Origin of the sequence: Salinisphaera sp. SWV1 (assembly GCF_052044155.1) — a bacterium.
Classification (GTDB): Bacteria; Pseudomonadota; Gammaproteobacteria; order Nevskiales; family Salinisphaeraceae; genus Salinisphaera.
This window is the reverse complement of the sequence record NZ_JBQDYE010000022.1, coordinates 1-57,198: the sequence shown is the minus strand read 5'-3', so window position 1 is coordinate 57,198 and position 57,198 is coordinate 1. Positions and strand designations below refer to the sequence as shown.

Annotated in this window: 53 protein-coding genes, 5 tRNA genes and 1 other RNA gene (1 of these 59 only partly in view); 10 read left to right on the top strand and 49 right to left on the bottom strand. The window is 65.0% G+C overall.

Annotation, left to right across the window (positions count from 1 at the left end):
- The 41 genes from rplE to ACS8YF_RS11700 all read right to left on the bottom strand — a co-directional run.
- Positions 1-528: the 5' portion of a 50S ribosomal protein L5 gene (gene rplE / locus ACS8YF_RS11900; RefSeq protein ID WP_440850422.1), read on the bottom strand. 36 nt of this gene lie to the left of the window's left edge; the window shows 528 of its 564 coding nt (coding positions 1-528); its start codon is at positions 526-528; its stop codon lies off the left edge, out of view.
- A gap of 7 nt (positions 529-535) precedes the next feature.
- A complete protein-coding gene (gene rplX, locus ACS8YF_RS11895; RefSeq protein ID WP_440850421.1) occupies positions 536-868 on the bottom strand; it encodes a 50S ribosomal protein L24 in 333 nt (110 codons plus the stop codon).
- On the bottom strand, positions 865-1,230 hold the full coding sequence (gene rplN, locus ACS8YF_RS11890; RefSeq protein ID WP_109992520.1) for a 50S ribosomal protein L14: 366 nt from the start codon (positions 1,228-1,230) through the stop codon (positions 865-867). The genes rplX and rplN overlap by 4 nt, the downstream gene beginning before the upstream one ends.
- Positions 1,231-1,238: 8 nt before the next feature.
- On the bottom strand, positions 1,239-1,538 hold the full coding sequence (gene rpsQ, locus ACS8YF_RS11885) for a 30S ribosomal protein S17 (protein ID WP_109992521.1): 300 nt from the start codon (positions 1,536-1,538) through the stop codon (positions 1,239-1,241).
- Positions 1,539-1,543: 5 nt separating this feature from the next.
- A complete protein-coding gene (rpmC, locus tag ACS8YF_RS11880) occupies positions 1,544-1,738 on the bottom strand; it encodes a 50S ribosomal protein L29 (RefSeq protein ID WP_440850420.1) in 195 nt (64 codons plus the stop codon).
- Between the two features lie 8 nt (positions 1,739-1,746).
- Positions 1,747-2,160: a 50S ribosomal protein L16 gene (gene rplP / locus ACS8YF_RS11875; protein ID WP_109992523.1), complete on the bottom strand. Its 414-nt coding sequence runs from the start codon at positions 2,158-2,160 to the stop codon at positions 1,747-1,749.
- A 6-nt stretch (positions 2,161-2,166) separates the two neighbouring features.
- Positions 2,167-2,844 carry a 30S ribosomal protein S3 gene (gene rpsC / locus ACS8YF_RS11870; protein WP_440850419.1) on the bottom strand — a complete coding sequence of 226 codons (678 nt, stop codon included), beginning with the start codon at positions 2,842-2,844 and terminating at the stop codon, positions 2,167-2,169.
- 26 nt (positions 2,845-2,870) lie between these two features.
- The gene (gene rplV / locus ACS8YF_RS11865) at positions 2,871-3,203 is read right to left on the bottom strand and encodes a 50S ribosomal protein L22 (RefSeq protein ID WP_440850418.1); all 333 of its coding nucleotides are present in this window, start codon (positions 3,201-3,203) and stop codon (positions 2,871-2,873) included.
- A 15-nt stretch (positions 3,204-3,218) separates the two neighbouring features.
- Positions 3,219-3,488, bottom strand: a complete 270-nt coding sequence (gene rpsS / locus ACS8YF_RS11860; RefSeq protein WP_440850417.1) for a 30S ribosomal protein S19 — start codon at positions 3,486-3,488, stop codon at positions 3,219-3,221.
- 27 nt (positions 3,489-3,515) lie between these two features.
- Positions 3,516-4,352: a 50S ribosomal protein L2 gene (rplB, locus tag ACS8YF_RS11855; protein WP_440850416.1), complete on the bottom strand. Its 837-nt coding sequence runs from the start codon at positions 4,350-4,352 to the stop codon at positions 3,516-3,518.
- Between the two features lie 25 nt (positions 4,353-4,377).
- Positions 4,378-4,680, bottom strand: a complete 303-nt coding sequence (rplW, locus tag ACS8YF_RS11850; RefSeq protein WP_440850415.1) for a 50S ribosomal protein L23 — start codon at positions 4,678-4,680, stop codon at positions 4,378-4,380.
- The gene (rplD, locus tag ACS8YF_RS11845; RefSeq protein WP_440850414.1) at positions 4,677-5,285 is read right to left on the bottom strand and encodes a 50S ribosomal protein L4; all 609 of its coding nucleotides are present in this window, start codon (positions 5,283-5,285) and stop codon (positions 4,677-4,679) included. The genes rplW and rplD overlap by 4 nt, the downstream gene beginning before the upstream one ends.
- Positions 5,286-5,315: 30 nt before the next feature.
- Entirely contained in the window at positions 5,316-6,011 is a 696-nt protein-coding gene (gene rplC, locus ACS8YF_RS11840; RefSeq protein ID WP_440850413.1) for a 50S ribosomal protein L3, read from the bottom strand.
- A 147-nt stretch (positions 6,012-6,158) separates the two neighbouring features.
- A complete protein-coding gene (gene rpsJ / locus ACS8YF_RS11835; protein ID WP_006913628.1) occupies positions 6,159-6,473 on the bottom strand; it encodes a 30S ribosomal protein S10 in 315 nt (104 codons plus the stop codon).
- Positions 6,474-6,488: 15 nt separating this feature from the next.
- Entirely contained in the window at positions 6,489-7,679 is a 1,191-nt protein-coding gene (tuf, locus tag ACS8YF_RS11830) for an elongation factor Tu (RefSeq protein ID WP_440850412.1), read from the bottom strand.
- A 12-nt stretch (positions 7,680-7,691) separates the two neighbouring features.
- Positions 7,692-9,806, bottom strand: coding sequence for an elongation factor G (gene fusA, locus ACS8YF_RS11825; protein WP_440850411.1), 2,115 nt, complete (start codon positions 9,804-9,806; stop codon positions 7,692-7,694).
- Positions 9,807-9,856: 50 nt separating this feature from the next.
- A complete protein-coding gene (gene rpsG, locus ACS8YF_RS11820; protein WP_109992532.1) occupies positions 9,857-10,330 on the bottom strand; it encodes a 30S ribosomal protein S7 in 474 nt (157 codons plus the stop codon).
- A gap of 39 nt (positions 10,331-10,369) precedes the next feature.
- The gene (rpsL, locus tag ACS8YF_RS11815; RefSeq protein WP_037341482.1) at positions 10,370-10,744 is read right to left on the bottom strand and encodes a 30S ribosomal protein S12; all 375 of its coding nucleotides are present in this window, start codon (positions 10,742-10,744) and stop codon (positions 10,370-10,372) included.
- Positions 10,745-10,874: 130 nt separating this feature from the next.
- Positions 10,875-15,158, bottom strand: coding sequence for a DNA-directed RNA polymerase subunit beta' (gene rpoC, locus ACS8YF_RS11810; protein ID WP_440850410.1), 4,284 nt, complete (start codon positions 15,156-15,158; stop codon positions 10,875-10,877).
- A gap of 94 nt (positions 15,159-15,252) precedes the next feature.
- The gene (gene rpoB, locus ACS8YF_RS11805) at positions 15,253-19,335 is read right to left on the bottom strand and encodes a DNA-directed RNA polymerase subunit beta (RefSeq protein ID WP_440850409.1); all 4,083 of its coding nucleotides are present in this window, start codon (positions 19,333-19,335) and stop codon (positions 15,253-15,255) included.
- 243 nt (positions 19,336-19,578) lie between these two features.
- Positions 19,579-19,959, bottom strand: a complete 381-nt coding sequence (rplL, locus tag ACS8YF_RS11800; RefSeq protein ID WP_440850408.1) for a 50S ribosomal protein L7/L12 — start codon at positions 19,957-19,959, stop codon at positions 19,579-19,581.
- Between the two features lie 69 nt (positions 19,960-20,028).
- Complete coding sequence (gene rplJ, locus ACS8YF_RS11795) at positions 20,029-20,550, bottom strand: 50S ribosomal protein L10 (protein ID WP_440850441.1); 522 nt, start codon at positions 20,548-20,550, stop codon at positions 20,029-20,031.
- Between the two features lie 260 nt (positions 20,551-20,810).
- Positions 20,811-21,506, bottom strand: coding sequence for a 50S ribosomal protein L1 (gene rplA, locus ACS8YF_RS11790; RefSeq protein WP_440850407.1), 696 nt, complete (start codon positions 21,504-21,506; stop codon positions 20,811-20,813).
- A gap of 3 nt (positions 21,507-21,509) precedes the next feature.
- Positions 21,510-21,938: a 50S ribosomal protein L11 gene (gene rplK / locus ACS8YF_RS11785; RefSeq protein ID WP_109992538.1), complete on the bottom strand. Its 429-nt coding sequence runs from the start codon at positions 21,936-21,938 to the stop codon at positions 21,510-21,512.
- An 80-nt stretch (positions 21,939-22,018) separates the two neighbouring features.
- The gene (nusG, locus tag ACS8YF_RS11780) at positions 22,019-22,552 is read right to left on the bottom strand and encodes a transcription termination/antitermination protein NusG (protein ID WP_440850406.1); all 534 of its coding nucleotides are present in this window, start codon (positions 22,550-22,552) and stop codon (positions 22,019-22,021) included.
- A 16-nt stretch (positions 22,553-22,568) separates the two neighbouring features.
- On the bottom strand, positions 22,569-22,943 hold the full coding sequence (secE, locus tag ACS8YF_RS11775) for a preprotein translocase subunit SecE (protein ID WP_440850405.1): 375 nt from the start codon (positions 22,941-22,943) through the stop codon (positions 22,569-22,571).
- 40 nt (positions 22,944-22,983) lie between these two features.
- Positions 22,984-23,059, bottom strand: a tRNA-Trp gene (locus ACS8YF_RS11770).
- Positions 23,060-23,219: 160 nt separating this feature from the next.
- Positions 23,220-24,410 (bottom strand): elongation factor Tu, encoded by a 1,191-nt coding sequence (tuf, locus tag ACS8YF_RS11765; RefSeq protein WP_440850412.1) that lies wholly within the window; start codon positions 24,408-24,410, stop codon positions 23,220-23,222.
- 106 nt (positions 24,411-24,516) lie between these two features.
- Positions 24,517-24,591: transfer RNA gene (locus tag ACS8YF_RS11760), tRNA-Thr, on the bottom strand.
- Between the two features lie 36 nt (positions 24,592-24,627).
- A tRNA-Gly gene (locus ACS8YF_RS11755) sits at positions 24,628-24,701 on the bottom strand.
- Positions 24,702-24,858: 157 nt separating this feature from the next.
- Positions 24,859-24,991: non-coding RNA, RtT sRNA (locus tag ACS8YF_RS11750), on the bottom strand.
- 45 nt (positions 24,992-25,036) lie between these two features.
- Positions 25,037-25,121, bottom strand: a tRNA-Tyr gene (locus ACS8YF_RS11745).
- Positions 25,122-25,261: 140 nt separating this feature from the next.
- Positions 25,262-26,263 (bottom strand): transporter, encoded by a 1,002-nt coding sequence (locus ACS8YF_RS11740; RefSeq protein WP_440850404.1) that lies wholly within the window; start codon positions 26,261-26,263, stop codon positions 25,262-25,264.
- 179 nt (positions 26,264-26,442) lie between these two features.
- Complete coding sequence (locus ACS8YF_RS11735) at positions 26,443-28,059, bottom strand: APC family permease (RefSeq protein WP_440850403.1); 1,617 nt, start codon at positions 28,057-28,059, stop codon at positions 26,443-26,445.
- A 266-nt stretch (positions 28,060-28,325) separates the two neighbouring features.
- Positions 28,326-28,401 (bottom strand) — tRNA-Thr (locus ACS8YF_RS11730).
- Positions 28,402-28,696: 295 nt separating this feature from the next.
- On the bottom strand, positions 28,697-29,854 hold the full coding sequence (locus tag ACS8YF_RS11725) for a carbohydrate porin (protein WP_440850402.1): 1,158 nt from the start codon (positions 29,852-29,854) through the stop codon (positions 28,697-28,699).
- A gap of 419 nt (positions 29,855-30,273) precedes the next feature.
- Positions 30,274-31,269: a biotin--[acetyl-CoA-carboxylase] ligase gene (locus ACS8YF_RS11720; protein WP_440850401.1), complete on the bottom strand. Its 996-nt coding sequence runs from the start codon at positions 31,267-31,269 to the stop codon at positions 30,274-30,276.
- Positions 31,266-31,889, bottom strand: coding sequence for a glycerol-3-phosphate 1-O-acyltransferase PlsY (gene plsY / locus ACS8YF_RS11715; RefSeq protein ID WP_440850400.1), 624 nt, complete (start codon positions 31,887-31,889; stop codon positions 31,266-31,268). The genes ACS8YF_RS11720 and plsY overlap by 4 nt, the downstream gene beginning before the upstream one ends.
- 4 nt (positions 31,890-31,893) lie before the next feature.
- A complete protein-coding gene (locus ACS8YF_RS11710) occupies positions 31,894-33,759 on the bottom strand; it encodes an AMP-dependent synthetase/ligase (RefSeq protein WP_440850399.1) in 1,866 nt (621 codons plus the stop codon).
- On the bottom strand, positions 33,740-35,539 hold the full coding sequence (locus tag ACS8YF_RS11705) for a M61 family metallopeptidase (protein ID WP_440850398.1): 1,800 nt from the start codon (positions 35,537-35,539) through the stop codon (positions 33,740-33,742). The genes ACS8YF_RS11710 and ACS8YF_RS11705 overlap by 20 nt, the downstream gene beginning before the upstream one ends.
- A gap of 367 nt (positions 35,540-35,906) precedes the next feature.
- A complete protein-coding gene (locus tag ACS8YF_RS11700) occupies positions 35,907-36,566 on the bottom strand; it encodes an HAD family hydrolase (protein WP_440850397.1) in 660 nt (219 codons plus the stop codon).
- 133 nt (positions 36,567-36,699) lie between these two features.
- On the opposite strand from ACS8YF_RS11700, the gene murB reads away from it, so the two are divergent.
- From murB to ACS8YF_RS11670, 6 genes are all read left to right on the top strand, one after another.
- Entirely contained in the window at positions 36,700-37,689 is a 990-nt protein-coding gene (gene murB / locus ACS8YF_RS11695) for a UDP-N-acetylmuramate dehydrogenase (RefSeq protein WP_440850396.1), read from the top strand.
- 251 nt (positions 37,690-37,940) lie between these two features.
- A complete protein-coding gene (locus tag ACS8YF_RS11690) occupies positions 37,941-39,593 on the top strand; it encodes an acyl-CoA dehydrogenase family protein (protein ID WP_440850440.1) in 1,653 nt (550 codons plus the stop codon).
- A gap of 96 nt (positions 39,594-39,689) precedes the next feature.
- Entirely contained in the window at positions 39,690-40,127 is a 438-nt protein-coding gene (locus ACS8YF_RS11685) for a MarR family winged helix-turn-helix transcriptional regulator (RefSeq protein WP_440850395.1), read from the top strand.
- Positions 40,124-41,542 (top strand): TolC family protein, encoded by a 1,419-nt coding sequence (locus tag ACS8YF_RS11680; protein WP_440850394.1) that lies wholly within the window; start codon positions 40,124-40,126, stop codon positions 41,540-41,542. The genes ACS8YF_RS11685 and ACS8YF_RS11680 overlap by 4 nt, the downstream gene beginning before the upstream one ends.
- Complete coding sequence (locus ACS8YF_RS11675) at positions 41,539-42,705, top strand: HlyD family secretion protein (RefSeq protein WP_440850393.1); 1,167 nt, start codon at positions 41,539-41,541, stop codon at positions 42,703-42,705. Before ACS8YF_RS11680 ends, ACS8YF_RS11675 begins: the two co-directional genes overlap by 4 nt.
- A complete protein-coding gene (locus ACS8YF_RS11670; protein ID WP_440850392.1) occupies positions 42,702-44,333 on the top strand; it encodes a DHA2 family efflux MFS transporter permease subunit in 1,632 nt (543 codons plus the stop codon). Before ACS8YF_RS11675 ends, ACS8YF_RS11670 begins: the two co-directional genes overlap by 4 nt.
- A gap of 16 nt (positions 44,334-44,349) precedes the next feature.
- Here the strand turns inward: ACS8YF_RS11670 and ACS8YF_RS11665 are convergent, their stop codons facing one another.
- The 3 genes from ACS8YF_RS11665 to ACS8YF_RS11655 all read right to left on the bottom strand — a co-directional run bounded on the left by ACS8YF_RS11665 (position 44,350) and on the right by ACS8YF_RS11655 (position 46,690).
- A complete protein-coding gene (locus ACS8YF_RS11665) occupies positions 44,350-45,120 on the bottom strand; it encodes a PilZ domain-containing protein (protein WP_440850391.1) in 771 nt (256 codons plus the stop codon).
- Positions 45,121-45,186: 66 nt separating this feature from the next.
- Positions 45,187-46,020, bottom strand: coding sequence for an MBL fold metallo-hydrolase (locus tag ACS8YF_RS11660; RefSeq protein ID WP_440850390.1), 834 nt, complete (start codon positions 46,018-46,020; stop codon positions 45,187-45,189).
- Positions 46,007-46,690, bottom strand: coding sequence for an NUDIX hydrolase (locus ACS8YF_RS11655; RefSeq protein ID WP_440850389.1), 684 nt, complete (start codon positions 46,688-46,690; stop codon positions 46,007-46,009). The genes ACS8YF_RS11660 and ACS8YF_RS11655 overlap by 14 nt, the downstream gene beginning before the upstream one ends.
- A 39-nt stretch (positions 46,691-46,729) precedes the next feature.
- Between ACS8YF_RS11655 and ACS8YF_RS11650 the strand changes: the two genes are divergently transcribed.
- Together ACS8YF_RS11650 and ACS8YF_RS11645 are read left to right on the top strand one after the other, a co-directional pair.
- Positions 46,730-47,110, top strand: coding sequence for a gamma-glutamylcyclotransferase family protein (locus ACS8YF_RS11650; protein ID WP_440850388.1), 381 nt, complete (start codon positions 46,730-46,732; stop codon positions 47,108-47,110).
- A complete protein-coding gene (locus tag ACS8YF_RS11645) occupies positions 47,107-48,450 on the top strand; it encodes an MFS transporter (RefSeq protein WP_440850387.1) in 1,344 nt (447 codons plus the stop codon). The genes ACS8YF_RS11650 and ACS8YF_RS11645 overlap by 4 nt, the downstream gene beginning before the upstream one ends.
- Before the next feature lie 1,486 nt (positions 48,451-49,936).
- On the opposite strand, the gene ACS8YF_RS11640 is transcribed toward ACS8YF_RS11645, so the two are convergent.
- The 4 genes from ACS8YF_RS11640 to pyk all read right to left on the bottom strand — a co-directional run bounded on the left by ACS8YF_RS11640 (position 49,937) and on the right by pyk (position 53,295).
- Positions 49,937-50,098 carry a hypothetical protein gene (locus ACS8YF_RS11640; protein WP_440850386.1) on the bottom strand — a complete coding sequence of 54 codons (162 nt, stop codon included), beginning with the start codon at positions 50,096-50,098 and terminating at the stop codon, positions 49,937-49,939.
- Positions 50,095-50,697, bottom strand: coding sequence for a Maf family protein (locus ACS8YF_RS11635; protein WP_440850385.1), 603 nt, complete (start codon positions 50,695-50,697; stop codon positions 50,095-50,097). Before ACS8YF_RS11635 ends, ACS8YF_RS11640 begins: the two co-directional genes overlap by 4 nt.
- Complete coding sequence (locus ACS8YF_RS11630; RefSeq protein ID WP_440850384.1) at positions 50,694-51,773, bottom strand: patatin-like phospholipase family protein; 1,080 nt, start codon at positions 51,771-51,773, stop codon at positions 50,694-50,696. Before ACS8YF_RS11630 ends, ACS8YF_RS11635 begins: the two co-directional genes overlap by 4 nt.
- A 100-nt stretch (positions 51,774-51,873) precedes the next feature.
- Positions 51,874-53,295, bottom strand: a complete 1,422-nt coding sequence (gene pyk / locus ACS8YF_RS11625) for a pyruvate kinase (RefSeq protein WP_440850383.1) — start codon at positions 53,293-53,295, stop codon at positions 51,874-51,876.
- 219 nt (positions 53,296-53,514) lie between these two features.
- Here pyk and ACS8YF_RS11620 point away from each other — a divergent pair, with 219 nt between their 5' ends.
- Positions 53,515-54,696 (top strand): MFS transporter, encoded by a 1,182-nt coding sequence (locus tag ACS8YF_RS11620; RefSeq protein ID WP_440850382.1) that lies wholly within the window; start codon positions 53,515-53,517, stop codon positions 54,694-54,696.
- Here ACS8YF_RS11620 and uxuA read toward each other — a convergent pair.
- Complete coding sequence (gene uxuA / locus ACS8YF_RS11615; protein ID WP_440850381.1) at positions 54,684-55,859, bottom strand: mannonate dehydratase; 1,176 nt, start codon at positions 55,857-55,859, stop codon at positions 54,684-54,686. The two genes, ACS8YF_RS11620 and uxuA, sit on opposite strands and share 13 nt — an antisense overlap.
- A 192-nt stretch (positions 55,860-56,051) precedes the next feature.
- Here uxuA and ACS8YF_RS11610 point away from each other — a divergent pair, with 192 nt between their 5' ends.
- Positions 56,052-57,089, top strand: a complete 1,038-nt coding sequence (locus ACS8YF_RS11610) for a LacI family DNA-binding transcriptional regulator (RefSeq protein ID WP_440850380.1) — start codon at positions 56,052-56,054, stop codon at positions 57,087-57,089.
- Positions 57,090-57,198: the final 109 nt, after the last annotated feature.

Sequence of the window (57,198 nt, the reverse complement as noted above, 5' to 3'; positions counted from 1 at the left end):
GGCCCGCCCCTCTTCATCGCTCGACGCGGTGGTCGAGATCACGATATCCATGCCGCGCAACGCATCCACGCGATCGTAATCGATCTCGGGAAACACGATCTGCTCCTTGAGGCCGAGGCTGTAATTGCCCCGCCCGTCGAAGGAGCGCGGATTGAGGCCGCGAAAATCGCGGATACGCGGCAACGTCACGTTGACCAGGCGGTCCAGGAATTCATACATCCGGGCGCGGCGGAGCGTGACCTTGCAGCCGATCGGCCAGCCTTCGCGGATCTTGAATCCGGCGACCGACTTGCGGGCACGGGTCATCACCGGCTTCTGCCCGGCGATCTTTTCCATGTCGCCCATCGCGGCCTCGATCACCTTGCGATCCGACACCGCTTCGCCCACGCCCATGTTCAGCGTGATCTTGGCAATCCGGGGCGCCGCCATGCGGCTGCTGTAGTCGAACTTCTCGACCAGCTCGCCGACAATGCGATCCCTGTAAACGGCCTTCAACCGCGGCGCGATTGTCTGTTCTGCGTTTTCCATGACTCGCCTACGCGTCCACTACTTCGCCGGAGGACTTGAAGACGCGCACCTTGCGTCGGTCTTCACCTTCACCCAGCCATTTGAAACCAACACGCTCGCCCTTTTCGGTCTGCGGGTTGTACAGCATCACGTTCGACACGTGCAGCGGCATCTCCTTTTCCTCGATGCCACCCTGTACACCCTGGTTGGGGTCGGGCTTGACATGTTTTTTGACCATGTTCAAGCCTTCCACCAAGACCTTGCCGTTGTCGAGCACACGTGTGACGGTGCCGCGGCGGCCCCGGTCCTTGCCGGCCACCACCATGACTTCGTCGCCTTTACGGATTTTGCTGGAGCTCATAGCACCTCCGGCGCAAGCGAAATGATGCGCATGAACTTGGCACGCAGTTCACGAGTCACCGGGCCGAAGATACGGGTCCCGACCGGCTCGTTGTTGGCGTTGAGCAGCACGGCGGCGTTGCTGTCGAAGCGGATGACCGAGCCATCCACACGACGCACGCCACGCTTGGTGCGCACCACGACCGCGTTCATCACATCGCCTTTCTTCACACGACCGCGCGGAATGGCATCCTTGACCGTGATCTTGATGATGTCGCCGACACGAGCATAACGCCGGTGCGAACCGCCCAGTACCTTGATGCACTGGACGCGACGGGCACCGCTGTTGTCGGCTGCGCTGAGTTCCGATTCTGTCTGAATCATGACCTTGGCTATCCTGCAGTATCGAACTCGCCAGCCTTGTCTACGACACGGCTGAGCGACCACGATTTGTGACGAGAGATCGGGCGACCCTCACGAATCTCGACCCAGTCGCCCACATTGCAGACATTGTCTGCGTCGTGTGCCTTGAGTCGCGTGCTGCGCTTGACGTACTTGCCATACAGCGGATGCTGCATGCGCCGCTCGATCGACACCACGATGGTCTTGTCCATCGCGTTGCTGACCACGCGGCCCACGAGTGCGCGCTGGCGCTTTTCGCCTGCTTCGGGTTGCGTGTTGGTATCGCTCATCGGAGTTAACCCTGATTGCGTGCTTCGTTGAGCACGGTCTTGATACGGGCGATATCGCGCCGGATACGTCCGAACTGATGCGTCGCCGCCAGCTGACCGCTGCCCTGCTGCATGCGCAGGTTGAACTGCTCGCGCCGCAGCGCCACCAGCTCCTCGTTCAGCTCGTCGGCCGATTTCTGTCTCAGATCTGTCGCTTTCATGATCGCCTCTACATCACCTTGCGTTCGACGAACACGGTCTTGACCGGCAACTTGGAAGCGGCCAGCCGGAACGCTTCCTGCGCCACTTCACGCGAAACGCCTTCCATCTCGTAGAGCATGGAGCCGGGCTGGACCTTGGCGACCCAGAACTCGACGTTGCCCTTGCCCTTGCCCATACGCACTTCGATGGGCTTCTTGGTTACCGGCTTGTCCGGGAACACGCGGATCCAGGTCTTGCCGCCACGCTTGATGTAGCGCGTCATGGCACGACGTGCGGCCTCGATCTGCCGCGCCGTCAGCCGACCGCGCTCCACGGCCTTGAGGCCGAACTCGCCGAAGCTGACTTCGTTGCCGCGCTGCGCCAGGCCGCGGTTGCGACCTTTCTGCACCTTGCGGAACTTGACTCGCTTGGGTTGCAACATAACGCCTTACCCCGCTGCAGCGCCGGACTCGGCGCTTTCTTCGACTTTAGGCTCGGTGTCGAACACCTCGCCCTTGAAGATCCAGACCTTGACGCCGATGACACCGTAGGTCGTCTTGGCTTCCGCCAGGCCGTAGTCGATGTCGGCACGCAGCGTATGCAGCGGCACACGGCCGTCGCGGTACCATTCGGTACGCGCAATCTCGGCGCCGTTCAGGCGCCCCGCGACGTTCACGCGGATACCGCCGGCGCCCAGGCGCATGGCGTTGCCCACCGCACGCTTCATGGCGCGGCGAAACATGATGCGGCGCTCGAGCTGCTGCGCGATATTCTGCGCGACGAGATAGGCATCCAGCTCCGGACGCCGAATCTCCTCGACCGACAGATGCACCGGCACACCCATGCGTGCCGCCACCTCGGACCGCAGCTTGTCGATGTCCTCGCCCTTCTTGCCGATCACGATACCCGGCCGTGCGGTGTGAATCGTGATGCGAGCCGAACGGGCCGGACGGTCGATCTGAATACGACTGACCGACGCATGCGACAGCTTTTCGCGAATGAATTCGCGCACCGCCAGATCGGTGTTCAGCGCATCGGCGTAACCCTGACCCTCGGCGTACCAGCGCGAGCTCCACTCGGTGGTGATGCCGAGCCGGAAACCGACGGGATGTACTTTATGACCCATATCTTTATCCGCTGTCGTTGGACCGCCTAGCGGTCGGCCACTCGAATGGTGACGTGACTCGTCCGCTTCAGGATGCGATCGGCGCTGCCGCGGGCACGCGGCTTCATCCGCTTCATCGTCGGCCCCTCGTCGACCATGATGGTCGCGATCCTGAGCTCGTCGATATCCGCACCCTCGTTGTGCTCGGCATTGGCAAGCGCCGACTCGAGCACCTTGTGCACGATCCGCGCCGCCTTCTTGGTCGAGAACTCAAGCACTTCGAGCGCCCGCTCAACCGGCATGCCGCGGACTTCGTCGGCGACCAGGCGGGCCTTCTGCGGCGAGATACGCGCGAACCGCAATTTTGCGACAGATTCCATCTCGATATCTCCGCGTTAACCCTTGCGATCGCCGAGATGACCCTTGAAGGTCCGGGTCGGCGAAAATTCACCCAGCTTGTGTCCGACCATATTTTCGGACACGAATACCGGAACGTGCTGGCGGCCGTTGTGGACCGCGATGGTGAGGCCGATCATGTCCGGCGTCACCATCGAGCGACGCGACCAGGTCTTGATCGGACGCTTGGTGCTCGCACCCTGAGCCGCCTCGACCTTCCTGGCCAGATGCAGGTCGACGAAGGGACCTTTCTTGAGAGAACGTGGCATAACTTATCCCGTACCTTGTCTGGCGCCCTAGCGCTTTTTGCGCTTGGTGCTCCGACGGACAATCATGCCGTCGGTGCGCTTGTTCGAACGAGTCTTGAGACCCTTGGTCTTCCAACCCCAGGGACTGGTCGGATGCCGGCCACCGCTGGTGCGACCCTCGCCACCACCATGCGGGTGGTCGATCGGATTCATGGCCACACCGCGAACGGTGGGACGCTTGCCGCGCCAGCGTGTGGCGCCGGCCTTGCCGAGCTGACGCAGGCTGTGCTCGTTGTTGCCAACCTCGCCGACGGTCGCCTTGCAGTTGATGTGCACGCGACGGGTTTCGCCGGACTTCAGGCGCAACACGCAGTACTCGCCGGCCCGCGCCGCGATCTGGATGCTCGTGCCGGCGCTGCGCGCCAGCTGGGCACCCTTGCCGGGACGCATTTCCACACAATGCACCGTTGTACCCACCGGGATGCTGGCCAGCGGCAATGCGTTGCCCGGACGAATCGGCGACTGCGGACCGGAAACGATCGGCGTACCGGCTTCGACACCGCGCGGCGCGATGATGTATCGGCGCTCGCCGTCGGCATAGAGCACCAGCGCGATGTTCGCGCTGCGATTCGGATCGTACTCCAGACGCTCGACCTTACCCGGGACGCCGTCCTTGTTGCGCTTGAAATCGATCAGCCGATAATGCTGACGATGACCGCCGCCGCGATGACGAACCGTGATCCGGCCGTGCGCGTTGCGACCACCCTGCTTGTGCTTCTTGACCAGCAGCGCTTCATGCGGCCTGCCGCTGTGCAGGTCGGGGCGCTTGACGCTGACCACGAACCGCCGGCCCGCTGATGTCGGATTGGCTTTCTTGAGTGCCATAGTATTCTAGCTCCGCTACGTCGCCCTACTGGGCGGCGCCGTCAAGAAAATCGATTTCGTCGCCTTCGGCCAGCGTCACATAAGCCTTCTTGAAACCGCTTCGCAAACCGGCCTGGCCGCGAAAGCGCTTCCGCTTGGGCTTGTTGTTCAACGTGGTCACACCGACGACCTTGACGTTGAACAGGGACGCGACCGCTTCGGCGATCTCGTGCTTGTTCGCGTCGCCGGCGACCTGGAAGACCACCTGGTTGGCCGAATCGCCAACCACCGAAGCCTTTTCCGAGACGAGCGGCGAACGCAGTACCTGATAGATGCGCTCTTTATTCATGCCAGCCATCCTTCGAACGCCTGCAGCGCGCTTTCCGTCATCAACACATGCTCAGCGCCGACCAGCGTGACCGGATCGAGATCCGTGACCGCGACCACGTCGAAGCCGACGATATTGTTGGCCGAATAGCCGAGCTTGTCGTCGACTTCGGATACAACCAGCACGCCGCGCGCCTCGACCGACTGCTCGGACAGAGCCTTGAGCAGGCCCTTGGTGCTACGCGACTCGAGCGCCAGATCCGGAACCACCGAAAGGCGATCCTGGCGAACCAGCTCCGAAACGATCGCACTCATGCCGGCGCGATACATCTTGCGGTTGACCTTCTGCGAGAAATCGCGGGGACTTGCGGCGAACGTCACGCCGCCACCGGACCAGATCGGACTGCGAATGGTGCCAGCCCGGGCGCGGCCCGTGCCCTTCTGACGCCACGGCTTCTTGCCGCCGCCGCGCACTTCCGCACGATTTTTCTGCGCCTTGGTGCCCGCACGACCACCGGCGAGATATGCCGTGACGATCTGATGCACCAGAGTTTCGTTGAACGGGCGACCGAAAACGGCGTCCGACACCGAAACCGACTTGTCGCCGCTTGCGAGATTCAGTTCCATGCTTAAACCTGCCTATTCGCCAGCGCGCCGTTAACCGGCCTTCTTGACCGCCGGCTGAATGATGACGTCACCGTTCTTGGCACCCGGCACACCGCCGCGAACCAGAATGAGACCCCGCTCTTCGTCCACGCGAACCACTTCCAGGTTCTGGACCGTGGTACGGGCGTTACCCAGCTGGCCGGCCATCTTCTTGCCCTTGAACACATGACCCGGCGACTGGTTCTGACCAATCGAGCCCGGCGCGCGATGCGCCTTCGAGTTACCATGCGTCGACCGCTGGGACCGGAAATTGTGACGCTTGATCACACCACCGTAGCCCTTGCCGATGGAGCGCCCGATCACGTCGACGTACTGCCCGGCGGCGAAGATCGACACCGTCAGCTCACCGCCGACCTCGATCTCGACCTGCTCCGGCTCGACGGCCTCTTCGCCATCGGCCGCGCCGGACGCAACCCGGGGCCAGTCACCGTCCACGCGAAACTCCCACATACCGCGACCCGCCTCGACGCCGGCCTTCTTGAAGTGCCCGGCGGCCGGCCTGGTCACGCGGTTTGCGCGACGCGTACCGGTCGTCACCTGCAGTGCGCGGTAGCCATCGGTTTCGACATCTTTTTTCTGGACGACGCGGTTCGGCTCGACCTCGACGACCGTGACAGGCACGGACACGCCGTTGTCGTCGAACACGCGCGTCATGCCGCGCTTGCGACCTACCAATCCAATAGCCATTTATTAAGTACCTTCTCGCTTATCGCCACTCGCTAGAGGGGGCGACAGTTCAAGTATGGTTTTCCAGTGCAAAGGGCCCGCGTGATCGCGGGCCTCTTCCAACAAGAGGGCGCGAAGTATAACACGCCCCGGTGACTTGTGTCGCCCTTACTGCAATTTAATTTGGACGTCGACGCCCGCAGCAAGATCGAGTTTCATCAACGCGTCGACCGTCTTCTCGGTCGGCTCGACAATATCCATCATCCGCTTGTGCGTGCGGATTTCATACTGATCCCGGGCGTCCTTGTTGACGTGCGGCGAGATCAGGATGGTATAGCGCTCCTTGCGCGTCGGCAGCGGGATCGGGCCGTGGACCTGCGCACCGGTACGCTTGGCGGTCTCGACGATCTCGCGGGCCGACTTATCGATCAATCGATGGTCGAACGCCTTGAGACGAATACGAATGTTCTGACTAGCTGCCATGACGATTCAAATGCCTCAGGCCGTAATTTTGGTCACGACGCCCGCACCCACAGTGCGACCGCCTTCACGAATGGCGAAGCGCAGGCCTTCTTCCATCGCAATCGGATGAATGAGCTCAACGTTCATCGTCACGTTGTCGCCCGGCATCACCATCTCGGTGTCCGCCGGCAGCTCGCAAGCGCCCGTCACGTCCGTCGTGCGGAAGTAGAACTGCGGACGATAGCCCTTGAAGAACGGCGTATGACGACCGCCCTCTTCCTTCTTCAGCACGTACACTTCGCATTCGAAGTTGGTGTGCGGCGTGATCGATCCCGGCTTGGCCAGCACCTGACCACGCTCGATGTCTTCGCGCTTGGTGCCGCGCAGCAGCGCGCCGATGTTGTCGCCCGCCTGACCCTGGTCCAGCAGCTTGCGGAACATCTCCACGCCGGTGACCGTCGTCTTGGTCGTGGGGTTGATGCCCACGATTTCGATGTCGTCACCCACGTTGACCACGCCGCGCTCGACACGACCGGTGGCGACCGTGCCGCGGCCGGAGATCGAGAACACGTCTTCGACCGGCATCAGGAACGCTCCGTCGATGGCACGCTCGGGGTCCGGAATGAATTCATCCATGGCCCGCACGAGCTTGGCGATCGATTCCGCCCCGTGCTCGCCTTCGTCGCCTTCCAGCGCCTTGAGCGCACTGCCGATGATCACCGGCGTGTCGTCGCCCGGGAAGTCGTAGGCGTCCAGCAGTTCGCGGACCTCCATTTCCACCAGCTCAAGCAGCTCTTCGTCGTCCACCATGTCGGCCTTGTTCAGGTATACGACAATGAACGGCACGCCCACCTGGCGCGCCAGCAGAATGTGCTCGCGCGTCTGCGGCATGGGGCCGTCGGCCGCCGACACAACCAGGATCGCGCCGTCCATCTGCGCGGCACCCGTGATCATGTTCTTGACGTAGTCCGCATGGCCCGGGCAGTCCACGTGCGCATAGTGACGCGCTTCACTCTCGTACTCGACGTGCGAGGTGGAGATCGTGATGCCGCGCGCCTTTTCTTCCGGCGCCTTGTCGATGGCATCAAACGCCGACAGCTCCGAACCGAACAACCGGTTCGACACCACCGTCAGCGCGGCCGTCAGCGTCGTCTTGCCATGGTCCACGTGACCAATCGTGCCGACGTTGACGTGCGGCTTGTTACGCTCGAATTTTGATTTGGACACGGCGACTTCCTCTTATGCCTTTTCCGGTTGATTGCGAGTCAACGCCTCGACGATATTTCGCGGCGCTTCTGCATAATTGTCGAATTGCATGGTGTAGGTGGCACGCCCCTGACTCATGGAGCGCAAATCGGTCGCATAACCGAACATCTCGGACAACGGCACCGTAGCCGAAATCTGCTTGCCGGTCGGGATGTCTTCCATGCCCTTCAGATTGCCGCGACGCCGATTGAGATCGCCCATGACGTCGCCCATGTACTCTTCGGGCGTGACGACTTCGACGTCCATCATCGGCTCGAGCAACACGGCCGAAGCCTTGCGCGCACCATCCTTGAGTGCCATCGAGCCGGCTATTTTAAACGCCGCCTCGTTGGAGTCAACATCATGGTAAGAACCGTCGTAGAGGGTGACCTTGATATCGACCATGGGGTAGCCCGCGACCACGCCGTTGGTCATGGCCTCCTGAATACCCTTGTCGACCGCGCCGATGTATTCCTTCGGCACCACGCCACCGACAATGGCGTTGACGAATTCATAGCCGGCGCCGGCTTCTTCCTGCGGCTCGATGCGCAGATAGACGTGCCCGTACTGACCACGACCACCCGACTGACGAACGAACTTGCCTTCCTGCTCGACCTTCTTGCGAATGGTCTCGCGATAGGCCACCTGCGGCGCACCGACGTTGGCCTCGACACCGAACTCTCGCTTCATGCGATCGACGATGATTTCAAGATGCAACTCGCCCATGCCCGAGATGATGGTCTGCGACGTCTCTTCGTCCGTGCGCACACGGAAGGACGGATCCTCCTGCGCAAGCTTCGACAACGCCACGCCCATCTTTTCCTGGTCGGACTTGGTCTTGGGCTCGACCGCGACGGCAATAACCGGCTCCGGGAACTCCATACGCTCGAGAATGACCTGGGAGTCAGGCGCACAGAGCGTATAACCGGTGGTCACGTTTTTCAGGCCGACCACGGCCGCGATATCGCCCGCGCGGATTTCCTTGATCTCTTCGCGCGAGTTGGAATGCATCTGAAGCAGACGACCCACGCGCTCTTTCTTGTTCTCGATCGGGTTGTAAACCGCGTCGCCCGATGCCAGCACGCCTGAATACACACGAATGAACGAGAGCGAGCCGACAAACGGATCGGTGGCAATCTTGAACACCAGCGCGGAGAACGGCTCGTCGTCGGTGGCATGGCGCTCGATCTGCTTTTCCGGATCGTTGGCGTCGATGCCCTTGATCGCCGGCACTTCGGTCGGCGCCGGCAAGTAGTCGATGACCGCGTCGAGCATCGCCTGGACGCCCTTGTTCTTGAACGCGGTACCGCAGATCGTCGGCGTGATCTCGTTGTTGATCGTGCGCTTGCGCAGGCCCGATTTGATGTCGTCGATGCTCAACTCACCCGATTCGAGATATTTCTCCATGATCTCTTCATCGGCCTCGGCTGCCGCCTCGACCATGGCTTCCCGGAACTTCTCGGCGTCGGCCTGAAGATGCTCGGGAATATCGCGCGCCTCGAACGTGCGGCCGCCGTCTTCCTGGTTCCAGTAGATCGCCTGCATGCGAATCAGGTCGACCACGCCCTCGAACTCGTCCTCAGCGCCGATCGGCAACTGCAGAGTCACCGGAGTGCTGGCCAGCCGCGACTTCATCATCTCGAGACAGCGCCAGTAATCCGCGCCCAGCTTGTCCATCTTGTTGACGAAGACAATCCGTGGCACGTGATACTTGTTGGCCTGACGCCAGACCGTTTCGGTCTGCGGCTCCACACCGGCATTGGCGTCCAGCACACACACGGCGCCGTCGAGCACACGTAGCGAACGCTCGACTTCGATAGTGAAGTCAACGTGACCGGGCGTATCGATGATGTTGATTCGATACTGGTGCGGATACTGCTGCTCCATACCCTGCCAGAAACAGGTGGTGGCAGCCGAGGTAATGGTGATGCCGCGCTCCTGCTCCTGCGCCATCCAGTCCATCACGGCCGCGCCGTCATGCACCTCGCCCATCTTGTGAGAGATACCGGTGTAGTACAGAACACGTTCGGTCGTCGTCGTCTTGCCGGCATCGATGTGGGCCATGATGCCAATGTTGCGATAACGCTCAAGTGGATGCTTACGGGCCATGAGGGTCTCTTGTAGCTCTTGCGAAATGGTGCGCGCGGGGATCGCGCGTCTTACCAGCGGAAGTGCGAGAACGCCTTGTTGGCGTCGGCCATGCGATGCGTGTCCTCACGCTTCTTGACCGCCGCACCGCGATGCTCGGAGGCATCGATCAGCTCGCCGGCCAACCGACGCGCCATGGTGTTCTCGCCACGCTTGCGCGCGGCATCGATAACCCAGCGCATGGCGAGCGTCGTACGACGAATCGCGCGCACCTCGACCGGCACCTGATAGGTGGCGCCGCCCACGCGGCGGGACTTGACCTCGACCGCAGGACGCACGTTGTCGAGCGCTTCCTGCAGCACTTCCAGAGGCTCGTCCGTGCCTTTCTTGGTGGAGATCTGGGACAGCGCGCCGTAGACGATCATTTCGGCCTTCGACTTCTTGCCATCCTCCATGATCATGTTCATGAACTTGGCGAGGAGCTCGCTGTGATACCGCGGATCCGGAAGGATTTCGCGGCGCGGGGCGGATGCACGACGGGACATAGCTTTTCTAACCTATTCGTTTGAACGGATGCGGCCGACCTACGACTTCGGCTTCTTGGCGCCGTACTTCGAACGACCCTGACGACGCGCTTCCACGCCCGAGGCATCCAGCGCACCGCGCACCGTGTGGTAACGCACACCGGGCAAGTCCTTGACACGACCGCCGCGAATCAGCACGACGGAGTGTTCCTGAAGGTTATGACCTTCACCACCGATGTAGCTAGCCACTTCATAGCCGTTGGTCAGCCGCACACGCGCGACCTTGCGCAGTGCCGAGTTCGGCTTCTTCGGCGTGGTGGTATAGACGCGGGTGCAGACGCCACGCTTCTGCGGGCAGCCCTGCAACGCCGGCACGTCATTCTTCTGCCGTTTGTCCTTGCGGCCCTTACGGACCAATTGGTTGACCGTAGACACGTCGTCACCCTGATCTTGATCTTAAAAAATATTAAGGCAGCCCGGGAATCCAGGCTGCCAGAAGAGGACGGCGGATACTAAGGCAGACGCACGCTGGTGTCAACCATCGCGCGCCTGCCCGGTAGCGCCATCAGTTCTGCTCGTCGCCGGCGGCGTCGGCATTGTGCGAACCCGCGTCAGCGCGATCCAGCGCGTCCTCGGCGTCGGCATTGGCCTCGGCGGCCATCTCCACGGCCTCCTCGACCGCTTCGCCCCGAGTGGCCGGCAGAGCGCCCTGCAGGTCCAGCGGGCCCATGCGCTCGCGCCGACGCTGCTCGTGATACGCCAGGCCGGTACCCGCCGGAATCAGCCGACCGACGATGACGTTTTCCTTGAGACCCCGCAGATCGTCCCGGGCGCCGCGCACGGAGGCTTCGGTCAGCACGCGCGTGGTTTCCTGGAACGAGGCCGCCGAAATGAACGACTCGGTCGACAGGCTCGCCTTGGTGATGCCCAGCAACAGCCGGTCGAAGGTCGCGGGCTGCTCGCCCTTGGCCTCGACCCGGCGATTCTCGTCCAGCACCGCCTGGTACTCGGCCTGCTCGCCCTGCAGGAACTTGGTATCACCCGCGTCGACAATCTCGACCCGACGCAGCATCTGGCGAATGATCACCTCGATGTGCTTGTCGTTGATACGCACGCCCTGCAGCCGGTAGACGTCCTGAATCTCCTTGACCAGATAGTCCGAGAGCTTCGGAATCCCCTGGAGACGCAGGATGTCGTGCGGCATCGGCTCGCCGTCGGACACGATTTCGCCCTTCTCGACGTACTCGCCCTCGAAGACGTTGATCTGACGCCACTTCGGCACCAGCAGCTCGGTCTCGTAGCCATCGGAATCGACGATCTTGAGGCGCTGCTTGCCCTTGGTCGCCTCACCGAAACGCACGGTGCCCGCGGCTTCGGCGAGAATCGCCGGCACCTTGGGCTTGCGCGCCTCGAACAGGTCGGCCACGCGGGGCAGACCACCCGTGATGTCGCGGGTCTTGGACGATTCCTGCGGAATACGGGCGGTGACGTCACCCACCACGATCTCCTGCCCGTCCTCCACTACCACGATCGCCTTGGGTGGCAGACTGTACGCCGCCGGGATCTCGGTACCCGGGAAGTTCAGCTCATTGCCGTCGCCGTCGAGCAGCTTGATCACCGGGCGCAGGTCCTTGTTGGCCTGGCCGCGCGATTTCGGCTCGGTCACCACCAGCGTGGAAACGCCGGTGATTTCGTCGATCTCGCGCTGCACCGTCACACCTTCGATGAACTCCTCGAACTTCACCTTGCCGGCGACTTCCGAGATGATCGGATGGGTATGCGGATCCCAGTCGGCGAGACGCTTGCCGGCCTCGACCTGATCGCCCTCGCCGACGTGCAGCCGCGCGCCGTAGGGGATCTTGTAGCGTTCCTTTTCGCGGTAGTTGTCGTCCATGACGCCGATTTCGCCCGATCGCGACACCGCGACCAGATGCCCGTCCTCGGCGTGCGCCACGGTCTTGATGTTGTGCAGCTTGACCGTGCCGTCGGTCTTGGTCTCGACGCCGTCGGCCGAAACCGCACGCGAGGCCGCGCCGCCGACGTGGAAGGTACGCATGGTCAGCTGCGTGCCGGGCTCGCCGATCGACTGCGCCGCAATCACGCCGACGGATTCGCCGATCGAGACCCGCTCGCCACGCGCCAGATCCCGGCCATAGCACTGCGCGCACACGCCGAACGATGCTTCACAGGTGATCGGGCTGCGCACATGCACCATGTCGATGGAGTTGACCTCGAGCTTGTCGACCTCGCGCTCGGTGAGCAGCGTGCCGGCATCGATCAGGGTCGTGTTGTCGGCCGGGTCGACCACGTCGCGCGCCAGCACGCGACCGAGCACCCGTTCGCGCAGGGGCTCGACCACGTCGCCGCCTTCCACGATCGGGTACATCGGAATACCGCCCTCGGTGCCGCAGTCCACGTCGGTGATAACAACGTCCTGCGACACATCCACGAGACGCCGGGTCAGATAACCCGAGTTCGCGGTCTTGAGCGCGGTGTCGGCCAGACCCTTGCGGGCGCCGTGCGTGGAGATGAAGTACTGCAGTACGTTCAGCCCCTCGCGGAAGTTGGCCGTGATGGGCGTCTCGATGATCGAGCCGTCCGGTTTGGCCATCAGGCCACGCATGCCGGCCAGCTGGCGGATCTGGGCCGCGCTACCACGGGCGCCGGAGTCCGCCATCATGAAGATCGAGTTGAACGAGGTCTGGTCGACGGGGTTGCCCTCGCCGTCCACGACTTCGTCCAGGCCGAGCTTGTCCATCATGGCATTGGCGATCTGCTCGTTCGCCCGGGACCAGATATCGATGACCTTGTTGTAACGCTCGCCCTGGGTCACGAGACCAGAGGTGTATTGATCCTCGATCTCCTTGACTTCGTCCTCGGCCCGCGCCAGCACGGTCTGCTTTTCTTCCGGAATCACCATGTCGCCCACGGCGATCGAGATACCGGCCTTGGTCGACATGCGGAAACCGGTGTACATCAACTGGTCGGCGAAGACCACGGTCTCCTTGAGACCGACGTTGCGGTACGCCTGATTGATGACTTCGCTGACCGTTTTCTTGCCGAGCTCCTGGTTGATCATGGCGAACGGCAGGCCCGGGGGCAGGATGTCATAGAGCATCGCCCGGCCGACGGTGGTCTCGACGATGCGCGTGACCGGCGTCGTATTGCCATCCTCGTCCATGTCGACGTCGTCGAGACGGACCTTGATCAGGGCCTGCAGATGCACCTGCCCGGCGTCATAGGCGCGATGCACCTCGGCCGGATCGGAGAAGGTCATGCCCTCGCCGGCCTGGTTCACCCGCGAACGGGTCATCCAGTACAGCCCGAGCACGACGTCCTGGGTGGGCACGATGATGGGCGCGCCGGAGGCCGGCGACAGCACGTTGTTGGTCGACATCATCAGCACGCGCGCTTCCAGCTGTGCCTCGACGGACAGCGGCACGTGCACGGCCATCTGGTCGCCGTCGAAGTCGGCGTTGAAGGCGGTGCAGACCAGCGGATGCAGCTGGATCGCCTTGCCCTCGATCAGCACCGGCTCGAACGCCTGGATACCCAGGCGATGCAGGGTCGGCGCGCGGTTGAGCAGCACCGGATGCTCGCGGATCACGTTTTCCAACATGTCCCAGACTTCCGGTTCTTCGCGCTCGACCATCTTCTTGGCCGCCTTGATCGTGGAGGCGTACTCCAGACGCTGCAGGCGGGAATAGATGAACGGCTTGAACAGCTCGAGCGCCATTTTCTTGGGCAGGCCGCACTGGTGCAGCTTGAGCGTCGGGCCGACCACGATCACCGAACGGCCCGAGTAGTCGACGCGTTTGCCGAGCAGGTTCTGGCGGAACCGGCCCTGCTTGCCCTTGATCATGTCGGCCAGCGACTTCAGCGGGCGCCGGTTGGAACCGGTGATCGCCCGGCCGCGGCGGCCGTTGTCGATCAGCGCATCCACCGATTCCTGCAGCATGCGCTTTTCGTTGCGCACGATGATGTCCGGCGCGTTCAGGTCGAGCAGCCGCGCGAGGCGGTTGTTGCGGTTGATCACACGCCGGTACAGATCGTTGAGATCCGAGGTGGCGAAGCGGCCGCCATCCAGCGGCACCAGCGGACGCAGGTCCGGCGGCAGCACCGGCAGCGCCCGCAGGATCATCCACTCGGCCTTGTTGCCCGACTGATGGAAATACTCCAGCAGCTTCAGGCGCTTGCCGAGACGCTTGATCTTGGTGGCCGAACCGGTCGCACCCAACTCCTCACGCATGCGCTGCGCTTCGGCGGCCATGTCCATGTTCTTGAGGATGTCGAGAACGGCCTCGGCGCCCATCTTGGCGGTGAATTCATCGCCGTACTGCTCCACCGTTTCGAGGTATTCCTCTTCGGACAGCAGCGCATAGGGCTCGAGCGGCGTCATGCCGGGATCGGTCACGACGTAGGCTTCGAAATACAGCACGCGCTCGATCGCGCGCAGCGGCATGTCGAGCAGCAGGCCGATACGGGACGGCAGGCTCTTGAGGAACCAGATATGGGCCACCGGCGCGGCCAGGTCGATATGACCCATGCGCTCGCGCCGCACCTTGGTCTGGGTGACCTCGACGCCGCATTTTTCGCAGATCACACCGCGATGCTTCATGCGCTTGTACTTGCCGCACAAGCACTCGTAGTCCTTGACCGGGCCGAAGATGCGCGCGCAGAACAACCCGTCGCGCTCCGGCTTGAAGGTCCGGTAGTTGATGGTCTCGGGTTTCTTGACCTCGCCAAAAGACCAGGAACGAATGGTCTCGGGCGAAGCCAGGCTGATTCGAATGGCGTCGAACTCTTCGACGTCGTCCTGGCTCTTGAACAGATTCAGCAGATCTTTCATGTCCTACTCCGGATCGTGAGGGGCGTGGTTGCAACGCGCACGGTGGGTCGCACCGTGCCGGCGGCCGGTTGCCCGGCCGCCACCGCGTTCCTCACTAATCGTCTTCCTCGAGTTCGATGTTCAGACCGAGCGAACGGATTTCCTTGGTCAGAACGTTGAAGGACTCCGGCATGCCGGCGTGCATTTGATGGTCGCCGTCGACAATGCTCTTGTACATCCGCGTGCGGCCGGCGACGTCGTCCGACTTGACGGTGAGCATTTCCTGCAGCGTATACGCCGCGCCATAGGCCTGCAGGGCCCAGACTTCCATCTCACCGAAGCGCTGGCCGCCGAACTGGGCCTTGCCGCCGAGCGGCTGCTGGGTGACCAGGCTGTACGGCCCGGTCGAGCGGGCGTGCATCTTGTCGTCGACCAGGTGGTTGAGCTTGAGCATGTACATATAGCCCACGGTCACCGGACGATCGAAGGTCTCGCCGGTACGGCCGTCGATCAGGTTGGCCTGGCCGGACTCGGGCAGGCCCGCCAGCTTGAGCAGCTCGCGGATCTCGTCCTCGTTGGCCCCGTCGAATACCGGCGTCGCCGTCGGCATCCCGCCGACCAGGTTATGCGCCATGGCCAGCATCTCCTCGTCGGTGAGCTGATCGACGTCTTCCTGCGTGCCCTCGTCGACGTGATACGCCTTCTTCAGGAACGCACGGATTTCACCGACCGCCTTCTGCTGCTCGAGCATCTCGCCGACCCGCAGACCGATACCGCGCGCGGCCCAGCCCAGATGGGTCTCCAGAACCTGCCCGATGTTCATGCGCGACGGCACGCCCAACGGATTCAGCACGATGTCGGCCGGGGTGCCGTCTTCCAGATACGGCATGTCCTCGACCGGCACGATCTGCGAGATCACACCCTTGTTACCGTGACGGCCGGCCATCTTGTCGCCCGGCTGCACACGGCGCTTCACGGCCAGATAGACCTTGACCATCTTGAGCACGCCCGGCGCCAGTTCGTCACCCTGCGTGATCTTTTCCTTCTTCGAGGCCAGCTGGCGCTCGAAGTCGGCTTTCTGGTCCTTGAGACGCTGCGCCACCGCCTCGAGCTGCGCCTGCGCCTGTTCGTCGTGCAGGCGAATATCGAACCACTTCTCGCGATCCAGGTCGTCCAGATAGCTCGCGGCGATCTTGCTGTCGGCCTTCAACCGGTTCGGGCCACCGTCGGCCACCTTGCCGAGCAGCATGCTGCGCAGGCGATCGAACAGATCGTCCTCGAAGATACGCTGCTGGTCGGCCAGATCGCGACGGACCTCGTCCATCTCTTCTTCTTCGATGGACAGGGCACGGGCGTCCTTCTCGACGCCGTCGCGCGTGAACACGCGAACGTCGATCACGGTACCGTCCATGCCCGGCGGCACCCGCTGCGAAGAATCCTTCACGTCGGATGCCTTCTCACCGAAGATCGCCCGCAAAAGCTTTTCCTCCGGCGTGAGCTGTGTTTCGCCCTTGGGCGTGACCTTACCGACCAGAATATCGCCGGCCTTGACCTCGGCGCCGATGTAGGCGATGCCGGAAGCGTCCAGCTTGGACAGCGCCGACTCGTTGACGTTCGGGATATCGGAGGTGATCTCCTCCGACCCGAGCTTGGTCTCACGCGCGACACAGGTCAGTTCCTCGATGTGCACCGAGGTGAAGCGGTCTTCCTCGACCACACGCTCCGAGATCAGGATCGAGTCCTCGAAGTTGTAGCCATGCCAGGGCATGAACGCCACCAGCAGGTTCTGGCCCAGGGCCAGCTCGCCCATGTCGGTGGACGGGCCGTCGGCCAGCACGTCGCCACGCTCGATGACGTCGCCCGGGGAGACCAGCGGCTTCTGGTTCAGGCACGTGTTCTGGTTCGAACGCGTGTACTTGACCATGTTGTAGATATCCACGCCCGATTCGTCGGCGGACGTCTCGGAGTCGTGAACACGCACCACCACGCGCGAGGCGTCGACCTTGTCGACCACGCCGCCGCGGCGCGCGGTCACGGCGTTCCCGGAGTCGATCGCCACCTTGCGCTCGATGCCGGTGCCGACCAGTGGCTTGTCGGCACGCAGGCACGGCACGGCCTGACGCTGCATGTTCGAGCCCATGAGCGCACGGTTGGCGTCGTCGTGCTCGATGAAGGGCACCAGCGAGGCCGCGACCGACAGGATCTGCTTGGGCGACACATCCATGTACTGGACCTTGTCCGGCCCCGACATGGTGAATTCGCCCTGATAACGACAGGACACGAGCTCGTCGGTGAACTGGCCGGTCTCGTCGACCCGGGCGTTGGCCTGGGCGATGACGTAACGGCCTTCCTCGATCGCCGACAGATATTCGATCTCGCCGGTGGCCCGGCCGTTTTCGACCTTGCGATACGGCGTTTCCAGAAAGCCGTACTTGTTGGTGCGGGAATACACCGACAGCGAGTTGATCAGACCGATATTCGGGCCTTCCGGCGTCTCGATCGGGCAGATGCGACCGTAATGGGTCGGATGCACGTCGCGCACTTCGAAGCCGGCGCGCTCGCGGGTCAGACCACCCGGGCCGAGGGCCGACACACGGCGCTTGTGCGTGACCTCGGACAAGGGGTTGTTCTGGTCCATGAACTGCGACAGCTGCGACGAGCCGAAGAACTCCTTGATCGCGGCGGCCACCGGCTTGGCGTTGATCAGGTCCTGCGGCATCAGGCCTTCGGATTCGGCCACCGACAGCCGCTCGCGGACGGCACGCTCGACACGCACCAGGCCGGTGCGGAAGGCGTTCTCCGCCATCTCGCCGACCGAGCGCACGCGCCGGTTGCCGAGGTGGTCGATGTCGTCGGTCTGGCCCACGCCGTTACGGATCGAGACCAGCTCCTTGAGCACATCGATGATGTCCTGGTTGGACAGCACCGATTCGCCCTCGGCCTCCTCGCGGCCCAGACGACGGTTGAACTTCATGCGGCCGACCGCTGACAGATCGTAGCGCTCGGGATTGAAGAACAGATTGTCGAACAGGTTCTCGGCCGCATCCTTGGTCGGCGGCTCGCCCGGACGCATCATGCGATAGATCTCGACCATCGCCTCGAGTTTCGAGGTGGACGGATCCTGCATCAACGTGCTCGAGATATAGGGGCCGTGATCGAGATCGTTGATGTACAGCGTCGGCACATCGGTGATGCCGGCGGTGCGGAACGCCTCGACCAGCTCCTCGGTAATCTCGGTGTTGGCGGCGGCCAGCTCTTCACCGGTGTCGGTGTCCACGATCGCCCGCGACAGCACCTTGCCGATCAGGTAATCGGCCGGCACTTCCAGCTTGGAGACGCCCGCATCCTCGAGCTTCTTGATGTGACGCACGGTGATCCGGCGTCCTTCCTCGACGATCACGTCATCGCCGGCCTTGATGTCGAAGGTCGCCGTTTCGCCGCGCAAACGCTCGGGCACGAGCTCCATCTCCACGCCCTTGTCGGACAGGTGGAACATCGTGGTTTCGTGGAAAATATCGAGCATCTGCTCGGTGTCATAGCCGAGCGCGCGAAGCAGGATGGTTGCCGGCAGCTTGCGACGCCGGTCGATACGCACGTAGACGTTGTCCTTGGGATCGAACTCGAAGTCGAGCCACGAACCACGATACGGAATCACGCGCGCGGAGTACAGATACTTGCCCGAGCTGTGCGTCTTGCCGCGGTCGTGATCGAAGAACACGCCGGGGCTTCGATGCAGCTGGTTGACGATGACCCGCTCGGTGCCGTTGATAATGAAGGTGCCAGTATCGGTCATGAGCGGCATCTCGCCCATGTACACTTCCTGCTCCTTGATATCCTTGACCGGTTTCGGGTTCGCCTTACTATCCTTGTCGTAAATGATCAGGCGAACGGTCACGCGCAGCGGCGCGGAATAGATCATGCCGCGAACACGACACTCTTTTTCGTCGAACACCGGCTGGCCCAGCCGGTAGCTGACGTATTCGAGCGCGGCGCTGCCGGAATGGCTGGCCATCGGAAAGACCGAGCTGAAGGCGGCATGCAGCCCGGCTTCGGCGCGCTTGTCCGCATCGAGGCCCTGCTGGAGGAACTGGCGGTAGGAATCGATCTGGGTGGCCAGGAGAAACGGCATCTCCAGCACCGACGGCTGTTTAGCGAAATCCTTGCGGATTCGTTTTTTCTCGGTAAACGAGTAGGCCATGTCACTCAACCCTCTTGGTTGGACGGACCGCGAGTGGGGCACTCTCGCGGCGGGTAGCGCGGACTTGTCAAAAGCTCCAGTCTGACCCGGCCGTGGTTGCCGTCGGGTCACACTGCAGATTTCGAATGCAGCGACAACGGGAAAAGGCCGGCAGCGTCATGCGCTACCAGCCATTTCACCAAACGCGTCAAGTTATCGTCTTGATCAACTCGCTATGCGTTTTCCCAGCCGCAGAAAAGCGGATTACTTGAGTTCCACCGTGGCGCCGGCGTCCTCGAGATCCTTCTTGATCTTGTCGGCCTCTTCCTTTTCCACACCTTCCTTCAGCGTGGCCGGAACACCTTCGACCATTTCCTTGGCTTCCTTCAGACCCAGGCCCGTGATGGCGCGAACGGCCTTGATGGCACCGACCTTGTTATCGCCAAAGCTGGTCATCACGACGTCGAACTCGGTCTGCTCTTCTTCAGCAGCAGCCTCGCCACCGGCACCAGCGCCGGCGGCCATGGCCACCGGCGCAGCGGCCGAAACGCCAAACTTCTCTTCCATCATTTCGACGAGCTCCACGACGTCCATCACGGACATCTCGGAGATCGCTTCGAGTACTTCTTCCTTCGTAGCAGCCATTGTATAGCTCCTGTTCAATATGTTGGGATCAACCGATCCGTTTCAACAACGGGTTTTCAGCTCGGATTATCAAGCAGCCTGCTTTTGATCGCGGACTGCTGCCATGGCGCGGGCAGCCTGGGCGACCGGCTCGCGTGTCGTGCGGGCCAGCTTGTCGATGGGCGCCTTCATGACGCGCATCAGCTGGGCCAGCGCTTCGTCGCGGGTCGGCAGCTTCGCCAGACGGTCCAGCTGATCGCCGGGCAGCAACTGCCCGTTGAACGAGACCGCCGTGACTTTCAGGGCTTCGTTGGACTTGGCGAATTCGCTCATGACGCGTGCCGCCGCACCCGGATCCTCCAGCGAAAAGCCGAGAATCACCGGGCCGACGAACGCTTCACTCATGCATTCGTAGTCCGTGCCCTTGAGCGCCAGCTTGGCCAGATTGTTCTTGACCACCTTCAGATAGGCGCCGCCGTGGCGACCCTCGATCCGAAGCCGGTCCATCTGGCCCGCGGTGAGACCACGATATTCCGCCAGAACGGCGGAATGCGCGCGGGTCGCCACATCGCTGACTTCTGCCACCATGGCCTGCTTGGCTTGAAAACTCATGGCCATAGTCATCACTCCTTACACATGCCGACGACCATCCGCCGGCGGTGACTGAATCCGCCTCGCGACGGACCCATTCGACGACTGCGATGCCACCGGGGTCGCATCGCACACGTCATCTGCGCAGGCTGATCTATCGATCTTTAAGAACCGGACGGCCGGTTCGCCTGGCGGTCTTTGACGACGCAGCCATCTCGGAGCGGGCTGCGCTACAAAGAACGGTTGACACCCGGGTGCACGCACCCGGCCATCTCGATTACTTACGCCGCGACGCTGGAATGGTCCACGGTCAGACCGGGACCCATCGTCGTCGACAGCGACACCTTCTTGAAATAGATGCCCTTGGCGTTGGGCGGCTTGGCCTTCTTCAGGTCCTGGATCAGGGCCGAAAGATTTTCCACCAGGGCCTGGTTGTCGAAATCGGCCTTGCCGATGGGCGCATGAATGATACCCGCCTTGTCGGTGCGATACTGCACCTGACCGGCCTTGGCATTCTTGACCGCGGTTTCCACGTCGGCGGTGACCGTACCCGTCTTGGGATTCGGCATCAGCCCCTTCGGACCCAGGATCTGGCCCAGGCGACCGACCACCGGCATGGCGTCGGGCGTAGCCACGACCATGTCGAAGTCGATCTGGCCGTTTTGCACCTGCTCGGCCAGGTCGTTCAGGCCGACCACGTCGGCGCCGGCCGCCTTGGCCTTCTCGACATTGTCGCCCTGCGTGAACACCGCCACGCGGACGCTCTTGCCGGTGCCGTTGGGCATGACCGTCGAGCCGCGCACGTTCTGATCCGACTTGCGGGCATTAACGCCGAGATTGACCGAGACTTCGACCGTCTCGTTGAACCGGGCGCTGGCCAGCTTCTTCAGCAGATTCAGGGCCTCGTCGACGGGATACACCTTGACCGGATCGATCTGGTCGCGGATTGCCGCCTTGCGCTTGGACACTTTCGCCATGGCTTAGCCCTCCACCTTGATGCCCATGGAACGGGCACTGCCCGAAATAATACGGACGGCGGCCTCCATATCGGCCGCATTCAGATCCGGCCACTTGGTTTCGGCGATCTGTTCGACCTGGGCACGGGTGACCGTCCCCACCTTGTCGCGCAGCGGATCCGCGGCGCCCGAGGAAATATTCGCGGCCTTTTTCAGCAGGATGGACGCCGGCGGCGTCTTCTTGATGAAGGAAAAGCTGCGATCCGAAAACACGGTAATCACGACCGGCGTCGGCAGACCCGGCTCCATGTCCTGTGTTTCGGCGTTGAAGGCCTTGCAGAATTCCATGATGTTGACGCCGTGCTGACCCAGCGCCGGACCCACGGGCGGGCTCGGGTTCGCCTTGCCGGCCGGAATCTGCAGCTTGATATATCCGGTGACTTTCTTAGCCATTGATTTACTCCTTTCAGGTACTCACGCCGCGGGGTCGGCCCGGGCTCCCTGTCATTGCGCCATGCGGCAGCGCGGCCGGATCAGGTCTTCTCGACCTGATCGAATTCCAGATCCACCGGCGTCGAACGACCGAAAATGGTCACCGCGACACGCAAGCGGTTCTTGTCGTAGTTCACTTCCTCGACCACGCCATTGAAGTCGGCGAACGGGCCGTCGATGACACGCACTTCCTGACCCGGCTCGAACACGGTCTTCGGGCGCGGCTTGTCGACCGACTCCTCGACCCGATTGAGAATCTGGTCGGCCTCCGAGTCCGAGATCGGCGCCGGCCGATCGGCCGTGCCGCCAATGAAACCCAGCACGCGCGGCACGCTCTTCACCAGATGCCAGGTGTCGTCGTTCATTTCCATGTGCACGAGTACGTAGCCCGGAAAGAACTTGCGCTCGGTCGTGCGGCGCTGACCATCGCGCACCTCGACCACCTCTTCGGTCGGCACCAGCACCTCGCCGAAGTAGTCCTCCATTTCATGGCGCGCGATGTAATCCTTGAGGGAATCGCGCACTTTCTTCTCGTACTGAGAGAAGGCTTGAACGACGTACCAGTGCTTGGCCATATAAACAGCTCCGCGCTCAGGCGCGCCCGGTCAACAGAGTGACGGCGTAACCGAGAACGATATCCAGCGCCCAGATGAACGCCGCAAGGATCAGAACGAACACCACGACGAGCAGCGTGGTCTGCATGGTTTCGCGGCGCGTCGGCCACACCATGCGCCGCAACTCGGTGCGCGACCCCTGGACATACGACCATGCCGTCCGGCCAAGCGCCGACTGGAAGGCGATCAGCGCCGCCACCGCGACACCGGCCAGCATGCCCAGCACGCGAACCACGTCGGTGTACGCCGTGAAATAATAGTAGCCGGCGATGCTGGCAATCAGCACCACTATGGCCAGCCATAGCAGCGCCGTATCTAGCGCGCTTGCCGTGCGTTGTTCGGAGGTTGCCATCGACTACTCGACCGAAGACGAAAAACCGTGCGTCTAAAAGTGGCAGGCCAGGAGGGACTCGAACCCCCAACCTGCGGTTTTGGAGACCGCTGCTCTGCCAATTGAGCTACTGACCTAGACGCAAACTTTCTTCTTTACCACGAAAAAGATCGCGGATGGTACCACAGATCGCGGGCTTGGCAACTCGCGCAGCCATGATACCAGACCTTGAAGCCTAATCGGCCCGCGACGCATCACGCCGCGGGCCGATCAGGCGACAGCCTCAGCGCAAACGGCTCAGGCCGTGATCTTGGTCACGACGCCCGCACCCACAGTGCGACCGCCTTCACGAATGGCGAAGCGCAGGCCTTCTTCCATCGCAATCGGATGAATGAGCTCAACGTTCATCGTCACGTTGTCGCCCGGCATCACCATCTCGGTGTCCGCCGGCAGCTCGCAAGCGCCCGTCACGTCCGTCGTGCGGAAGTAGAACTGCGGACGATAGCCCTTGAAGAACGGCGTATGACGACCGCCCTCTTCCTTCTTCAGCACGTACACTTCGCATTCGAAGTTGGTGTGCGGCGTGATCGATCCCGGCTTGGCCAGCACCTGACCACGCTCGATGTCTTCGCGCTTGGTGCCGCGCAGCAGCGCGCCGATGTTGTCGCCCGCCTGACCCTGGTCCAGCAGCTTGCGGAACATCTCCACGCCGGTGACCGTCGTCTTGGTCGTGGGGTTGATGCCCACGATTTCGATGTCGTCACCCACGTTGACCACGCCGCGCTCGACACGACCGGTGGCGACCGTGCCGCGGCCGGAGATCGAGAACACGTCTTCGACCGGCATCAGGAACGCTCCGTCGATGGCACGCTCGGGGTCCGGAATGAATTCATCCATGGCCCGCACGAGCTTGGCGATCGATTCCGCCCCGTGCTCGCCTTCGTCGCCTTCCAGCGCCTTGAGCGCACTGCCGATGATCACCGGCGTGTCGTCGCCCGGGAAGTCGTAGGCGTCCAGCAGTTCGCGGACCTCCATTTCCACCAGCTCAAGCAGCTCTTCGTCGTCCACCATGTCGGCCTTGTTCAGGTATACGACAATGAACGGCACGCCCACCTGGCGCGCCAGCAGAATGTGCTCGCGCGTCTGCGGCATGGGGCCGTCGGCCGCCGACACAACCAGGATCGCGCCGTCCATCTGCGCGGCACCCGTGATCATGTTCTTGACGTAGTCCGCATGGCCCGGGCAGTCCACGTGCGCATAGTGACGCGCTTCACTCTCGTACTCGACGTGCGAGGTGGAGATCGTGATGCCGCGCGCCTTTTCTTCCGGCGCCTTGTCGATGGCATCAAACGCCGACAGCTCCGAACCGAACAACCGGTTCGACACCACCGTCAGCGCGGCCGTCAGCGTCGTCTTGCCATGGTCCACGTGACCAATCGTGCCGACGTTGACGTGCGGCTTGTTACGCTCGAATTTTGATTTGGACATTGCCTCGCCTTTCGCCGTTGGGCCTGCGTATATCAACCGAGACGCGCACAGCTCTTGGAACTGACGCCTCGACACCAAAACGCGGGCGATGCACACCCGCCTGACTTGGAGCCCATGACCGGAGTTGAACCGGTGACCTCATCCTTACCAAGGATGTGCTCTACCTCTGAGCTACATGGGCTAAGCAAATTGTCACCCAGGACGCCGCATTGCGACCTGGAGCGGGCGACCGGAATCGAACCGGCATCATCAGCTTGGAAGGCTGAGGTTCTACCGTTGAACTACGCCCGCACGCTCAACGCCGACAAACTCTCGCCAATCACCGCGCGCAATGCAAGCGCGATCAATCGACGCTGGCTCGATCCGATGCCATCGAAGCCGACCACGCCGACTTGGATGCGCCAAGCCTCGATGCCGCACCGCGGATTCGAAGCCCGAATTGTTCGCCTGGTGGCGGAAGAAGGATGACTCGCCGCTTCGCGTCTCACCCTGCGGGCCGGTCGCGTGCCGCGACCGTTCTCGGTCGCTTCGCGCCCTCGTCGAACCTCTATCGGTTCGAACCCTCCTCGGTCTAACTCCGTGCCAACCAGATGTCTGTGTTGTCGTTACCTGCGTCGATATTCAAATGGTGGAGGGAGGAGGATTCGAACCTCCGAAGGCTGAGCCGACAGATTTACAGTCTGTTCCCTTTGACCGCTTGGGTATCCCTCCACGAGAGCCGCGCATTGTTGTGAATCCGGACACGGTTGTCAACCGCGAATTTGTCAGCCGCCCGCGCGTGGCCGGCACACCGCGCCCACGCATTTCGCCGACGCAACAGGCCCCAGGCGCACATGCGCTCGGGCGCGTGGCTAGTAGTAGATATTGAAAGCGGCCTGCGGTGTGACCGCGTCCCCGGTATTGCGGCCGGCAACGACGACGTCAGCGCCGACAATGACGCCGTAGTGGCTGTTCCAGTTGTATTCGATGGCCGGCGCGACATCGACCGCCTCGCTGGCATTGGCATTCGTGTTGACGGAGGTCACAAGCCCATTGCTCGCCTGAACCCCTCGCACCGAATCACCTCCGGAATGGCTGTAAATGACGTCCACGGCCGGCGCCCAATGACGCGTCATGCTGTACTCGAACGCCAGATCGGCGGAAAACGTGTTGCCGGCATCGACCGTGCCGTTGAAGCCGCGGCCGGTACCGTAGACGCTGACGCCGTTCACCGAAGCGTTGTCGTCGGGAATGGTGTAGGTCAGATCGAGGCGAGAGCGCAGAATCCGCCCGTTCGGCATCCAGAAATAATCCTGGGTGAACAAACCGAGAGTGCTGGTCAGAAGGCCGCTACCCAGCCCGTTCGCCGGATGGTCGCCCAGCCCATCGTACTTGCCGGTCGGAAAGACTTCCGAGAACGCCAGCGCCGTGGTCGGCAACCAGCTGCCTTCGTGGAAGGCGTGCAGCATGTACTGAAAGCGAAGCTTGGTGTCACCGAGCCGTATCCCCTGACTATCAGCGCCATGCTCGACCACGTTGTAGCCGAACTCCGGCAGCACCGCGACCAACAGCCTGTTGGTCAGGCCGTATTCCAGCAGTGAGACCGAGCGCAGCGCATGAACGTTCGGCGTGTTGCGGCTGTGCCAGTTATTGTCGTAGTGGCCGTGCTGAATCGAATCCAGCACATAGGGCTCTATATCCCAGTGCCCTTGCGGCAGCGAGGTCGCGTTGGGTGCGGCGAGCGGCCCAGTGAACAAGGCGTCGTCGAGCGATTGACGCGAGGCGCCGGCGGCCAGCGCGCCAGCGCTCGCCTGCGCCAGCGTCAACGCGAGGCCGGCACAGATAGCGGCGCGATTGATGGTTCTCCTCGACATGGAGTTCACCTCTTTTTAGCTGATGCTTTTTAGTTGCTGTCTTGTTTGCGGGGAATCGGCAAAGCGGCGCCGACCGGCGCCGCTTGTGACCGTCGGCCCGGCCGCCACCGGACCGAACCGACAAGCTCAGCGGCGCCACCTCGCCGGAGGCGACACCACCGATGCGCCGCGCGCGGCGACTATGGCAGCGAGGGCGCGTTCTCGCCGGGATCGTCTTCCAGAATGCGGGCGATCGCACGCTCGGTCTCGGCCGGCGACAACGAGGTCTTGTAGGCAATCGCAAGAACCACGAGGCTCCAGATCGCGATCAGGATCAGTTCGACAACGAACGGGAGCACGCCCGCTCCACCGCCGATACCGCCCAATGCCGAGAGCACCCACATGCCGCCGAACCAGGGCAGCAGCCACGAGATATAACGCCAGCCGAAGTCCTCGGCCGGCATCCGCGCAACCAGGTGGTAATACAGCGCATAGATCACGAAACCGACAGCGATCAGGATGAACAACACCGAGTTGGTGTAGAAGCCGGCCCAGTAGATGATCCAGTTACTCAGGATGAAGGTGATCGGCGCCAGCACTTTCGCCCCGGCCAGCTTGAACGGGCGCTCGGCGTTGGGCGCGTTGCGGCGCAGGCACAGCAGCACGACGGGGCCGATGCCATAGGTGAGCACGGTGATCGAGGTGATGTACTCGACCATCTTCTGCCACGCCGGGAACGGCAGCAGGAACAGACAGCCCACGATCCACATCACCAGCACGCCGACCCACGGCACGCCCTGCGGGCTCAGTTTGGCGAGCCCCTTGGGCCCGGTGTCGAGCTGGCCGTTGGCCAGCAGGATGCGCGAGCCGCCGGTCATATACATCAGGCCGGTGCCGCCGGGCGAAACATAGGCGTCGACGTAAAGGATGGTCGCCAGCCAGGTCATGCCGAGGCCGGCCGCCAGACCCGCGAACGGGCCGAGATCGCCGGCGAACGACAGCGTCGCCCAGCCGCTCGTAAGCTGGTCCGGGGACAACGCCATGATGAAGGCGATCTGCAGGCCGACATAGACCACGCTGGCCAGCACGACCGAGCCGATTACCGCAAACGGCATGTTGCGATGCGGATCACTGCTCTCGCCGGCCAGCTCGATGGCGGTACGAAAACCCAGGAAACTGAACACGATGCCGGCGGCCGGCAGCGCGGTGAAGATACCGGAGAACTGATAGCTGTGCGGCGCGGCGTGCATGTTCTCGGGATGCCAGGCCACCACGATCAGCCCGATGATCGTCGCCACCGGCACAGCGATTTTCCACCAGGTGATCGCGGAATTGACCTGCAACAGCTTTCGAATTGCCAGCAGGTTCAGCAGCGCGAATATGCCGAGCAGAACGACCGACGCGAAAAACCCGATCACCGTCAACACCCCGTTTTGGGGACTGACCAGGAACGGTAGATAGTTGTTGGCGTAGGTGACCACGGCCTCCGCCTCGACCGCGGGCACCGCGACGTAGGCCAGAAACAGCATCCAGCTCCAGATCCGCCCGAGACCGTCGCCATGGCTGGCATGGCTGATGTGCACGAGCGCGCCACTGCGCGGGAACATCGTTGCCAGCTCGGCGAAACAGAACGCCAGCATCATGATGATGATGGCGCCGATCACCCAGCTGAGAATGCTCCAAGGGCCGGCCAGCTTGGCCGCATGATAGGCACCGAACAGCCATCCCGAACCGATCATGCTGGTCGTGCTGGCAAACAGCAGCCCGATCGGTCCGGCGTGGCGCTTAAGCTGCCCGCCCGATTGAGATGAGGCCATGACATGTCCCCCTTTGTTATCTGCGTGTATTGATTTGGATATCGATCAGCGCGCGCCGGACAGGCGACGGCACGTCGGCGGAACGCCGATGGGGGCGGACTTGCGAAAATCGCGCCAACCCGATCAAGGTTCAAACACCACGCATGCACCGCCCGCCGCGACAGCAACGCCGCCTCTGGCTGACAACGCGACCGAGTGCTGCAAGGCATGCGGTCTGCGTAAGCCCTGAATAATGCACCAAAACCAAGCAGCGCACGAGAGGAGGGTGGAGCCCGCGACCGGAGTCGAACCGATGACCTGCTGTTTACAAGACAGCTGCTCTACCAACTGAGCTACGCGGGCGAAAAGGCAGTGCGCGCCTATTCTGACGGCTCATGAGGCGCCTGGCTACCCGGACGCCTCATGCGCGAACGCAACCGACCCGAAGACCAGCGAGCCGCTGCACTGCCCCGGCTTTGATGTCTAGTCTTTTCGTCGCATACACCGCCGCGCCCGACATCGGAACGCGGCCGGGCGCGGCCTGATGCCATCCGCCCAGACAGCCTGCCGCTGGCCACCGGTGTCGCCCGCTGGCCACCATGCCCGGCTATTCCGCGCGTGATCGCCGGGGCCCGATACCCCGAGGCCCGGCAAGCGCCTACCAGGTCAGCGACACGCGCCCCCCCACCACAGTGGCATTGTCGACGGCCCGATTCGCCCCCGGATTGATGATGTACTGAACGTCCGGCTGCACCGTCAGATAATTGTTGATCGGCGCCTGATAGGTCAGCTCGACTGCCGTTTCGGCCCGGTCGCTGTTCGCTGTGGCCTGTCGAAAGACCCGCGACACATGGGCCCGCGCAACGGCCAACCCGAGAACATCGTTCGGCCGCCGGCGCAGCAGGCCGGTGACATCGAATCCACCGCCGAGATAGCGATTCAGCGGATTCCGGTCGCTCTCGGCGCCGCCGATCTGGGCAAACGCATCCAGTTTCGGCGTATTCGCCCCTCCGAGCAGGCGCTGCTGACCAATCACATAGAAACCGTGATCGCGATCGCGCGCCCGACCGGCCGGGTCGTCGTACTTGCTGGTCTGGTACCAGCCGCCGACCGCCAGCTTGTAGGGCTTGTCGCCGTCGCCGGAAATACCGGCCTCCACGGACGAAAAAATACCGTCTCCCGAGCGGAAAGCGATGTGCGTACCTGCCGGATGGCCGGGCAGGCCCGGCACCCCGTCGAACACACTGCCCATCACATAGGCGCCGCCGGAAGACTGCCAGCGCACCACCGCCCCCACGGCCGTGGTCGGATACTGGGACACATTCGATATCGCGGTGGTGGCGCCCAGACCGAAGGAGCTGTTGATGAACACGCCGGCCGCATCCAGCGTATCGAACAGGGCGTTCCAATCCTGCAGGCCGAGCCGAATCATCAAGCCCGAGTCGCCGAAATCATGTTGATACCAGGCGGAATACAACTTGGTCGTATTGCGGGCCTCGATGTTGTCGAGCCCCTGCAGATCACCGACATCGTTTGAAATCGAACTGCCGAAGGTGCCCAGATAATCGAAATAGAACCGGTTATCGGCCGAGCCACCCCAGACGCGACCGTCGATGCCGGCACTCAGGTTGATCGCGCCCGGCGCGGCGGTGCCATGACGCAATCCCCCGCCGACGTCGCTGAACAGATCCTGGCTGTAGGTGGCACCGAGATCGACCCCCGGAGCGACGGTTGCCGCCAGAGCACACGGGGCGACGACGGCGCCCGCCGCGCAGCACGCCATGAGGCGCATGCTTTTCCGCGAAAAAACGTTCAAGAGTTCATTCCCCCCAATTTCAAAATGACACGCGTCAGTAAAAGGTGTAGTGCTTGACCCCGGAACCGCCATCGGCGCTGGCGGCATAAGGCAAAATCGGCCCGGGTCAAGCGATCAGGATATATGCAAATGATTCGCATTTGCAATACGGAATCATCGAAGCATGAACCCGCTGCCTGTCTGCCGGCCTTCAGCGCAAGGCGGCAGGTCAGGCGCGACCCGCGCGGGGTTGCATGTGGCCCCGCGCGCTTGATGGCCGGTTTGCGACTGGCTGGTGGTACCGTGAAGCTGCGGCACCGGCGGCTGCGGGGGCAATTGCGGCAGGCCGATACAACGGTGGCGGCGCCGATGGTAACCACCGCCCGTGGTTACCGGCCATGGCGCGTGAATCCCGGCGCTCGCGCCGGCGGTCTTCAGGGTCACACCGGCCGCAGACTGACATCCCCGGAGTAAACCGCCTGGCGGCGACCGTCGATCTCCACCATCAGGCTGCCATCGGCGCCAATGCCACAGGCCACGCCGCGACGCCGCTGGCGCGCGTCGATCAGATCCACCGTCTGCCCCAGCACGCGATCGAATGTTCGCCAGCGCGCGGCGAACGGCGCAAAACCGGCCCGCTCGAACTCATCCAGCGCGCCCAGTATCGCCGCCAGACAACGGCCGGCGACAACACTGCGGGGCGGGGCATCCCGCAGGTGATCGACCAGTCGCGTCCAGGGCTGGCCAATGCGCTCGGATTCGCCGCGCGGCATGGCGATGTTGAGGCCGACGCCGATGACCAACCGTGCACTGCCGCCGGCCTCGGCGCGCGCTTCGGTGAGAATGCCGCCGACCTTGTCGCGCCCGATCCATAGATCGTTGGGCCATTTCAGCCCGGCGTCCTCGACCCCGAGCGCCTGCAAGACCTCGGCGATCACAACCCCCACCCCCAGACTGATTGTCGCGACCGGCGAGCGCGGCGCGGCCAGATCGTAGCCCACCGACAGGTGCAGATTGCTGCCGAAAGGCGACACCCAGGGCCGCCCCGCGCGCCCGCGCCCGGCGGTCTGGCGCTCGGCCAGACAGGCCCGGGTCGCGCCGTCGCCATAGGCCGCCAGCACGCTGTTGGTCGAATCCACGCTCTGACGCAGGATCAGTTGATCGAGCATGCCGCCATGCTGCGGCGACAGCTGCGCGCGCACGATGTCGGCATCCAGCAGATCCATCCCGCCGGCGAGCCGGTAGCCCTTGCCCGAAACCGCATAGACATCCAACCCGCCCCGGCGCAACCGTGCGATGCGCGCCGACACGGCGGAGCGCGTCACACCCAGCCGCGACGCCAGCGCCGGGCCCGAAATCCAGCCGCCGCCGGCCAGCGCGGCGATCAGTGGATCGGCTGGCTCGACCTCGTCGACCTGGGCGCCCGCGCCGCTCACCGCCGCCGACGCCAGATCCGTGCGCGCTCGAAACGGTTTTCGTTGCCGGCGCGCATGCGCGCGATATTGCTCCGATGCGTGTAGATGATGATCAGACTGGCCGCGACCACGAACACATGCCCGGCCGGCGGCACCGCCGGCACGAAGAAACTGGCCAGGGCGACGGCGAGCATGCCGATCATCGTGGCCAGGCCGACGAAGCCCGAGGCCACGAGCACGGCCACCCATACCGCCGCGCCGAACAGCAGTGAGCCGGGCAGCAGCACCGCCAGCACCCCGATGCAGGTGGCCGCTCCCTTGCCGCCGCGGAAGCCGTAGAACACCGGGTAGACGTGGCCGAGAATGGCCATGATGCCGCATACGAACGGCCACGGACCCAGCGTGTGCAACAGGACCGGCACGAAGCCCGCCGCGACCGCGCCCTTGACGATGTCGAACACCAGTACCGCCAGCCCATAGCCGCGCCCGCCGGCGCGCAGTGCGTTTGTGGCACCGGCATTGCCGCTGCCGCTGGAACGCAGGTCGTCCTGGTCGAACAATGGCCCGAGCAGCAGGCTGCCGGACAGCGAGCCGATGAGATAGGCCGCGCTCACGGCCACGATGATCAAAATCAGTTGCATGAACTCACCCCAGGTTCGTGTTCTGCGACACGTCGCTTTTCTCCGCGGCGGCACGACGGCCGTAAAGCCGGTCGATTTCGCGAGCATAACAGCGCGCCACCCGTCGACGCCGGATCTTGTCGGTGGCCGAAAGCAGGCCATTGTCCTGCGTCCAGCGATCGGTGGTGACCGCGACCCGCCGGATCTGGGCGTGGGCCGGGAAGCCGGCGGTCAGCTTGGCCAATCGATCGATGAAGTAATTCTCCAGCCGCGAACTGTGCAGGCTGGCCGCCAGGCCCGGATCGAGTCCCAACCGACGCATGATCGGCACCAATCGATGGGCCGGACAGCTCACCACCGCCGCCAGCACCGGCCGCGCCTCGCCCACCACGATGGCGCGGGCGATCAGGGGGTCGAGGCGCAGGGTGTCTTCGATCGGCTCGGGCGAGGCTTTCTCGCCCGAAGTCATCACGATGATCTCCTTCATCCGGCCGGTGAGATACAAGCGCTTCTTGTCCAGCCGGCTGACCTTGTCGCCGGTATGCAGCCAGCCGCCCGCGGCCAACACCCGCGCGGTCGATTCCTCGTCGTTCCAGTAGCCACGCATCACGCCCGGCGAACGCACCAGCAGCTCGTTGTCCGGCCCGATCTTGGTGGCCACGCCATCGATCACCAGGCCGACACTGTCGAGTTCGTTGTCGTCGACCCGGTTGACGCTGACCACCGGGCCGGCCTCGGTCAGACCGTAACCTTGCAGAATCGGCAACCCGAGCCCCACCAGCGTGCGCGCCACCGGGTAGGGCAACGCCGCCGCACCGGATACCGCGACCTGCATCTGGGCACCGAACAGGCGCAGGCAACGCCGGGCGACGAAATAACGCAGCAACGGCCAGACCAGATGCGACAGCCGGAAGCCGGCGCGGCCCTGTTCGCGCTCGAATACGCTCTCGCCGATATTGATGGTGGCCACGACCAGACGGCGCACGATGCGCGGGCGACGCGCCATCCAGCGGGTCAGCTCGACGTAGAACCGCTCGTAGACACGCGGCACGCCGATCAACGTGGTCACCGGTTCGCGCGCCAGCGTCAGGCCGAGGAAGCGCGGATGCCGGCAGAACACGATGCGCGCCCCCACGATCATTGCCCGGTAGGCGTCCACTACGCGCTCGTAGCTGTGCGCCAGGGGCACGTAGGACAAGGCGCATTCGGCGTCGATTGCGGGCAGCGCATCGGCCACGCTCTGCGCGTTGGACAGCAGATTGGCGTGGGTCAGCATCGCGCCCTTCGCCCGACCCTGCGACCCCGAGGTATAGATCAGGCTCGCCAGATCCTGCGGGGCCGGCGGCTCGACGCGCGGATCGGGGCGATCGCGGGCCTCGGCCAGGGCGTCCTCGGCCGCGACCAGCCGGGCCTCGCCGGCCCGCTCGCCGGTGAACACGAAGGCATGGATCAACGTGTCACAGGCCTGCTGATCGAAAATACGCCGAACCCAGCGCGACTTGACCGCCACCATGACCTTCGCCCCGCTGTCGGCGACGAGGTGGGCGTTGCTGGCCGGCGTATCGGCACAGAACAGGCCGACCGTGATCGCGCCCAGACTCATCGCCGCCTGCTCCACGCACAGCCACTCGGGCGAATTACGCAGCATGATCGCCACACGATCGCCGCGGACCACGCCGTGCGCATGCAACACCCGCCGCCAGGCGGCCACACGCTGGGCCGCCTGGCGCCAGCTCAGATCACGCCAGACATGCGTGCGTGGCGAGTAGAACCGGTAGGCGATCGCATCGGGCGAGGCCGCCACGCGCGCATCGAACATCTGGCACAACGTGGCCGGGCCTTCGCGGTCCAGCCAGTGCGCCGGCCGACGCTCAGCTGTCGCCGGGCTCACGATGCAGCCAGGCCGCGCGGCGGGCATGGGCGGCCTCGTCGGCGGTTTTATCGATGGACAGATGCCATTCCGGCGCGGCATCGCCCGCAAGTGCCATCTCGCGAACCAGGAGCTGATCGCCCCGGAACAGATGCACACGCAACGCCGCGCCGGCCGGGTAACGGGCCAGCTGGCGCGCCAGTTCGCGCCCGACCTCGATACCGTCGAAGGCGAGCATGCGATCGCCCGGCGAAATGCCGGCGGCCTGGGCCGGGCCGTCGTCCAGTACATGCATGATGCGCGCCGGGCCCGAGCCCTCGGAAAGCATGAGCCCCATGCGCCCACGCACGATCGAGGCATCGTCGGTGGCCGGCTCGGCCAGGGCGCGAATACCGAAATCGCCGAGATAATCGGCCCAGGGCGCATCGGCCGTCGTCTGCAGATGAAAATCGAAGAAATCGACCAGATCCAGCCCCGACACCTCCGCGGCCAGACTCGCCAATGCGTTCTCGGGCGCCGGACGGTCGTCGCGACCATAGCGCTGCCAGGCGGCCTGCATGACCGTATCCAGCGAAATCCGGCCTTCGGTTTCCAGACGAATCTTGAGATCCAGGCCGAGCGCGAGCTGCGCGCCCTTGCCGTAATAACTCACCACGGCATTGGGCGTGTTCTCGTCCGGCTTGTAGAACTTCAACCAGGCGTCGAACGAGGACTGCGCCAGGCTCTGCCGGTGCCGCCCCGGCGTGCGCTCGATGCGCGTGGCGAGCTTGGCCAGCCGATCCAGATAACCCTGTTCGTTGATCACCCCGGCACGCACCAGACCGAGATCATCGTAGTACGACGTCACCCCCTCGTAGGCCCACAGATCGCGGAAATAGGCTTCGCTTGTGAGATCGGACCCGGCCACCGCGGCCGGCCGGATGCGCTTGACGTTCCACAGATGAAAATACTCGTGGCTCGCCAGGCCGAGCAGATTTTCGTAGGCCGGGTCGCGCTTGCCGGTCGACGCCACGCGGGCCGCGCTGGGCAGCGCGTTGCGCGGGACCTGCAACACGCTGGAATCGCGATGCTCCAGGCCGCCGAAACCGGCATCGGTAACCTGCGACAGAAACAGATAGCGCTCGGCAGGCAACTCGCCGAACACATCGGCCTGGGCATTGCAGACCGCGGCGAGATCGATCGCCAGCTGGCGGGTATCGGCATCGTGCGCACCGAGCAACACGAAGGCATGCGCCACCCCGCGCACGCGATAGGGCACGGTCTCGATCGCCTCGCCCATGGCGACCGGCTGATCGATCAGACCCCAGTAGTTCGTGGCCTGATAGTCGCCGAACCCGAACTCATCGACCTCGGCCGCCGGCAGCGTGGTCACCAGCGACCAGTCATAGCGCGCGGGCGGGCGCGCCAGATGCAGCTTGATCGGCGCATGTTCGTGCCCGGCCGGACGCAGCGCCAGCGAGCTGAAATTGATGAACCCGCGCATGTCGTCCAGGTAGGCCGCGCGCACCGAGGCATCCCGGGCATAGAACTCACAGGTCACACAGACCCGCTCGGCCGCTTCGGCGAGCTGCCAGCTCGATCGATCAAGCGCCGTCACGGCAATCGGCCGACCGTCGGCCGCGTCGACGGCTTCGATGGTCAGCAGATGGCGCGCGAAATCGCGGATCAGGTAGCTGCCGGGAATCCAGGTCGGCAGATGCAGGGTCGGCGCCTCGGCCGCCGCCATGCTCAGTTGCAGCGTCACGCGCAGACGATGCGCCGCCGGATCCACCGGCGTCACGATGTAATTCAGTGTCGACATGCTTGGGTTTCAGGCGCCTCCCCGACCGGCGCGATATAGAACTCGGTTAGTGTACGGGCTCAAAGCGCGGCTGCCCACGCGGGCCTGTTGCCGTTTCGTACACGTGCCGCGTTGGAGACCGCAAATCGTGTCCGGCAAGGCGCGAGTCGCCGATCGTGGCGCGCCACGATCAAGACTTGCAACGCCGCCGGGCGCCCCTAGTAAATTTTTTTATGGGCGGCCCAATCCTTCGGGACAAGCGCTGTTTTGCGGCAAGACGAGGCGTAGCGAACGTGGCGTAGGGTTCTACGTGAGAGAGCTACAACGCTGGATTGCCGCAAAACAGCGCTTGGCGCGGACGCGGACGAAACGGCAACAGGCCCGCGATTCACCAGCGCACCACCTCCAGCCCGAGCCCGCCGACCTGATGAAACAACCGCTTGGACGGACACACAGCGACGCCGTGTTCGGCCCAGGACAACAACGGCAGATCAGCATGCGAATCGGAGTAAGCCGCCACGCCCGCACCATCCTCCGGCATGCCGGACAAGGCCTTGACCCGGCGCAGTTTCTCGTCGTCGCGGCAGTTCTGGCCGTCCATACCCACCAGCCGTCCGCGGCTGTTCCACGCCGAGCGCGTGGCGAGCACTTCCTCGATGCCGAGTTTCGCGGCGATGCGCTCAACGTAGATATCGAAGCTGGCCGAGGCCAGGACCACGCGCACGCCCCGGCTCTGGAACTCGCGCAACTGCACCAGACCCTGCTCGCGCATCGCCTCAGCCAGCAGATCGTCGACGAAGCGCTCGGTCCATGCCGCCACCCGCGCCCGCGGCTCGCCGCCGATGAAGGCGCGCAGCATCTCGGTCTTGAGCCAGGTGCGGTCACCCCAGCGCCAGAACTTCAGCAGGGCCAGCGGCAGTCGCCACAACAACAGACTGCGGCGCTTCCGGTGATGGCGCAGATAACCCACGATGAACGGCAGGAACGTGTCGTATTCGGTGAGCGTGACATCCAGATCGAATACCACGATGCGCGGCGAGAATGACAATGCGACGCTCGCTGACTTAAAAATCCATCGTCACAGCTTAGCTCATCGCGCCGGGCAACCCACGCATGCCCCGTCTTGCAAAGGGCGGCCAGAGTCCCGACCATCGGCGCATTGCCACTCGCCCTTGAGCCCCATGCGCAGCCCCCGCTCTCCCAGCCTCTCCCAGCAACGCCGGCTCGCCGCCCGTCTCGGTTCCGGGCTGTCCCGGGACGTACCGCTGGCCGGCAAGACCAGCTTCGGCATCGGCGGTCCGGCCGCCCTGTATTTCGAGGCCACCACGCCCGAGGCCCTGGCCACCGCGGTCCGCGTCGCGCGCGAGGAAGACGTGGATTTCTTCCTGCTCGGCTCCGGCGCCAATATTCTGATCGGCGACCGCGGTTTTTCGGGCCTGGTGATTGCCAACCACGCCCGCGCGCTGACGGTGCGCGGCACGCGCGTGTTCGCCGCCAGCGGCGCGCTGATCTACCCGGACGTGATCGATGCCGCGGTCGGGCACAGCCTGTCCGGACTGGAACACTACGTCGGCATTCCGTCAACGGTCGGCGGCGCGCTCTGGCAGAACCTGCATTTCCTGTCGCCCGCGCCCGAGCGCGAGCGGACCCTGTTCATCGGCGAGGTGCTGGCATCGGCCGATATCCTGAGCGCCGACAACGAGCGCTGCATCGTCGATGCCGATTACTTCGAGTTCGGCTACGACCAGTCCGTGCTGCACCACCGCGACGACATCGTCCTGTCGGCGATTTTCGAACTGGAGCCGGCCAACGGCGAAGCGCTGGCCCGCGTGATGGAAGAGAATCTGCACTGGCGCGCCGAGCGCCATCCGCCGCTGGATACCGAGCCCTCGGCCGGCTCCATCTTCCGCAAGATCGACGGCATCGGCGCCGGCCGGCTGATCGACGAGGCCGGCCTGAAGGGCTTCACCTGGGGTGGCGCCCAGATTTCGCCGCGCCACGCCAACATCATCGTCAATCGCGGCGATGCCACGGCCGCCGATGTCTGCGGCCTGATCATGCACACGCAGAAAACGGTCGAGGCCGCCACCGGCTACTGGCTCACGCCGGAGATCTCCTTCGTCGGCGATTTCGCCCCGGTCAAACGGGTGCGTCAATCGGCGACCGGGTAACCGAACGGTCATCGCCCGGTCACCGATTCGTCATCGACAGCCGATAATTTCAGTTGTGTCGGCCCACACCGGCACACACCAACAATCGCATCGTGTTTGATACCGGTTTCGGGGGTATGCCCCGTGCCGGCGGCCGGCCCGAGGGCCGGTCTTTTTTTGCCACAAACGGAAAATAAATCCTTTCGATTATTTTCCAAGCGGCGTCGATCGTGCTAAACCGTCGATATAGTCATATTCCGCCGGAGCCGCGCGTGCATCGCCATCCCTATCGTCCGCGTCGCGAACTCGCCACCCACACGGTCACCAACCAGCCGCCGCCGCTGGTCGATTACAACGCGTTTGCAACCGATACGGCGCTGGCGGCCGCGCTGGCGCGCGAAGGCGGCGGCTGGGGCGCCGAACGCGCCCGGGCGTACGGCGCGATCGCGGGTGGCGAATTACTCGATCTGGGCTTCAGCGCCAACGAAAATCCGCCGATGCTGCATGCGTTCGACCGCTACGGCGCGCGCATCGACGAAATCGAGTTCCATCCGGCCTATCACCGCGCGATGCAGCTGGCCAAGGAACACGGCCTGCATTCGCTGAGCTGGACCGCGGATCGTCCGGGCGCGCAGGTCGTGCGCAGCGCCCTGTACTACCTGCACAACCAGTTCGAGGCCGGCACCGCCTGCCCGCTCACCATGACGCATGCCGCCGCGCCGGTGCTCGCCCGCTTTCCCGAGCCCGGCGCCCGCTGGCTCGATGGCGTACGGGCCGCGGCCTACGACCCGCGCGTGATCCCGGCCGCCGACAAGACCGGGCTGACCGTCGGCATGGGCATGACCGAGAAACAGGGCGGCTCGGATGTCCGCACCAACACCACCGTGGCCAGCGCCACCGACCGCGCGGGGGTATTCACCCTGCGCGGGCACAAATGGTTCTTTTCGGCGCCCATGTGCGACCTGTTTCTGGTGCTCGCCCGCGAGGGCGATGGTCTGTCCTGCTTCGTGCTGCCGCGCTGGACCGAGGCCGGCGAGCGCAACGCCATCGATATCCAGCGCCTCAAGGACAAGCTCGGCGACAAATCCAACGCCTCGTCCGAAGTGGAATTCCGCGATGCCGAGGCCTATCGCATCGGCGAGCCCGGCCGCGGCGTGGCGACCATCATCGAAATGGTCGCCCAGACCCGGCTCGACTGCATGCTCGGCTCGGCCGGGCTGATGCGCCAGGCCGCGGTGCAGGCGATTCACCACGCGCGCCACCGCGAGGCCTTTGGCCAGCGCCTGGCCGATGCCCCGCTGATGCAGGAAGTGCTGGCCGATCTGGCGCTGGAATCCGAGGCCGCGATCGCCTACGCGATGCGCCTTGCGCGTGCGTTCGAAGGTGCTACCGAGCACGAGACGCATCTGGCGCGGCTCGCCACGCCGGTGGGTAAATACCTGATCTGCAAGGCCGCGCCAGCCATGGTCAACGAGGCCCAGGAATGCCTGGGCGGCGGCGGCTATGTCGAGGAATCGATTCTGCCGCGGCTCTACCGCCAGGCCCCGCTGAACTCGATCTGGGAAGGCTCGGGCAACGTGCAATGCCTCGACCTGCTGCGCGCGTTGGCCCGGAACCCGGACAGCATCGCCGCGCTGGAAGCCGAACTGGACACGGCCGCCGGACGCCACCCCGCCTTTGATGCCCACTGCGCCGCACTGCATACGCGTCTTGGCGAAAACGCGGACGACACGGCCGATGCGCGCCGCCTGGCGGGCGACATCGCGCGCGCGCTCCAGGCCGCGATCCTGCTCACCGGCGACGCGCCATGGGTCGGCGAGGCGTTCTGCGCGGCACGCCTGGCGCCCCGCCGGCCGGACGTCTATGGCACGGCCGGCCTCGGCGACGCCGCCACGCCTTTGATCGAGCGCGCGGCCGTGATCTGATTCGTGCCTGTCACGGTATGTTCACATAGAAATAGTCTTGACCGCTGACTATTTCCAAAGAATAATATCGGCCTGCTCCATCATGGAGAGCCGAGCGTGCCCATCCGTCTCCCCGATTCCATCCGTACGCGCCTGCCGTACCTGCTGGCGCGCGCGCATCAGCGTCAGCTCGATGTGCTGGCGCGGCATACCGCGGCGTTCGACATTGCCGGGCGCGACTACGCCGTCATGCTGCTGCTGGAGGCCCATCCCCGACTCTGGCAAAGCCAGATCGCCGAGGCGCTGGGGCTGGATCGCACCACGGTCACGTATCTGGTCGACGGGCTGGAAAAACGCGACTGGGTGGCGCGCCAGCGCGATCCCGCCGACCGGCGTGCGCACGTGGTCGGCCTCACCGAGGCGGGCGAGCAGGCCCTGGCCGACATCAAGCCGGCGGTGATCGAAGCCAAGAAGGAGCTGCTCGCTCCCCTGTCCGATGATGAACAGGATCAGCTGCGCGATTTGCTCACGCGCCTGATCGCGGAGGCGCCATGAACCGTCGATTGATTCAGCTTGGCCTGCTCGGCACATTGGCCGCCGCGCCGATCATGCCGGCGCTGGCCACCGGGGCCCGGGCGCCCGGCGGTGGCGACGATTCCGCACTGGGGCCCACGCGCTCGCTGTCGCTCGAACAGGCGGTGAACGATGCCCTGGCCACTAACGTCAATACCCTGATTGCGCGCGCGAAAGAGGATGAAGCGGCCGGCCAGCGGGTCTCGGCGCGCTCGGCCTTTCTACCGCATGTCTCCGGCCAGGTCAGCGAATCGCGGCAGAAGACCAACCTCGCCGCGCAGGGCTTCAGTTTCGGCTCCGATGTCGGCCCCCAGGCCGGGGCGGCGGCGGGCGGCCCGAGTTTCCCGAGCACGGTGACCTACAACAACTTCGATGCGCGGGCCAAGCTGCGTCAGACCCTGTTCGATTACAGCGCCTGGCAGGATTACCAGGGCGCCAGGCTCGGCCAGAAGGTGGCCGCTGACAAGCTCGCGGTGGCGCGCGAACAGGTCGCGACACAGACCGAGCTCGACTACGTACAAGCGCTGTCGACACGACGCGCGGTCGCGGCCGCGAAAGCCAATGTCAAGCAGGCGCGAACACTGCTCAAACTGGCGCGCGATCAGGCGCATGTCGGCGTGGCCACCGGCCTGGACGTCACCCGTGCGCGGGCGCGGCTGGCCCGCGATCAAGCCGATCTGGCACAGCGCCGGACCGAACGCACGCGCGCCGAAATCCAGCTCGCGCGGACCACCGGGCTGCCGCTGGATGCCCATCTCAAGCTGACCGATCCGCTGGTGTTCCGACCCATGCCGCTCGGCCCGATCAATACCGCGATCAACACGGCCCTGGCCGACCGGCCCGAGATCACGGTTGCGCGGATGCGCATCGCCCGCGGCCAGCGCCACCTGGCGTCGGCGCGGGGCCAGCGCCTGCCGACGCTCTCGGTCGAGGCCGACTACGGCGCTTCCGGCAATACACCGAGCCGTAACGACCAGCCCACCTACGCCTTCGGCGCCAGCCTGAGCCTGCCGATCTTCGCCGGCGGCCGGATTTCCGGGCAGATCGATTCCGCCGCCAGCCAGCTCGACCAGCAGCGTATCCGCTTCCACGATACGCAGCGGCAAATTGAACAGGACGTGCGCACTTCGCGGCAAACGCTCAAGACCCTGTCCCAGCGCGTGCGGGCCGCCCGCGCCAACCTCACGCTCGCCAAGCAGGAGCTGAGCCGCTCGCGCGACCGGTTCTCGCACGGCGTGGGCGACAACATCGAAGTGGTCGATGCCCAGTCCAATCTCGCCGATGCCCGCAACAGCCGCATCGATGCACTGGCCGAATACACCCGCGCCCGCATCAATCTCGCCGCCGCCCTCGGCCGCGCCCAGCAATTCAGTCTCACTCAGCCGGTAACGCCATGAGCTCGACCGATCATGCCAGCGAACAGACCGCCGAACCGGCAACCCCGCCGCGGAAACGCAACGGCAAGGGCCGCCGCGTGGCGCTCATTGCCGTGACCCTGGTGGTCGTCTGCGGCCTGGTCTGGTTCGTGTGGTGGTTCCTGCATCGCAACGACGTGTCGACGGACGATGCCTACGTACAGGCCAATATCGGCCAGATCGCGCCGCGCGTGACCGGCACGGTGGCCAAGGTGTTTGTACGCGACAACGAGCACGTCAAAAAGGGCGACGTACTGTTCACGCTCGACCCGGCTGACTTCAAGGCGGCACTGGCCAAGGCCGAGGCCAACCTGCAGGCGGCCAGGGCCTCCTACAACGCCAGCCAGCAGGATCTGTCGGTCACGCGCCAGACCAGCGCGGCCGACATCGACAATGCCAGGGCGGCACTCGAATCGGCCCAGGCCGAGGCTCAGCGCGCCGAGGCGGACGCCAAACGCTATCGTGCCCTGTACGCCCGGCACGAAATCTCCAAGCAGCAGCTGGACCAGAAGAACACCCAGGCGAAATCGACCGAGGCCCGGGTGCGCCAGGCGCGCGCCAAGCTGGCCCAGGCCAAGGCCTCGCCGGATCGCATCCAGTTGAAGCAGTCGCAGGCCTCCTCGGCGAAGGCCAGGATCGCCCAGGCCCGGGCGCAGGTGGATCAGGCGCGACTGAATCTCTCGTATACCGAGATCCGGGCCTCGCATGCCGGCAAGATCGCGAAGAAATCGATCGTCGCCGGCAGCCAGATCAGTGCCGGCCAGGCTGCCATGGCCCTGGTCCAGACCCATCCGTGGGTGGTCGCCAACTACAAGGAGACCCAGCTCGACCGGGTCCGCCCGGGCCAGCCGGTTTCCATCGCCATCGATGCCTATCCGGACCATGAGTTCACCGGCCGGGTGGAATCGATCCAGCCGGGCACCGGTGTGACCTTCTCGCTGCTGCCGCCGCAGAACGCGACCGGCAACTTCGTGAAGATCGTGCAGCGCGTGCCGGTGAAAATCATCTTTTCCAAGCCGGCCCAGCTCAAGGGGCTGGATGTCTCACCGGGCCTGTCCGTGGAGCCGACCATCAACGTGGCCGGGCCGATCCAGCATCTGGACCGGGCCGATATCCCGGCGACCGAGACCGGCCACGCGCAATGAGCAGCATCGACGCGGCCGGTGACACCCCGGCCGATCCGGCCACCATCGCCGCACGCGCCGATTATCCGTCCGGCCGCTGGCTGATCGCCGCAGTGGTCGGGCTGGCGGCGTTCATGGAGGTGCTCGACATCTCCATCGCCAATGTGTCGCTGTCGCATATCGCCGGGTCGCTGTCGGCCAGCCAGGACGAAGCGACCTGGATCCTCACCGCCTATCTGGTTTCCAACGCCATCGTGCTGCCCATTTCGGGCTGGTTCTCCCAGGTGCTGGGCCGCAAGCGGTTCTTCATCGGTTCGATCGTGTGTTTCTCGATCGCATCGCTGGCCTGCGGCATGGCGCCCTCACTGGCCTGGCTGGTAGTGTTCCGCATCATCCAGGGCGCGGCCGGCGGCGGCCTGCAGCCGGTCTCCCAGGCGGTGCTGGCGGATTCCTTCCCGCCGCGCGAGCGCGGCATGGCGTTCTCCATCTACGGCGTGGCCGTGGTGTTCGCGCCGGCGATCGGGCCCACGCTCGGCGGCTGGATCACCGACAACGTCTCCTGGCACTGGATCTTTCTGCTCAACGTGCCGGTAGGCATCGTACTCACCATCCTGGCCTGGGCTCTGGTCCACGACAGCGCCGCCTACGAAAAGGCACGCAAGGCCAAGATGGCCGATGGCTTTTCCATCGACTACATCGGCTTCGCCCTGCTGATCGTGGGGCTGGGCTGTTTGCAGATCATGCTCGACAAGGGCCAGGACAACGACTGGTTCTCGTCGACCTTCATCATCGCGATGGCGGTCGCCTCGGGCCTGTCACTGATGGCCCTGTTGTTGTGGGAGCCGTTCCAGCGCCATCCGATCATGGATCTGAGCCTGTTCCGCTACAAGAACTTTTCCATCGCCAACATCATGATGTTCATGCTGGGTTTCGTGTTGTTCGGCTCGACCCTGCTGATTCCGCAGTTCGTGCAGCAGGTGCTCGGCTATACCGCAACGCTGGCCGGGCTGGTGATCTCGCCCGGCGGCTTCGTGATCGTGGTGATGATGCCGATCGTGGGCATGCTCTCCGGCCGGTTGGATGCGCGCTGGATGGTCGGCATCGGGCTGACGCTGGTCTCGATCTCCATGTTCCACATGACCGGCTTCGACCTGGACAGCTCGTTCTCACAGCTGGTGCTCGCGCGCTGCCTGCAGACGCTGGGCCTGGCCTTCATCTTCATTCCGGTGACCAGCATCGCCTATGTCGGCGTGCCGGCGGACAAGACCGACCAGGTTTCGGCCATGGTGAACCTGACCCGCAACATCGGCGGCAGTGTCGGTATTTCGCTGGTCACCACCTGGCTGGCCCGGCGCGGCCAGTATCACCACGAAGTGCTGGCCTCGTCGGTCACGCCCTACGACCACCAGACCCAGGCCCTGCTGCATCAACTGACCCAGCACTTCATGGCCACCGGCGCCGCGATCAACGAAGCGCGTCATCAGGCCCAGGCCACCATCGCCCACCTCGTGGCCCAGCAGGCCCGGCTCATGTCCTATATCGATGATTACTGGATTCTGGGGGTCGTGATTGCCTGCCTGGTTCCGCTGGCGCTGCTGATGTCATCCGGCAAGGAACACGAAGACAGCGACCCCCCGGCGGCGCACTGAGCCCGGTCGCCCCGGGCTACGGCTTGGGCTGAAACAGCAGCGACGGGGCCAGCGACCGGAGTTCGTCGCGGTCGCTCTGGTGTCGCTCGGCTTCGCGATCGATTTCGCAGGTCAGAAACCACAGCCGCCGCGCCTGCTCATCGCTCAGCCCCGCGAACATGAGGCCGGCCTGGCGCCGGGCGCCGGAATACGCGGCCACGTCACGCACACGCGCGCCGAAAACGCCCTGCTCCCCGTTGGGGAACAGCAGGCGTACATTGACCGTTTCGTCGGGTTCGATCGGCGCGGCGTCGGCTGCCAGCGCGACCCGGCATCCGCCCACCGACAGATCGACCAACTGGCCGTGTATGTCCGGCGCTTCGGGCCGCGCCAGGCCGACCTCGACCCGCATGCGGCCGGGCACCGGGCGCGCGCGCCAGTCATGGCGTGCGTGGCGCAGCGTCAGCCGCAGGGGCAAACGGGTGCGCAACTCCGTGTACCCGGTGCGCGCATCCGGTGCCACCAGATCACAGCGCATCGCCGAGGAGACCAGATGCCCGGCACGCCGTCCCGCCTCGAGTTGCAGCATGTCGCCCACCGCGATCGGCACGGCATGGCCGGCGTCGGCGCGCAGCCAGCGCAGCCGCTCGGGATCGGCGCCGGTCTCGGCCAGCAGGACATGATGCCCGCGACCATCGGCCAGCCCGCGCAGCAGCACCGGTTCGCCCTGCTCGCAAAGATCGGTCAACGTCGCCGCCACGGCAGCAGGATCGGTAATCAGCGTGTACGAATTGGCGTCGATCGACATGACCGTAAAATGGCAGCGCGGATATTATCCTATCGGCCGCGGTGCGCGCGACTTGAACCCACTGGCTCAGGGACTGCGCCAGCCGCCCCCGTCGGCCACGGCCCGTCCCCGGGTTGCCAGGTGCAGCAGATGCGCATGGACCTGCAACGCAGCCATGGCCTGCAGTCGATCATGCAGCTGCGGATAGAGTGTTTGCGCGATATCTTCCGCCGTGCGCGGCGCATTGGCGGACAGCGCCGCCGCCACTTGCGACTCGCGCTGCCGGCGGTGGGCGATCACCTCGGCGATCGCCGAACCGGGATGTTCGATCACCCGCCCATGGGCCGGGGCGATACGCTGGACATGCAGACCGGCCAGGCGTTCCAGGGTCGAGAAATAGGCTCCCATATCGCCGTCCGGCGGCAGGATTACCACCGTGGCATCGGTCATCAAGGCATCGCCGGCCAACAGGACGCCGATGTCCGGGAGTTCGAAAGCCACATGGTCGGTCGCGTGCCCGGGGGTATGCCGGACCACCATCGACATGTCGCCCGCGGCGAGCGTCTCGCCGTCGGCCAGCGGCTGGTCGACCGGCACCGGCCGGTCGTAGTGGGCCAGCTCGGGCTTGGGCCAGGCCCGCACCGGCGCACCGGTGCGCTCGGCCAGCCGGCCCGCGCCGCCGACATGGTCCGGATGCCGATGGGTCAGACAGATCGACGCAATCTGGCCGTCGCAGGCCGCGATCAATGCATCGAGATGAGAATCGTCGTCCACACCAGGGTCGACGATCACGTACGGGCCCCGGCCCACGATGTAGCTGTTCGTGCCCGGGCCCGTCATCAGCGAAGGGTTGGGTGCGGTCAGACAGCGCAGCCCCGCGTCGACCGTCACCGGCCCGGCGATCCGGTCATGCCGCTCCATCATCCCTTCCCCCTTGTGCGAGACCGGCCAGCGCGGCGACCGTATTCCGATAATGCGTCAGTCTTGCCAGCGTGGCACGGGTCGGCGTCATCAGCCAGCGACGACCGGCGTCGGCGTCAGCGAGTGCCACGGCCGGCGCGACCCAATCCGCCGCTACCGTCTCGCCCCCGTCGGCGCGGGCCGGCTGATCGACCGGCGCGGCCAGCGCATAGAAACGGGTGGCATAGCGCTTGGGCGGGCCCGGCGGCGTCGTCCAGTGGGCAAAGGCCACCGGCGCGGTGAGGTCGAGGTCGAGTGCCAGGGCATCGACGACGTCCGCCCAGGCACGGCGACCGGCATTGAGCGCGATGCGCTCGGCCGCCACGCGCGCGGCGTCGAGCGCCGTCGCGGTGAACAGCAGCCCGGCTTCCTCGAAACACTCACGCAGCCCCGCCATGCGCCACGCCGCATCCGGCAACCCACAGCCGGCGCGACAACGTTCCGCCAGCGCCGTATCCGCCGCGTCCACCGCCCCGCCCGGAAATACATCGGCACCGGCACCGAAAACGTGGCCGTGATGACGGCGCAGCAATAACACTTCGAGTCGGCCCTGCCGGCCGTCGCGCAACACGGCCACGGTCGCGGCGTTGCGGATCGCTACCGAATCATGCGGATGGGGCGCCTGCGTCATATTCGATAGGATACCGACATTACCTCTGTACACTTCATCATGCATCGCGTATTCGTCTACGGCACGCTGCGTGCCGGCGAGCTCAACGAGTCCTGGCTCGGCGGTGCCGTGCATCGCGGTTCCGCGACCACGGCGCCAACGTTCACGCTGGTCGACGCCGGCGTCTATCCGGCGGCCCTCGACTACGGCCGCACGCCGATCCGGGGCGACATATACGCCGTCGATGCCGCCACCTTCGCCGATCTCGACACGCTCGAAGGCTATCCGGTGTTCTATACCCGTCGTCGTATCATAACCTCGGCCGGCGAGGCCTGGATCTACCTGTGGGCTGCCGCGCGCAACCGGGTCTGGCCCGTGATCGATTCCGGCGACTGGCCACGCTATCGGCGTTTACGCGATCAACCGGGAGAACTTTCGTGAGCCGTAGCGCGCCACCGCCACCAGAATCGGGCCGCAGTCCGATCCGCGATCTCTACGACTTGATTACGGGCGACGAGAACGCCCGTGTCTGCACCGACATCTCGGATGAGGCCTGTCGCGAGCAACCGACCAATTTCTTCGTCCACCTCGTGTCGCTTTTCGCCAACAAGGCCGGCGATCTGGTGGCCAGTCCGAAACTGGTGCTGCCGTGGCTGATGGCCGTGCTCGGCGCGCCGACCTGGATGGCGGGCCTGCTGGTCCCGATTCGCGAATCTCTCGCCCTGCTGCCCCAGCTGGTGATTGCCGGCTGGATGCGTGCGCATCCGATCCGCAAGTGGTTCTGGGTCGCGGGCGCCGCGGTGCAGGGGCTGTCGGTACTGGCCATGATCAGCGCCGCGCTTGCCTTCGACGGCGCCGTGGCCGGCGGCCTCATTCTTTTGCTGTTGATCGTTTTCTCGCTCGGACGCGGTGTGTGCTCCGCGTCCTACAAGGACGTCCAGGGCAAGACCATTGCCAAGACCCGGCGCGGCACGCTCTCCGGCTACGCCTCCAGCGCGGCCGGCGGCCTGGCCGTGCTGCTGGGCGCAATCCTGTGGTTCGTGCCGGCCAGCCAGCACCTGAAGCCGATTCTGGGCCTGCTCGCCCTGGCCGGCGTGCTGTGGGTCGCCGCGGCCTTCATCTTCGCCGCCCTGCGCGAGTTTCCCGGCGCGACCGAGGGCGGCGGCAACGCCCTCAAGACCGCGGCGGACAGCCTCGCGCTGCTGCGCGACAAGCCGGCATTCGGCCGCTTCGTCGCCGTGCGTGGATTGTTGATCGCCACCGCGCTCGCCGCGCCCTATTACGCCCAGCTCGCCCGCGCCGCCGGCGGCCCGAGCCTGGCGCATCTGGCGATCCTGTTGCTGGTCAGTGGCCTGGCCTCACTCGTGTCCGCCCCGTTCTGGGGGCGTTTTTCGGATTATTCGTCGCGTCAGGTCCTCATACTCACCGGCGTGGCGGCGGCCGTATTGAATGCGCTGGTCGCCCTCGCCGTCTGGACCGGGTTAGGTCATATCGCCGGCGTATGGCCATTTGCCGTGGGTTATTTCATGCTCGCCGGCATCCATGCCGGCGTCCGGCTCGGGCGCAAGACCTATCTCACCGACCTCGGTAGCAGCGAGGATCGCGCCCGGCTTACGGCGGTGGCCAACACCACCATCGGCGTGATCCTTCTGGCCGGCGGCGGCCTCGTGGCCGCGATCGGCGAAGCCGGGCCGGCCGTGGCGGTGGCCGTGCTCGCCCTGCCGGCGCTGGCCGCCGCCGCCCTGGCGCGAGGCCTGCCCGAACTCGAACAGGCCGCATGATAGACGACGACTGAACGACACCCGGCGCCGTTGTGCTTTTCGGGCTTCGTTCGGCGAAGAAAACGGTCCGCAGATCAACGCAGATGCACGCAGATGCACGCAGATGCGGTTGTACTTTCGTGGCGTAGCGAATTCGAGGCGCGAACCGGCGACGGCGTCGGATGGGCTCAAAGTGAACAAGCCTGGCGGAGAACAACGGGCAGGCGGTCATTCGCCCCATGCTCGAACCAGCGCCTCTATCGACTAACCGCCATCTGCGTGAATCTGTGTTGATCTGCGGACAAATGCCTTAAGCAACGAAGACAAAGGTCACGCGTAGCCCGAAACCAGGTCGGTCGCGAACCGGTCCGCAAATGAACGCAAAGTACGCCAATGGCGGAGCGATATTTCGACCTCGCTGACATGGGGCGCGGTTGTTCTTTTCGGGCTTCGTTTGGCGAAGGAAACGGTCCGCAGATTTACGCAGATGCGGTTGTGCTTTCGCGGCGTAGCGGATTCGAGGCGCTAACGGGCGACTGAGTTGAACGAAGCTTGCAACTCGAATAATTGGTTTGGGGGCGAAGCGCGTACAGCCGTTAAGAAAACGGTCCGCAGATCAACGCAGATGCACGCAGATGCGGTTGTACTTTCGTGGCGTAGCGAATTCGAGGCGCGAACCGGCGACGGCGTCGGATGGGCTCAAAGTGAACAAGCCTGGCGGAGAACAACGGGCAGGCGGTCATTCGCGCCACGCTCGAACCAGCGCCCCAAACGACTAACCGCCATCTGCGTAATCTGCGGACAAATGCCTTGAGGAACGAAGCAAGCAGTCACGCGGCGCCCCAAAGCCACGAATATCGCAACATCCGGTCCGCAAATGAACGCAAAGTACGCCAATGGCGGACTGGCATTTCGACCTAACTGATGAGCGGCGCCGTTATGCTTTTCGGGCTTCGTTCGGCGAAGAAAACTGTCCGCAGATCGACGCAGATTCACGCCGATACGGTTCTGCTTTCGCGGCGTAGCGAATTCGAGGCGCTAACCGGCGACGGCGTCGGATGGGCTCGAAGTGAACAAGTCCGGCGGAGAACAAAGCGGTAGGTCGGATTAGCGCGCAGCGCGTAATCCGACGCTCGATCGGCGGACGCTGTGGCTCGGCTGTCGGATTACGGTGCAAGCACCTAATCCGACCTACGTAACTATCCTTGGGAACAAAGCGCAGGCAACCGTTCGCGCCACGCTCGAACCAACGCCCCAAACGACTAACCGCCATCTGCGTACATCTGTGTTGATCTGCGGACAAATGCCTTAAGCAACGAAGAGAAAGCCCGAAACCACGGACGTTGCGAGCCCAGTCCGCCAATGGTCGCTTCGATGAATCAAAAGCCCACTACGAGGCGGTTGTTGCCATGGCCTGTACGCTGCTTTGGCTGTCTATGTGATGAAACATCGACATGCCCTAACCGGCGGCATTCAGCGATCGATCGTATTCGCGCCAGCCGTCGAATCACTTGCAGAGCACGGCCACGCCGGCGCCCGACAGCCGAAAAGGCACGATCAGGAACGCGCCCGGCTTGAACAGGCTCGGCCACAGATAGCCGGCGATCGCGAGTGCGGCCGCCCAGATCGGGAACAGTACCGCGATACGGGCCGGACTCGGCGCCCTCATGCCATCACCCCGGCGGCGCTCGCCTGGCGCAACGGATCGAGCCCGGTCGCGCGCAGCAGTGCCGCGGTTTCATAGACGGGCAGGCCCATCACCGCCGAAAAACTGCCCGACAGATGCGAGATGAACTGCCCGGCATGACCCTGGATGGCATAGGCGCCAGCCGCGCCCTGCGGCTCGCCGGTGGCCCAGTAGGCCGCGATCGCCGCCTCGTCGAGCACATCCAGGGTCACCTCGCTGACCACCGTCGTGGTTTCGGTCACGCCGTCCGCGAACAGGGCCACGCCCGTGATCACGCGATGCGTGGTTCCGCCGAGCGCGCCCAGCATGCGCTGCGCGTCGGCCAGATCGACCGGCTTGCCAAAGGCCTCGGCGCCGTGTGCGACCACCGTGTCCGAGCCCAGGATCCGGGCGGCCGGGTAAGCCGCCGACAGGGCCTCGGCCTTGGTTCGCGCCAGTCGCTCGGCCAGCGCATCGGGCGTCTCGCCCGCGCGCGGGGTTTCATCGATATCGGCCGGGATCGCGGTGAACGCCAGTCCGAGTTGTTGCAGCAGGCGGGCCCGCTGCGGCGAGGCCGAGGCCAGGATCAACGCATCGCTCATAGGTTCTCCACATGCTCGATCAGGCGCCCGGTCGCGACCAGATCGAAGAAAGCATCGCGCATGAAACGCCCGGCATCGACCGCCTGGCGCCAGGCCCGTTCACGCCGGGCGTCGTCGCCGGCATAACGATGAAAATCGCGCCGCCCGGGCACCGCGCCGTCGACCAGGCGATCCCTGAACGCCGGGCCGGGGCCGACCAGCAGCACATGATCGGCATGGCGCGGCGCCCGCCAGCCGAGCCGCTTGTCGAGCCAGCCCGGCACCAGCCGCGTGTCGAAATGCGGCATGAGCACGATCGGCGCCGCGGTATCGGCCGCCAGCAACGGCTGGTCGATGTGATAATCGGTGAGGCCGCCGTCGCGGTACAGCCCGGGCGGCGCGCCGGCCGGATTCTTCACGGCCTGCATGATCAACGGCACATTACCACTGGCGAAGACCGCATCCCGCAGATTGTCATCGGTCAGCGCCACCGTGCGGCTGGCGATGCCGTCCTCGGCATAGATCATCGACTGGCCATCACGGGCAAACACCACGCGTTCGAAGAACGCGCCCAGCCAGCGACGTGATGCGGCATTGGCCAGCCCCGCGGCCACCGAACCGGCGGCCAGCAGCGCGCGATGATCGGTGGCCATCGCCGCGCGCGAGCGAACCGTCATCGCATGCAGGCGATAGCGCGGATGGGTCAGCACGCCGCGGCGCACCTCGGGGGTAAGCACTTGATCGAGAATAGCCGCGAGCGTCGCGGTGATCTCGGCGGCATCCGGCTTCATGCTGTAGCGCTGGCCGATATAGGCCTCGGTCAGCGCATCGATCGCCGCGCCCGGATCGCTGGGGTGACAGGCCACCGCGCCCGCCCAGGCGCCGATCGAGGAGCCCACGATCGGCAGCGGTGCTTCGCGTTCGGCGAACCAGTCGGTGAACAGCGCGCGATAAAAGGCGGCAATCGCCAGCCATTTCGGCCCGCCGGCCGCGCCCGCGACTGCGCCCACCCGCGCGGGGGTGAGCGCGCCTTCGGCGAGCGCGCCGCGCGCGGCGGGCCCGGCCTTCAGGGTCAGATAGCGGGCGCTGTCGGTCATGGCATGTAACGAAAAAGCCGGCGCACCGCAGTTCGCGATACGCCGGCCGCGGCGAATATCACGGGGTGTATCTCACGACGACACGCCCTGGCGCCGTCGATTACTCGACGGTCAGGATCTTCATCGTGTTGGTACCACCCGGACCGGTGAAATCGCCCTTGGTGATCAACACGCGGTGGCCGGCACTCACATCGCCACGCGCCCTGAGGCAGGCCATGGCTTCGGTACTCGGCACCATGCTGTCCAGCTCGCTCGGTTTGAACGCCACCGGATACACATTGCGGCACAGGGCCAGATACTGCTCGGTGCGCGGATAGTGCGTCAGCGCGAAGATCGGCACCGGTGCGCCCTGGCGCGACATCAGCATGGCGGTGGTGCCCGACTCGGTCAGCGAGATGATGGCATCGGCGTGCATGTTGCGGGCGGTATAGACCGTGGCCATGGCGATGGCCTCGTCGGTGCGCCGGAAATGCGCCGCCAGGCCGGCGGGCGCGCGTTCGGCCACCGCCTCACGTTCCGCGCCCTGGCAGATGCGGCTCATGGCCGCGACCGTCTGCACCGGATACTTGCCCACGGCCGATTCGGCCGACAGCATCACCGCATCGGTGCCGTCGAGCGTGGCGTTGGCCACATCCAGCACCTCGGCGCGGGTCGGCGTCGGGTTTTCGATCATCGACTCCATCATCTGGGTCGCGGTGATCACCAGCCGGTTCATCTCGCGCGACTGGGCGATGATGCGCTTCTGCACGCCCGGCAGTTCGGGATCGCCAATCTCCACGCCGAGATCGCCGCGGGCCACCATGACCACATCGGAGGCACCGATGATTTCCTCGAGCGCATCCAGCGCTTCGGCGCGCTCGATCTTGGAGCACAGCCGGGCACTGCCGCCGGCCTCGCTCATCAGCCGGCGGGCCTGATGCATGTCGGAGGCACCACGCACGAACGACACGGCCAGGAAGTCCACTTCCAGCGACGCGGCGAGCTTGATGTCTTCCATGTCCTTTTCGGTCAGACCGCCGGCCGACAGGCCGCCGCCACGCAGGTTCACGCCCTTGCGCCCGGACAGCTTGCCGCCGACCTCCACGCGGGTGACGATGCGCGGGCCGTCGACCTCGGTCACGGTCAGCGCGATGGCGCCGTCGTTGACCATCAGCTGGCTGCCCTTTTTCACGTCCGCCAGCAGCGGCTTGAAATGGATGGCGACCGCGTCCTTGGTGCCGGCGCCGGCGTCCATCTCGGTATCGAGCGTGAACGTCTGCCCGTTCTCGAGTTCCACCGAGCCGTCCACGAACGATTCGATGCGGATTTTCGGGCCCTGCAGGTCGCCCAGCACGGCCACGGCCTTGCCGAGTTCCCTGGCGACCTTGCGCACGGTATCCACGCGCCGGCGGTGCTCGTCGGCAGCGCCGTGGGAGAAGTTGATGCGCACGGCGTCGACGCCGGCCTCGATCAACTGCTTCAAAGTTTCCGGGCTGTCGCTGGCCGGGCCGAGGGTGGCGAGTATCTTGGTTTTGCGATGCATGCGGGGGACGCTAGCACAACCATTTGAAAAGCGGCAGACCCCCGGGCCGTGAGCCGCGCCAGCACATCGCCGGCGCGGATGGGAACGTGCCCGAACCCGGCGGTCCTGCGCAGTGGCGCGCGCCCGGTCACGGCACGATTCGACACGCCGACGCGGCGCTCGCACGCAACGGCAACAGACCCTAGACTGCGCCCGGTCATCCGTTAGCGTCCGTTGCCGATGTCCGCAACCCCGCCCGGCGTGCTGGCGCGCGCCGGAATCCTCGTTCTGCTGTGGCTCACCGGGATGACGATGCGCGCGCCGATTCTGGTGGCCGCCCCGCTCGGCCCCCGCATCGCCGAGGCGCTGTCGCTGAACCAGACCGGTGTGGGTGCACTGACCACGCTGCCGGTACTGGCACTGGGCCTGGGCGCGGTGCCAGCCGCCTGGCTGATCGCCCGCTTCGGCGCCCGCAATGCGCTCATGCTGGCGGTGATTCTGACCGGCGTGGCCTCGGCGGCGCGCGGGGTGGCGCCGGATGCCGGCATCCTGCTCATCGCCACCGCGGCTACGGGGCTCGGCATCGCCATCATGCAGCCGGCGCTTCCGGCGCTGGTCGCGCGTTGGTGCCCGGGCTTTGTGGCCCTGGGCGCGACGGTCTATCTCAACGGCATGATGGTGGGCGAATTCGTCGGCGCGGGTCTGACGCTGCCGGGGCTGCTACCGGCGGTCGGCGGCAGCTGGCGCGCGGCGCTGTTCGCCCTGTCGATCCCCATCGTCGTACTCGCGCCGTTCCTGCGGATCCCACGGCTGCACGGCGAGCGTCCCACGCTCGATCAGGTCGCGCGCTGGCCGGACTGGCGCGACGCGCGCGTCTGGCGCTTCGGCGGCCTGCTGGGGCTGACCGCGTCCACGTTCTTCGGGTTGAACGCCTATATGGGCGCGATATTGGCCAGCAAGCATCTGGCGTCGCATATCGATCTGGTGCTGGCGATCTTCAATGCCGTGCAGCTGTTCGTCTCGCTACTGCTGATGGCCACGATACGCCGCCTGCTGGCACTGCCACGGCTGCTGTTCGCCACCGTCGTGCTGCATATCGCGGGGCTCGCCGTGGTGATGGCCAGCGATTCGCTGTGGCTGATCGGCGGCGTGGTGGCGATCAGCCTGGCCTCGGCGGTCCAGCTGATTGCGTTGACCAGTCTGCCCGCGCTGATCCTCACGCCCGCACGGGCCGGGGCGGTGGCAGCCGGCATGTTCGCCGTCGGCTATGTGCTGGCCTTCATCGTCCCGCTGCTCGCCGGCAGCCTGGTCGATGCCAGCGGCACCACCGCCAGCGCGCTGTATTGCCTGCTCGGCCTGAACATGCTGTGCCTGCCGCTGGGCTGGCACACGATCACCGGCCTGGAGGGTCAACGCGCATAGCGCAGCCCCTGTTCCAGACCGCGCAACTCGGCCAGCCCGCGCAACCGGCCGTAAAGCGGATAGCCGGCACGGGTGGCGCGCGCGGCGTCGCCGAGCACGTGATGGCCGTGGTCGGCGCGCATCGGCAGCAACGCGCCGCCGGCGGCCTGTCTTCGATCCTCCTCGTCGAGCAGCACCGCCATCACGCCAGCCATATCGGCATCGCCGCCCAGGTGCCCGGCTTCGGCGAACGAACGGGGCTCGACCAGATCACGGGCCACCGAGCGCAGATGCACGAAGTGGATACGCGCCGCGAGCGCGCGGACCATCGCCACCAGATCGTTGTCGGCGGCAGCGCCGTAGGAACCGGTACAGAACGTCAGGCCGTTGGCCGGGCTATCGACGGCGTCGAGAATCCAGCGGGCATCGTCGGCGCAGGAGACGATGCGCGGCAGGCCGAACAACGGTCGCGGGGGATCATCGGGATGAATCGCCAGACGCACGCCGGCGGCCTCGGCGACCGGCACCACGCGCTCCAGGAAGTAGCGCAGATTTTCGCGCAGTCCGGCATGGCCGATGCCGCGATAGGCCGCGATCGCTTGCCGGAACCCGGCCAGATCGTAGCCGGCGTCGGCGCCGGGCAGCCCGGCGGTGATGTTGTCGGCAAGACGCTGGCGCGCGGGCTCGTCCAGCGCATCGAAATGCGCCTGCGCGGCGGCCCGGTCGGCCGGGTCATAGTCGTTCGCCGCGCCGGGGCGCTCCAGGATGAACAGATCGAAGGCCGCACAGGCAATGTAGTCGAAGGCCAGCGCGGTGCCGCCGTGGGGCAACGGCCGCGCGAGCTCGGTCCGGGTCCAGTCGGCGACCGGCATGAAGTTATAGGCCACGGTCTGCACACCGGCCGCGCCCAGCCGGCGCAGCGTGCTGGCCCAGGCATCGATGTCGGCGTCGCGGTCGGGGCCGCCGGTGCGGATCGCCTCGGTCAGCGGAATACTCTCCACCACCGACCAGCGCAGTCCGGCCTCCTCGATGGCTGCCTTGCGCGCCTCGATCGCGTCAACCGGCCAGGCGGTGTCGTTGTCGATCTCGTGCAGCGCGGTGACGATGCCGGTCGCACCGGTCTGGCGGATCTCGGCGAGCGTGACCGGGTCCGGCGGACCGAACCAGCGCCATGTGTATTCCATGGTCCTCTCCTGTTGTTCGTACGCCCCGTGGCATCGGCAGGCACCGACCACGATGTCTATACTTGCACCATAACGATAGTGTCATCTTCGGCCAGACAGCCCCGTACGGTCGAACGATGCCCATTGGCGTCCCCTGCTCGATACCGCGGCACTCTGGCCGAATCGGGTACGGGGCGTGTTTCGAGGAGTCCGATGAGCGATTCGCGGCCGCAGGCCCACGACAGTACACGTCGCCCCACCATTCGCGATGTCGCGCGCGACGCGGGTATTTCCAAGACCAGCGTCTCGCGTTATTTCGGCGAGGAGCGTCATCGCCTGTCGGAGGCCATGCAGGCCCGCATCGAGCGGTCGGTGAAACGCCTCGGGTTCCGGCCCGATCGCATCGCCGCCAGCCTGCGCGGCGGGCGCACCCGACTGATCGGCGCGCTGGTCGCCGATATCCGCAACCCCTACAGTGTCGCCCTCATTCATGCCGCCGAGCGCGCCTGCGGCGAGGCCGGCTATTCGCTGATGGTCTGCAACACCGACAACGACGAAACCCTGGAGCGCCGGCACCTGGAGGTGCTCGACGGTTACAGCGTGGACGGCCTGATCGTGAACACGGTTGGCCGCAATACCGAAGCGCTCGAGGCCATGCGCGAGCGCGGACTATCGATGGTGCTGGTGGATCGCCAGATCGACGCACTGGATTGCGACATGGTGGGGCTGGACGATGTCGCCGCGGTGGACGAAGCCATCGCACATCTGGTGGCGCGCGGCTATCAGCGGCTGGAACTGATCATCGAGCCGGTCGCCGGCATCAGTTCGCGCATCGCCCGCGCCGAGGCCTTCACGACGGAATGCCGGCGCCGCGGTCTGGCGGCGGACCGGCACGAAGCCGTGATCGAACAGGCCGGTGCGCCAGGGCTCGACGAACGGCTGGCCGAGCTGATGGCCGAGCCCCGCCCCACCGCCGTACTGTGCGCCAACGGCGTGGTCACGCTCGCCGTGTGCCATGCACTGCAGCGCCTGAACGGCTTCCACCGGCTGGGCGTGCTGGGCATCGACGAACTCGCCTGGTGTGCTCTGGCCGGCCCCGGCATTTCCACGCTGGCACAGCCCGTCGATGCCATCGGCCGCCGCGCCATCGGGACGCTGCTGAACCGTATCAACGGCGACGCCGCACCGGCCGCGGTCCATCGCCTGCCGGCCACGCTCAAGGCCCGCGGCTCGACCGCGCCCCCGGCATGACGACCGGGCCGCACGACGCACGCGTGGATGTAGTCACCTTCGGCGAAAGCATGGCCCTGTTCGCGGCCGACACGCCCGGCGATCTGGCGCACGTGACCCATTTCACCCG

Bases quoted from the DNA above. Each gene is read 5' to 3' on its own strand.
- ACS8YF_RS11680 (WP_440850394.1), top strand. From the start codon at position 40,124: ATGAACCGTCGATTGATTCAGCTTGGCCTGCTCGGCACATTGGCCGCC.
- rplA (WP_440850407.1), bottom strand. From the start codon at position 21,506: ATGGCGAAAGTGTCCAAGCGCAAGGCGGCAATCCGCGACCAGATCGAT.
- rpsC (WP_440850419.1), bottom strand. From the start codon at position 2,844: ATGGGTCATAAAGTACATCCCGTCGGTTTCCGGCTCGGCATCACCACC.
- ACS8YF_RS11665 (WP_440850391.1), bottom strand. From the start codon at position 45,120: ATGTCGATCGACGCCAATTCGTACACGCTGATTACCGATCCTGCTGCC.
- ACS8YF_RS11650 (WP_440850388.1), top strand. From the start codon at position 46,730: ATGCATCGCGTATTCGTCTACGGCACGCTGCGTGCCGGCGAGCTCAAC.
- rpoB (WP_440850409.1), bottom strand. From the start codon at position 19,335: ATGGCCTACTCGTTTACCGAGAAAAAACGAATCCGCAAGGATTTCGCT.
- rpmC (WP_440850420.1), bottom strand. From the start codon at position 1,738: ATGAAAGCGACAGATCTGAGACAGAAATCGGCCGACGAGCTGAACGAG.
- rplL (WP_440850408.1), bottom strand. From the start codon at position 19,959: ATGGCTGCTACGAAGGAAGAAGTACTCGAAGCGATCTCCGAGATGTCC.
- rplX (WP_440850421.1), bottom strand. From the start codon at position 868: ATGAGCTCCAGCAAAATCCGTAAAGGCGACGAAGTCATGGTGGTGGCC.
- pyk (WP_440850383.1), bottom strand. From the start codon at position 53,295: ATGCATCGCAAAACCAAGATACTCGCCACCCTCGGCCCGGCCAGCGAC.
- rpsQ (WP_109992521.1), bottom strand. From the start codon at position 1,538: ATGAGCGATACCAACACGCAACCCGAAGCAGGCGAAAAGCGCCAGCGC.
- rplN (WP_109992520.1), bottom strand. From the start codon at position 1,230: ATGATTCAGACAGAATCGGAACTCAGCGCAGCCGACAACAGCGGTGCC.
- ACS8YF_RS11630 (WP_440850384.1), bottom strand. From the start codon at position 51,773: ATGACCGACAGCGCCCGCTATCTGACCCTGAAGGCCGGGCCCGCCGCG.
- rplK (WP_109992538.1), bottom strand. From the start codon at position 21,938: ATGGCTAAGAAAGTCACCGGATATATCAAGCTGCAGATTCCGGCCGGC.
- rpsS (WP_440850417.1), bottom strand. From the start codon at position 3,488: ATGCCACGTTCTCTCAAGAAAGGTCCCTTCGTCGACCTGCATCTGGCC.
- rplW (WP_440850415.1), bottom strand. From the start codon at position 4,680: ATGAATAAAGAGCGCATCTATCAGGTACTGCGTTCGCCGCTCGTCTCG.
- nusG (WP_440850406.1), bottom strand. From the start codon at position 22,552: ATGGCCAAGCACTGGTACGTCGTTCAAGCCTTCTCTCAGTACGAGAAG.
- rplJ (WP_440850441.1), bottom strand. From the start codon at position 20,550: ATGAGTTTTCAAGCCAAGCAGGCCATGGTGGCAGAAGTCAGCGATGTG.
- rplC (WP_440850413.1), bottom strand. From the start codon at position 6,011: ATGGCTATTGGATTGGTAGGTCGCAAGCGCGGCATGACGCGCGTGTTC.
- fusA (WP_440850411.1), bottom strand. From the start codon at position 9,806: ATGGCCCGTAAGCATCCACTTGAGCGTTATCGCAACATTGGCATCATG.
- ACS8YF_RS11660 (WP_440850390.1), bottom strand. From the start codon at position 46,020: ATGGAGCGGCATGACCGGATCGCCGGGCCGGTGACGGTCGACGCGGGG.
- rplV (WP_440850418.1), bottom strand. From the start codon at position 3,203: ATGGAATCTGTCGCAAAATTGCGGTTCGCGCGTATCTCGCCGCAGAAG.
- ACS8YF_RS11635 (WP_440850385.1), bottom strand. From the start codon at position 50,697: ATGAGCGATGCGTTGATCCTGGCCTCGGCCTCGCCGCAGCGGGCCCGC.
- ACS8YF_RS11740 (WP_440850404.1), bottom strand. From the start codon at position 26,263: ATGTCGAGGAGAACCATCAATCGCGCCGCTATCTGTGCCGGCCTCGCG.
- rplB (WP_440850416.1), bottom strand. From the start codon at position 4,352: ATGGCACTCAAGAAAGCCAATCCGACATCAGCGGGCCGGCGGTTCGTG.
- plsY (WP_440850400.1), bottom strand. From the start codon at position 31,889: ATGCAACTGATTTTGATCATCGTGGCCGTGAGCGCGGCCTATCTCATC.
- rplD (WP_440850414.1), bottom strand. From the start codon at position 5,285: ATGGAACTGAATCTCGCAAGCGGCGACAAGTCGGTTTCGGTGTCGGAC.
- rpoC (WP_440850410.1), bottom strand. From the start codon at position 15,158: ATGAAAGATCTGCTGAATCTGTTCAAGAGCCAGGACGACGTCGAAGAG.
- ACS8YF_RS11735 (WP_440850403.1), bottom strand. From the start codon at position 28,059: ATGGCCTCATCTCAATCGGGCGGGCAGCTTAAGCGCCACGCCGGACCG.
- ACS8YF_RS11610 (WP_440850380.1), top strand. From the start codon at position 56,052: ATGAGCGATTCGCGGCCGCAGGCCCACGACAGTACACGTCGCCCCACC.
- ACS8YF_RS11640 (WP_440850386.1), bottom strand. From the start codon at position 50,098: ATGAGGGCGCCGAGTCCGGCCCGTATCGCGGTACTGTTCCCGATCTGG.
- ACS8YF_RS11670 (WP_440850392.1), top strand. From the start codon at position 42,702: ATGAGCAGCATCGACGCGGCCGGTGACACCCCGGCCGATCCGGCCACC.
- tuf (WP_440850412.1), bottom strand. From the start codon at position 24,410: ATGTCCAAATCAAAATTCGAGCGTAACAAGCCGCACGTCAACGTCGGC.
- ACS8YF_RS11705 (WP_440850398.1), bottom strand. From the start codon at position 35,539: ATGTCGACACTGAATTACATCGTGACGCCGGTGGATCCGGCGGCGCAT.
- ACS8YF_RS11675 (WP_440850393.1), top strand. From the start codon at position 41,539: ATGAGCTCGACCGATCATGCCAGCGAACAGACCGCCGAACCGGCAACC.
- rplP (WP_109992523.1), bottom strand. From the start codon at position 2,160: ATGTTGCAACCCAAGCGAGTCAAGTTCCGCAAGGTGCAGAAAGGTCGC.
- uxuA (WP_440850381.1), bottom strand. From the start codon at position 55,859: ATGGAATACACATGGCGCTGGTTCGGTCCGCCGGACCCGGTCACGCTC.
- rpsG (WP_109992532.1), bottom strand. From the start codon at position 10,330: ATGTCCCGTCGTGCATCCGCCCCGCGCCGCGAAATCCTTCCGGATCCG.
- rpsJ (WP_006913628.1), bottom strand. From the start codon at position 6,473: ATGGCAGCTAGTCAGAACATTCGTATTCGTCTCAAGGCGTTCGACCAT.
- murB (WP_440850396.1), top strand. From the start codon at position 36,700: ATGCGCAGCCCCCGCTCTCCCAGCCTCTCCCAGCAACGCCGGCTCGCC.
- secE (WP_440850405.1), bottom strand. From the start codon at position 22,943: ATGGCAACCTCCGAACAACGCACGGCAAGCGCGCTAGATACGGCGCTG.
- ACS8YF_RS11620 (WP_440850382.1), top strand. From the start codon at position 53,515: ATGTCCGCAACCCCGCCCGGCGTGCTGGCGCGCGCCGGAATCCTCGTT.
- ACS8YF_RS11655 (WP_440850389.1), bottom strand. From the start codon at position 46,690: ATGACGCAGGCGCCCCATCCGCATGATTCGGTAGCGATCCGCAACGCC.